This is a genomic window from Brachybacterium sp. SW0106-09, from assembly GCF_001293905.1.
Classification (GTDB): Bacteria; Actinomycetota; Actinomycetes; order Actinomycetales; family Dermabacteraceae; genus Brachybacterium; species Brachybacterium conglomeratum.
In genome coordinates, this window is record NZ_BCAK01000054.1 from 1 (window position 1) to 55,601 (window position 55,601).

Genomic DNA, 55,601 nt, shown 5'->3' on the forward strand with positions numbered 1-55,601 from the left:
TACTCTGACCTGATGTTAACGACGTGAGCAACCGTCGCGCCGGGGGCACAGCACAGTTCATCGACTTCAACCACCGCACCGCTTGCGAAACTCACACCTTAGGTAACTTCATCCCTCCATCCAGATCGCCATCGATGAACTTAAGGCCCACAATCAGATAAGGAATTGACGGCCTCCAAACTGCACATTAACTGACGCGCGCAATTTTCACAAAGCCATATCGGCAGTATTTTTACCCGATTAACTCGCGGAAGTAGAAGTCTCGGAACTCACTACTCTTAAAGACTGCATCCCGAGACACTCGAGGATGGCGACTTTGATACTCATCCACTGACGAAGCAAGCACGTCAAGTGCCCGCACGAGCGAGGAGAGCTTAAGGGGGCGCGTGAGACGATTGAAATTCTGCTCGAACCTGATATCTCTAGGATCGTTCACCTTTAGCTCCACAATTGCATAGCCTGCGGCGACGTAGAATCTCGCGTTGGTCCGCTCATCAAGCACGGACCGTGCCTCCTCTGTAGCGACGAAATCGTCAACTCCCTTCACAATCTCGATAGCTGCGAGGTAGACATTCCGATCCATTGAATCAGAGAAGAGGCTGTCATAGCCATCCTTTCTAGATAGCAATGTTGAGGGGCGAGCTCGTGCAGCATCGGGCTGACCAAACTTGAGCGTAATCAACGCTTGGGCCAAGAGGCTGATAGTTACACGTCGCTTTGCTGGCTTCCCTTGATTCTTGTAACGATTCTTTCGACGCTCGTAATACCAGTCATGAACGAGAAGAAACCTCTCAATGTCGCGCTGCAGAGATTGGGTAGCGTAGAGCGACGGGCTAGGAACTCGAGTCTGCCTATTCGTTCCGGCAATGATTCGATCGCGCGTGTCCTCGTCAATCGATTCGATGACGCGAACTACGACGCCATTGTCAAGACGTTCGGGCTCCAGGAGTCCGTCCCGCTCTGCGCGATGAAGGACATGCGAGGTCTGCAGGCCATTTACGATCAACGGTCGGGAAATCGTAAGCGCATTCTGTGGGCTATCCACCTTGTCGCCAAGCACGGTAACGCCATTATTTAGCCACCAGAACTCAGACTCGTCATTGCTTGCAAGGGTCTGACCTATCGCCTCATTGACGAGATTATCACCTTCGTAATCCCGCACATTCGACTCGAAGAGCTCTTCTCGGAGCACTCCAGCATCGCTCCTTACGAAATTTAGATAATCCCTCAGGGCGACTACCCCAAGAAAAGAGTTCGGCTCTCTGATCAGATTTCGGAACTGAAGTACGCCTGTTCTGGCAGGTTCCATCCCCGCAAGCCGGTACAGCCTCTCGACGCCGATATGCTCTGCCGAAACGAGTGCACCAGTCGTAAGAAGAGACCCTGCCAATCCCTCCACCAGCTTGCACTGCTCCTCGAGAGTATCGGTAATGTTCTTCTCCAGCGCACGAGTAACGTATCGAATATTGAACGTTACTTTGGGGAATTTAGGGGCGAGCGAGATCATTGCGCGTCTAACGATGCCGGTTTGCTCGACAACTTCTGCCCTATACAGAGATTCGAGCGTGGCGTCATCCGCATTCGTCGCAAGGAGTTTTGTGAGCGACGAGAGGAGATGCTCCCAGGCGGACTCCTCCCAGCGTTCCTTGTTCTTCGATTGAATAAGGAAGATTTCTAGCTCAGGATGGGATCCAAGCTTCTTTACGGCGGGGTCGCCGGGCTCCAGTATTGGATCATCCGAACTTAGGGCAGAGCCGTTCAGAAATACAAAGAAGCTGTCAACGCCCCCGTCCTTATCTCCGTCGACTACACCAGCAGCAAGTTCGTCAGCGGTAAGCTCGTAGGGCTTGAGCACTTGCGTAGCAGCGTACTTTTCAAAGACTTCGTCTGGGTCGTCGCCGGGGTACTCGTCCTCGCAATAGTCCCTGAATAGTGAGGCGACAACAAGCTGGTCGGCGTTGCTGGAACTCATTCTTTGATCCCCCCGTCGGGATTGGCTTCCGATCGTACCTGGAGTGGACATTTGTAGACTCTACTTTATTGCGTCTAAGCGTGCGCTAGCAGCTCTCTTCCTGCTCAACTGGCAGACCGCCAGCCCCGAGCACTGCCATCCCCGCCACCGGCAGTAGCGGCCACCACCAGGTCACGCCGCTCTCCCCCACCACGCCCACGGACGCCATGACGGCGAGGGCGGCAATGATGCAGGCGGCCGCGGCGATCGGCTTCCACACAGGCGGGGCAGGGCGGTCGTCGGCGCGCGGATCTTCAAAGCGGCCCATCACCAGCACCACGAGGCCCGTCAGCGCCAGCAGCACGAGCGCCCACAGCGGCCGGGTCGCCCACCACAGCCCCGTCAGTGGCTCGGGCAGCACCACCCGAGCATCGAGCGCCAGCAGCAGATGGGCGAGGCCCACCATGACGGTGAGGTGCCACAGGAACCAGGTCATGATCCGCTGGTTCACGAGCACGGTCACGAACCACAGCCTCGGCCGACGCAGCAGCGCCTCGAGCGGATTCTCGAGGGAGAGGACGAGGCCGGCCTGGAGCATGCCCAGGAACGCCATCGTCACGCGTGTCGGGCTCGAGTTGGAGATCGCGTCTCCCCCGGCGGTGATCATCGAGACCGGATACGGGCCCACCAGCACGAGCAGCACGAGGCCGACCAGACCGATTGCGGCCAGCAGCATCCGTCGGCCGATGCCGGAGAGTCGGCCGTCGAGCCAGGCGTAGCCGACCTGGTGGAACGCCGCCCAGACGAGGAGGTAGTTCGGGTAGCCGAGCAGCGGCTGGTCGGCGGCGATGCTGATCGCGTCGACGATCCCGGCGAGCGCGATGCCGCCCACGATCGACCACCACCCGAAGCGCTCCCACAGCCACAGGCACGGTGGGCCCACGAGGATCACCATCAGGTACGCGGCGAGGAACCAGGTGGGGATCAGCGCCATCTGGGAGGCGAGCTGCACCGTCGCATGCGGGGCGCCGAGCGCGACTGTGACTACGCCGATCACGAGCCAGGCGAGCAGCAGCGGGATCAGGGGGATGCCGAGGCGTCGGAGCCTCGTGCGCAGCCATTCGGCGTAACCGATCTCCTTGCGCCGGGCGGAGCGCCAGGAGAGGCCGTTGGAGTAGCCGCCGACGAGGAAGAAGATCGGCATGACCTGGAACAGCCAGGTCAGCGGGTGGGTCCACCTCGCGCCATCGAGGACGCCGTGCGGGAGGATCCCGCCGTCGGGGTCGACGGCGATGATCGTCCAGTGCCCGAGGACCACCACAGTGATCGCGGCGGCTCGGAGGAAGTCGACGACCCGGTTGCGGGAGGCAGGAGTCGCGGCGTCGACCTTCTCGGCGCGGCTCGGGCGCGTGCTCGTCATCGGGTCCTCTCCCTCGTCCCTGCGGCGGCGGAGCCGCTGGAAGTGGCGACAATCTACCCCGAGCTCCGCACTCCGCACGCGGGACCGGCTCGCTCTGGCGTCCCCGGCAAGAGCGCTTCTGCGCCTCGGCAGGGTCTGCGAGGCTCAGTCCATGACCGAACACCATCACGCCTCGCACGCCCACTCGCCCGCGCACGCCGAGCCGGACCCCGATCTCTCACCCACCGAGTACTGGGAGCAGCGCTACTCCGGCAGCGAGCGGGTCTGGTCAGGGAAGGTCAACGCGACCATGGCGTCGGTCGTCGCCGAGCTGTCACCGGGCACGGCGATCGACCTCGGCTGCGGGGAGGGCGGGGACGTGCTGTGGCTCGCCGAGCAGGGCTGGACTGCGCTCGGTCTCGACATCTCCGCCACTGCCGTCGGCCGGGCCCGTGACGAGGCCGCCGCGCGGGGGCTGGACGGGGCGAGCTTCGAGGCAGTCGACCTCGACGCCTGGGAGCCGGAGCCTGCATCGGTCGACCTGGTCACTGCGAGCTTCTTCCAGTCGAACGTGGCGCTGGACCGCGTCGCGATCCTGCGCCGCGCCATGACGGCGCTGCGCCCCGGCGGACGCCTGGTCACCGTCTCCCACGCCGCGCCGCCGTCCTGGGCGAAGGACCATCCGGCGAAGATGGTCTCCGTGCAGGACGAGGTGGAACAGCTCGGCGGCTCGGCCGAGGAGTGGGAGGTCGAGCTCGCGGAGGAGCGGCCGCGCACCGCGACCGCCCCCGACGGGTCGGCGGGCGAGCACCTCGACGCGGTGCTGGTGCTGCGCCGGCGCTGACGACCGCACGCCCTCAGCGGGTACAGCGGGCAGGAGCGGGACGCCCTCGTGGAGCGCGGGCATGACCGGTCAGGTCATGCCCACGCCGTCGGCCTCACTCGCAGCCGACCCCGTCGCCGTCCCGGTCCAGCTTCCTGCTGTAGCCGGGGTCGCCGGCGTGCACGGGGGCCGCACCGGCCGCTCGCGCGGCGTCGCAGTTCTTGTAGTAGGCGCTGCCTCCGCCGGAGCCGCTGTCGTTCGACTCCTCCTTCGGGGCAGGCTCGTACGCGGGAGCGGGCTCGGGTTCCGGAGCAGGCTCGGGCTCAGGGGCCGGCTCGGGCTCGGGGGCCGGCTCGGGCTCGGGGGCCGGCTCAGGCTCAGGCTCCGGCGCGGGCTCCTCCTCGGTCGCGACGACGTCGCCCTCGCCGGTCGCGGGCCACTGGTCGTCGTCCTTGATCGCGAGGAAGCCCTCACAGCTGCTGAGCACGCGCTCCATGGCGTCGGCCTCGGCGGGCTTGACCCACAGGTCGTACTTGTCCTTCACGGCGATCTGCCGGGCGACGTACTCGCAGCGGTAGTCCTTGTTCGGCGGGAGCCAGGTGGCGGCGTCGCCGTCGCTCTTCTGCCGGTTCAGGCTCGACTCGACCGCGAGGAGGTTCAGCGGGTCGTTGGCGAACTCGCGACGGGTCTGCTCGTCCCAGCTCGCGGCGCCGGTCTGCCAGGCGTCGGAGAGCGCCACGACGTGGTCGATGTCGACCGTGCTGTTCTCGCGATCGAAGTCGACGGTGTCGCCGCTGTACGGGGAGCCGAGGGTGCCGCGCTGGACGACGCAGCCGTTCGTGCCGCCCTTGAGGGTGATCGCGGTGAGGTCGCGGCGCAGGATGTCGTTGCGGGTGTCGCAGCCGTTGCGATCCATGTCGTCGCGCCAGCCGAACAGTTCGCGGTCGTAGTCGGTCTTCGGGGCGCGGCCCTTCTCGTCGAGTCCGGCGAGGACCGCGAGCGCCGTGCCCTCGGCCGCGACGGGCTCCGGGGTGAGGGTGGGAGTCGGGGCGGCCGTGGAGGTGGGCGCCGCGGTGGTGGGCGCCTCTGTGGTCGGAGCCTCCGTCGTCGGGTCCGCCGTGGTGGGTTCTTCCGACGGGACCGAGGCCTCCTCGAGGGCTGCGGACTCGGCGGCGGTCACCTCGGCAGGCGGGGGCGTCGGGGCGGTGGCGCCGAGGATCATCACGCCGACGAACCCGAGCGCGACCACTGCGGAGATTGCGCGCGAGGGCCACTTCATCGTCTCGAACTCGCGCAGGGGGCGGCCCTTGGAGTCCTTCACCTGGCCCATGGTCAGGAGCACCAGGTCGACGAGCCACCAGACGAAGAAACCTCCCGTAGTGACGAGCTTCAGCAGGCCGGTCTTCCACTTGCCGAGGTAGAAGCGGTCCACGCCCCACACCCCGAGGAACAGCGAGAGCACCCAGGCGATCGGGAAGCTCTTGGCCGGTGCCTGCATGGGGCGCTGCGGCTGCCGCGCCGAGGTGGCCGGCTCGAAGGGCAGGCCGCCCTGCGGGCTCTGACCGTACGTGGGCGCCGAGGGCCAGTTCTGGCTCCCGTCCGGGCGCGGCGGAGTCGGGTTCTGAGCGTTCATGCCCATCCTTCGTGATCGTCACCGATGTCCGTGCGCGGCACGGACCGGGGCGTCGGCGGCAGTCGCCCGTCCCCTGCGTCTCCACAGCAGAGACCCTTGAAGATTACGATTCAACGACCACGAATGAGCAGGACTTTCGTCCGATGCCGCCGACATCACACGGTTGTGCAGAAAATGGCAGCCCGGTTCTTCATGCCCACCCAGAGACACACCCCGAGGCTCCGGAGACTCAAGGCGCCGGCGCGCGCCTCATCCACGCATGAGCCGCCGACCAACCGTCTCGCCGTCCACAACCGAACGAGTACGTCGCTGGGCTACCTTGGCACCATGGAGGAACTGGACCCTGAACTCGCAATGGATGCGATCCGCCACCACGCTGCATACTCCGAAGAGGAGGTACCACAGTGCTACTGGGCCCAGGAGTGGGAGCTCAGGGCGATCAGAGTCGTCGACCTTCCGGAAAATGCCGAGCTTTCAGTGCAACTCGCCGACGCCTTGGGCGACCTTCCGGGCGTCAATGCAGAGGCGCGACTCTACGGCAGTAAGGGCAACCTCAAGGTGATCGTGACGCATGAGGCACCAACTCCGGGCGACCTTCCCGAATACTTTTCGTGTGCCGGATACTTGCAGATGCTAAGTAAGCAGGTTTCCGTGGCCCCGCCCGGACGCTCCAGGCTGACATACGCGAACGCAGATTCAGAATTCCCCGCCTGGCTTGCGGAGTACACGATCGAGGTCGAGGGAGAAACCCTCTACGATCTTGCCCTGCAAGGACATCGGATCGCCCATCAGGTCGAGTCCTCGTTCCTGGACAAGACATCGCATCTCACCAGCGTCTTCGAAGACCTCACTGAATCCGGGCACCTAGTCACTATCGCCGATGTCGACCGAGTCGATCGCGCTGTCAGCGCACACGAGAAGGGAGTTGCACTCGAGGATCTCATCGCGAACCTCTTTGTGTCCCTCGGCGGACTACAGTTAGACCCTCGGCACGGCAGAAATCTACGGACCGTCAATTCCGAGATCGACCACGTCTTTTACAATCGCGGCGTCACCCCCTGGGCTCACGGGTCCCCGCTAGTGATCACTGAATGTAAGAACTGGTCTGGCGCGGTCGAACGCTCCACTCTCGATAGCCTTGAGACGAAAATTCGCGACCGTGGAGGTCAATGCAGGGTAGGGGTCTTTATTTCGTGGGCGGGGTTTAGTGAAGGTTTCGAGACGCAACTCATCCGCGCATCTCGCGAACCGTTTCTGATCATTACCATGGACGGGCAGGGCATTCGTCGCGCCGTGAAGGACGGCAACTTCCGCTCCTACGTTCAAACACGCTATGAGGACGCAATCTCGCGCTAAATATCATCAAGTCAGCAATAGCACAACCAGCGTATCAAGGTGCGAGAAAGGCTGCGTCGTTGACGCAGCGCGGCGACGGCGGCCCCTCGAAGCCCCATCAGCACGATGCCGACGAAGACGAGCACGACGACTACGGCCGTGGTGGTGCGCGCGGAGGAGTCCCGCTCTCCCGGGTCCGCGCTCGCGGACACGACCGGGATGGGCCCGGCGTGGGTCGTCAGGGTAATCGTCGTGACCGGCGTGGACGTCGGGGGAGGCGACGAGAGACCGCTCAGTGCGTCACCGTCGTCTGCTGGTACAGCGTCAGCGCAGGCTCGCCGTCCACCAGCGTGTAGTGGCTCGACATCAAGGCCACGAACGGCTCGTCCTCGTCGTCACGCGTAGCAGTCGCCCTGTAGACCAGCGCGGCGCCGCCCACTCCCGTCGGCACCAGGCGTGCATCCTCAAGGCTGAATGTGGTCCAGGCGGGCGATTCGTCGAGGGTCGCGGCGACGGTGTCGCGGTCCAGGACCATGCCGTTGACGAGGATCATCACCGCGTCGGCCGTCATCAGCGCGCCGTAGAAGCGGCCTCCGTCGTGCCGGGTGAGGGACTCCCAACCGCGGCGCTCCAGGGCGAGCAGTGCGTCGAGCGTCAGCGGATTCTCCGTCATGTCGTCTCCTCGGTCGTCACGTCGGCGCGGGCCCTGCGGGCACCGTACCGAGGCGGCGGGACCCTCCGCCATGCGCCGCCCGTCGTTCACGGCAGGATCGCGTCGGTGTACCCGCCGTCCACGCGCAGCGCCCCACCGGTCGTGGCCGAGGCGAGCGGCGAGGCGAGGTAGACGACCATGTTGGCGATCTCCTCGGGCCGGATCAGGCGCTGCAGCAGCGACTGCGGGCGGTGCAGGCTCATGAACTCGGCCTCCGCCTCCTCCCAGGGCAGGGACGGATCCACCAGCTCGTAGACGAAGTCCTGCACGCCCTCGCTGTACGTGGGCCCGGCGATCACGGAGTTCACGGTGACGCCGGTGCCGGCGGCGTCCTTCGCGAAGCCGCGGGAGACGGCCAGCAGCGCCGTCTTGGAGACGCCGTAGTGGATCATCTCCGCCGGGGTGACGATCGCGGAGTCGCTGGCGATGTTCAGCACCCTCCCCCAGCCGCGCTCCTTCATGCCGGGCAGAGTCGCGCGGATCAGCCGCACGGCGGCCATCACGTTCACGTCCCAGTAGCGCTGCCACTCGGCGTCGGTGATCTCGAGCGCCGGCGCGGCGCCGAAGATGCCGAGGTTGTTCACCAGCACGTCCACCTCGCCCGCGGCCTCGAGCGCAGCGGCGAGACCGTCCTCGGCGGTGACGTCGCCGGGGGCGGCCACCAGCAGAGACGGGTCGACCCCGGCGCCGACCAGGGCATCGAGCGCCTCCTGCACCCGCTCTGCACTGCGGCCGTTGACCGCCACGCGCGCTCCGGCGAGCGCGAGCCGCTGGGCGATCGCGAGGCCGATGCCCTGCGTGGAGCCGCTGACGAAGGCCGTCCTGCCGGTCAGGTCCAGTTCGATCATGGGGCAACGCCGTCGGCCGACGGATCCTTCCCGCCTCCCGGCACGGAACGCCTCCCGGCGCCTCGCGCCGCCCGCTCAGCCCTCCCGCACCGCGGCCCGTCGCTTCTCCACCTGCCACACGATCAGCACGCCCACGGCCTGCGCGACCAGGAACAGCAGCATGTACGAGCCGCCCGCACCGGTGGAGCGGTCCTGGGCGATCCCGCCCCCGTAGGCGAAGACCGCGCCGATCCCGAACGCGAACACGTTGTTCATGGCGTGGAACGCGATCGACGCCTCGAGCCCGCGGCTGATCAAGGCCATGAGCGCCGTGCTGGTGCCGAGCCCGACATAGTTCAGCAGCATCCACGGATCCGCGGAGGTGTGCAGCAGGGCGAACAGAAGGGTCGACAGGCCGATCCCGACGGCGAGCGCGGGCCGGGCCGCCCGAAGCCACGAGCCGTAGGTGGCGCTCAGCACGCCGCGGAACACGATCTCCTCCGCCGCGGCCTGCAGCGGCGTGGTCACCACCACGATCACCAGCAGCACGACCGTCGTGCCTGTGACGGCGAACGCGGAGAGCGGGGAGGGCTGCACGAGGGGCAGCACGAGGTTAGCCACCACCATCAGGCCCGTGAACACCGCGGTCCAGCGACCCAGGCGACCCCACGAGAAGGCTCGGCCCACGGCGAGCACGCCCCTCCACGGCGTGCCGGTCACCAGTCGCAGGAGGGCGAGCGCGATCGGGGCCACCAGGATGATCGAGAGGTTGTAGGCGAGGAAGGAGAGCGGGGTGAGGCTCTTGTCGTCGGGATCCTTCCCCAGCATGCCCACCTCGACGAGGGCGGCACCCGCCAGGAGCAGGAGCTGCAGGAGGTAGGTCGCGCCGACCACCACGGCGGTCATCACCACGGGCTTCCACCAGCTCATGACGAGATGGGCGCCGAAGGGCCGGGCGGGGTCGACGGGGCGAGCGCGGGCGGCGGAGCGGTCAGTGGTGGCTGGGGTGGTCATGACGGTCCTTCCGGTCGGGTCGTGCGCGGTGTGCGGGCAGCGGCTCAGCGCAGGTGCCGGTCGAAGTGCGCGGCGATCGCGCGCTGCAGGCGGATCTCGTTCTCGGGGTTGCCGAAGCCGTGGCCCTCGTCGTCGGCCACCAGGTACTCGACCGGCACCCCGCGCTCGCGCAGCGAGGCGACGATCCGGTCCGACTCCCCCTGCATGACGCGGGCGTCGTTGGCGCCGTGGGCGATCAGCAGCGGGGTCGCGATCTGCTCGACCCTGCTGATCGGGGAGCGGGCGAGCATGTCCGCCTCCTGCGCGGAATCCTCGGGATCGCCGACGTAGGCGAGCCAGTTGCTCGCGACGTACGGACGGCTCACCGGGGGCAGGCTGCGCACGAAGCTGCTCAGGTCCGCGATGCCGACGAGGTCGACGGCCGCGGCGAAGCGCTCCGGGGTGAAGGCGGCGCCGACGAGCGCGGCGTACCCGCCGTAGGAGCCGCCCATGATCCCCACCCTCGCCGGGTCGGCGAGACCGCGGTCGACGGCCCAGTCCACCGCATCCAGGAGGTCCGTGTGCATGGCGCCGGCGAACTCCCCCCGAGCGGCGAGGGTGTGGCGTCGGCCGTACCCGGAGGAGCCGCGGAAGTTCACCTGCAGCACGGCGTATCCGCGGTCTGCCAGGAACTGGGCCTGCGCGCTGAAGCCCCAGCTGTCATGCACCCACGGCCCGCCGTGGACCACGAGCACGAGCGGCAGGGCCCGGGCCGGGACGCCGACGGGCACCGTGAGGAAGCCGGCCAGCGGCAGCCCGTCCCGGGCGGTGAACGAGACCGGCTCCATCGGGGCGAGATGCGCCGGATCCAGGTGCGCACGGGCACCCGGCAGGCGACGGCTGTCGCCGGTGGCGTGGTCGTACAGCCATGCCTCCGGCTCCCGGTCGTGCAGGAAGGTCGCGACCCAGCGCCTGCCGGAGTTGTCGGAGCTCAGGGAGCCGAGCACGCCCTCCGAGAGCGCGGAGAGCGCCGTGTGCACCTCGGCGAATCCCGGGTCGACCACCTCGATGTGGGGGCGCGGCCCCGTGAAGCGGGCAGCGAGGATCTCGCCGCTGGTGCGGTCGGTGTACAGGGTGGGCGGCAGCACCCCGGGGGCCAGCACGCTCATGATGTCCAGGCTTCGTCCCGGGACGGCGGCGAGCACGCTCACCTCCGCGGTCTCCCGGTCCACGCGCACCAGCTGCAGGTCGTCGCCGTCCAGGTAGGTGCCCAGGACCAGTCCCGTGCCGTCGGGGGTCGAGCGGCGCACCTCGACCCCCATCGGCTGCTCGACGCCGCCCGCGCGCAGCAGCAGGCGCTCCTGCCCGGTCCCGGGGTCGATCGCGCTGAACTCGGTGACCCCGTCGGCGGCGACGCGGGAGAGGAACGCCGGCTGGCCGTTCCCGTCCAGCAGCAGGTCCGCTCCGGCCTCGGCCTGCTCGTGCAGCAGGGCGGTCTCCCCGCTGGCCACATCGATCCCGAACATGTCCAGGCTCGCGGGTCGCGGGTTCATGGTGGCCAGCACCGTCCCGGGCCGGGCGGACAGCGGCTCCGCGGAGAACACCCGCGATCCCGGCTCCAGCGGGGTCAGGTCCCGGGCGTCGGCCTCGGGGTGCTCGAGGTCGACGCGTAACAGGTGCCAGTCCTCGTTGCCGTCGGTGTCCTGCAGGTAGAGCAGCCAGCGCGGGTCGTCGGACCAGAAGAAGGTGAGGATGCCGCGGCGGGTGTCGTGGGTGACGCGCCGCGCCTCCTCGTGCTCCTGGTCGATGCCGCGCACCCAGACGTTCCTGCGCCCGTCGGACGGGGCCAGGTAGGCGAGCGATGCGCCGTCGGGCGAGATCACGGGGTGGGAGAAGGCAGGGTCGCTGAACAGGTCCTCGGGCTCGAAGCGGCGGGGTGCCGGGGTGGCGTGGCGGGTGTCCGGGCGGGTGGTCATGAGCGTCTCCTCGGTCTCGATGGCGATGACCGCACCGCACACCGTGCCCCGGGGGCACGGTCAAGGGATCCCTTCCCCGCCCGCCTCCGAGCAGGGATGATGTCCGCATGCTCGAACGGCCCGCACCTGCATCGCCCCTCCCTGCACCGTCCCTGCCCGGCGCCCCCTGATGGCCTGGAGCACGCGCCGGCTCGCCCAGCTCGCGGGCACCACCGTCAAGACGATCCGGCACTATCACTCGATCGGCCTGCTCGAGGAGCCCGACCGGGCCGGCAACGGCTACAAGCAGTACGAGACCGCGCACCTGGTGCGTCTGCTGCAGATCGCACGGCTGCGGGAGCTGGGGATGCCGCTGGCGGACATCGCCGAGCTCGAGACCTCCGGGGAGACCTTCACCCAGACCCTGAGCACCCTCGATGCGCAGCTGGCCGAGTCGATCGCCCGCAGCCAGGAGCTGCGCGCCGAGATCGCCGAGCTGCTGCGGCATGACGCCGAGGCCGACGTCCCGGCGGGCTTCGCCTCCGTCGCCGACGCCCTCACCCCTGCCGACCGTGCGATCGTCATGATCAGCGAGCGCATGTTCGACGGGCAGGGCATGGAGGACCTGCGCGAGATCGCCGCCGACCACCAGGAGGCCGACGACGCGTTCAACGCACTCCCGTCGGACGCGGACGAGGAGGAGATCGACGCCGTCGCCGCGGATCTCGCTCCGGTGCTGCGCACCATCCACGAGGAGCATCCCGGCACGAAGAACCCGCCCCTTGGGCCCGAGCGGCGCTCGTCCCTGCCCGACCTCACCCAGGCGGTCACCGAGCTGTACAATCCTGCCCAGGTCGAGGTGCTGCGCAGGGCATATGTGCTCGCGCACGAGTCACCGGCGGACACGCACCGGACGGACGGCGCAGGGTGTTCCGACGACCGACCGAGACCCGTCGGCGATCGCGCGCAGGCGACCGATCAGGGGAACCGGCCCGATCACGGCGCCTGAGGTCGCGGTGAGTCCACGGTGAGCACCGCGTCGACGACCGTGCGCAGCACCTCGGTCTCGACCTCCGCCTGCGCGTCATCGGCGGGCAGGGCCCGCTCCAGCGCGAGACCGTCGAGCACCGTCTCCAGGAAGCGTGCAGTGCGGGGCACGTCCGCGACGGCGAGGGCGCCCTCCTCCGCGAGCTGGTGCAGCCAGCCCTCCGTGCGGCGACGACCATCGCGTCGCATCGCCAGATACGCCTCCCGGACCTCGGCGGTCGGCTCCACGGTGACGAACGTGCTCACGAGGCGACCGGTCGCCGCCCGCGCCTCCGGTCCCGTCCCGGCCAGGTCGAGCACTCCTCGCAGGCACGCCATGAGACGGTCCCTCGCCGGCACCGCCGTGTCGTGGAGGTCGACCTCCGGCATCATCCAGTCGTAGATCCTTCGCATGACCTCGTCCCTCAGCGCCTGCTGGCTCGGGAAGTGGTGCCGCAGCGACCCGGCGCTCACCCCCGCCCGGGCGGCGACCGCACGCACGCTGAGACGTGCCGTCACCCCGGACTCCGCGATGATCGCGGCGGCCGCGGCGAGGATGCGCTCTCGACTGCTCTGCTCCCGACCGGCGTGCCCGGCGGCGTCCGCCGCACCATCGGTGCTCTTCCTACGCTCGTCCATGCACCCCCTCCTTTCGTCCGATACAGCGTACCAATACAGCGTGCTAGCGTCGTCGACGACCCGCCAGCACAGTGTGCTGGCAGCAGGACCGCGCGGAGGGACGAGAGATGTTCGCACGATGGAGACGACGACGGGCACTCGCCCGGGTCGAGCCCGGCGACGGCAGCACTCTGCGCCGTTTCCGCTGGTGGCAGCAGCTGAGTCGCTCGCTGTACCACCTCGACACCCCGTCCGCCGGCACAGAGGGCGGCGCCCCGGTGCGCTGGTCGGTCGACGTGCGGCAGTGGAGGACCGACGACAACGGCTACGTGAAGGTCCACCTCCACCGCGACGGCCGGGAGCACTCAGTCGCGCGAGCACCCGCGTTCTTCCCCGTCGACGGCGGCACGATCGAGGTGGCCACGAGCAGTTTCGGGCTCCGGCGCTGCCACCTCGTCACCGAGGACGGCACGGAGCAGCAGCTCACCCCGGACCCCCGCTCGGCCGAAGGACGACGGGCCCGTCTCGAGCGGCGACGGCCTGCCCTGAGCCGCGCGGTGGGAGCCGTGTCGATCATGACGCTCCTCGTCGGCGTGGCGCTGCTGCTCCAGCAGATCGCCGTCCCGCTGCTGCAGATCCCACCGGTCGCCGCGCGCATCGGCCCTGTCGAGCCCCTGATCGACCTCCCGACCTGGCTCGCCATCGCCGTGGCGGTCGCCGCGGCCGCAGCCAGCACCGAACGGGCGCTGCGTCTGCGCTACCGCTGGTACCTGGACGCGGCCGGGAACTGAGCGCCGTCGACGCCGCCGCACCGACGACCCCCACGCCCGACTAACCCGAGAGGACAGAGATCATGACCGACCGACCCGAGGAGGCCGCGACCATGACCGCAGAAGATCGTCACGACGAGAACCGACGTTTCGGCGCGCACCTGCACCTGCGCTGGTGGATGCCCTTCCTCGTCCTCCTCCTACCGCCGCTGGTGATGATCCTGCTCCAGATCGTCCTGTTCCAGGCGGCTTCCCTCGTCGAAGGCGGCACACAGGGCTCCGAGACTGTCGGGCCGCTGCAGCTGCTCGCCGTGAACCTGTCCATGGGGATCACCGGCGTGCTCACCGTGCCGGTCGTCGCCCGGATGGCCGGCGCCCCGTGGCGGAGTCTGCTGAGCCACCCCCGCCGACCCGTCCGCCGTCGCCTGGGGATCTACCTGCTGTGGGCTCTCGGGATCACCGTGCTCTCCAACGGCATGCTCGCTCTGCTGGCCCCCGAGCGGACCGGGTGGACGGACTTCGCCGTCACCGGCACGACCATCGGCCTCCTGGCGGTGATCGTGCTGACCACGCCGCTGGCGGCGCTCGCCGAGGAGCTCATGTTCCGCGGCGCCGCGATGCCGGCGGTCGCGTCCTGGGTCCGCCCCGAACGGATCGCGCTGGCCCTCGGTGCGGTGGTCTCGGCCGTCGCCTTCGCGCTGACGCACATGTCCACCGATCCGTGGCTGTTCGGCTACCACCTGTTCCTCGGCCTGGCCACGGCCGCGATGGCGATCGGCAGCCGGGGGCTCGAGGCGCCGATCGCCTTCCATCTGGCGAACAACACCTTCACCGCGGTGCTGAACGCGCTGCTGGCGGGAGGGGGCGGCTTCGACGTGCAGCGAACGGCCGGCGCCGGTGGCCCCCACCTGCTGCTGCCGGCGGCGCTGGTGCTCGTGCTGCTCGCGGCGGTGCTGCTGCGCGAACGGCGACTCCCGGACCGTTCCCGGACGGCCTCGGCGGTCAGCTGACCCCGCCCGGCCGCTGAGCTCGAGTGATCACCTGTGCCGAGGCGACGTGCCGGAGTCCGCGCCGGTCCTGGGGCGCGCGGACGCCGGCGGTGGTCTGTGGGAGGACCGTCGAGCGGTGGGAGGTCAGAGCCCCATCAGCACAGCGAGCACGAAGGCGAGCACGAGCGCCGCCGTCACGCCCGCGGTGGTGCGCCAGGAGCTGTCCCGCTCCCCCGCATCCGCGCTCGCGGAGACGACCGGCACCGGTCCGGTCTGGGTCGTCGGGGCCATCTCGTGACCGAGGGGGATGTCGGGGCGAGGATCCATACCGGAGGCCTCCTTCAGCGGTGTGTGGGGACGCGCCTGATGCACGACGGGTCCTGCCAGGTCAGTCGGAGAAATCGTGCGCCGCGGCGCACCGGGCAAGATTAGGGTCCTCGCGGGCGCGCGCGAAAGGCGCTGTCCAGCACCCGTCAGGGGGATCACACCGGCCCGTCGCGGCACGCGTGCCGCCCGTGACGCCAGCCCACCCCACGGCGTCCCGGCGGCGGGAGCGGATCCCCCGATCCGACTCCCGCCCCCGCTGGGCCACGGCCCTGGCGACGGACCTCCGCCGCCACCGCGGAGATCCGTCACCGCTCTCCCCCGAGAGTCCCGCACCCAGTCCCTGAAAGGTAGGCCGAGTGCGCCGGATGCGCGATGGGGCGAACTGCCTGGGGAGAACTCCCCATGCCCGGCCGGAGCGTCTCACCCTGCTCCGCCCTCGCCCTCGAATATGACTCGACGCGCCCGCCGCCCGACCACCGCCTCCCCCACTCGGTCCGTCCTGCCGCCGTCCATCTCCGCCTCAGGTGCTCGCGGTAGCCTTCCAGCACGCCCAAGACGAGGCGTGCGCACGGCCGAGACGGCGGTCCTCCGCCCCACCGGTCGGCGCCCGACCCTCGTCACCGTCCCCGGGGAGGACAGCGAGTCCCAGTGAGCGCAGGAGAGACACCGCCCGCCGAGCGGCCGGACAGCGGGAGCTGCCGGCTCCCGGACCCTCACGCGTCCGAGAACGCCCCGCGTGCCGAGCCGCCCGCCCCGGACGCCAGCACGTCGGCCGATTCCGTCGCCGCCCAGCCCACCGCCCCCGGCGACCGCGACCTGCCGTGGAAGGCGACCGCGGAGCGCCGCGACCTGTGGGGTCCGCGCGAGACGACGCTCGAGGGCTCGGTCCACGGCCCCGCCTCCCGCGAGGTGTCCCTGCCACGACCCTCCTGGCTGCTGCGGCTCGGCGGACCCGTCGTGCTCGGTGCCCTGGCCGGGCTGGCGACGCTGATCGTCGTGCTCGGCACGGGCCTCGGCGGCCCCGTGCTGGCCCTCGGCGCGGGGGTCGGGGTCGGCGTGCTCGCCCTCGGCGGGGTGGGTGTGGCCGTGAACCGGCCCCGGAGCGCCCGGCCCGCCCGCCCGGTGCTGGATGCGAGCGTCTCCGGCGGCACCCGCGACGTGCTCGAGCGGATCCTCGCCGCCGACGAGACCACCCGTGCCCGCGTGCGCGAGCTGCGCCCGCAGGCCGCCGCCGCACCCGCCGCCGCAGTGCTCGACGACGTCCACTCGTTGCTGACCAGGATCGATGCCCTCGTCGGCGCGGAGCAGCTGCAGTCACTGCGCCCCTCGTCCGGAGAGGTGACGATGCTCGAGGGCATCTCCACCCGGTACGTCCCCGACCTCGTCGACGCCGCTGCGGACATCCTCGGCTTCCTTCGCACCTTCGCCGGCTCCGCCCGCGAGGAGGCGCTCGAGAACCTGGCCTCGATCGACCGCCAGCTCGCCGTGCTCGCCGAGGGCGTCGAGCGGATCGAGAGCGACCTCGTCGGCGGGGTCTCCCACTCCCTCGAGGTGCACTCCGAGTTCCTGCGCCAACGCTTTGCCGACCAGCACCTCGACCCGATCATCGACGTCTGACCCGCCCGCACGGGCACACCTGACCAGCCAGAACCCGCGACCCGCCCAGGAGGCACCGATGGACAAGCTCCAGCCGCCCACCCCCGCCCAGGACATCACCCCGGCCGAGCCGGTCGAGGAGATCAGCGACGACGACGCGGTCTCCGTGCTCCCCGATCTCCCCGCCGAGAAGCAGCAGGAGCTCGAGCAGCGGGCCGACGCCTGGGTCGACCAGGTCTCCGCCCTGAACCCCCACTCCCAGGAGTTCACCGCGCAGGTCAACGCCCTCGGCGCGGTCGCGCGGCGCACCTTCGAGCGCACCTCGCAGACCTCCTCGCGCTTCATGGAGCAGTCGCTGCGGGACGCGAAGGACAAGAAGGGCAGCGCCCAGGAGAACGTCGCGAAGTCGCTCACCGAGCTGCGGACCACCATGGAGGAGCTCGCGCCGAAGGAGGAGACCTTCGCCGACAAGGCGCTCGGCTTCCTGCCCGGCCGCAACCGCGCCAAGCGCTACTTCCGCAGCTTCGAGTCGAACCAGGACCAGCTCGACCACGTCCTCGGCGCGCTCTCCCGCGGCCAGGAGGGGCTCCAGCGCGACAACGCCGAGCTCGCCGTCGAGCGCCGCGCCCTCTGGGAGGACCTCGGCGCCCTCCAGAAGGCCTCCCACCTGCTAGGGCTGCTCGACGAGCGGACCGTGCGCAAGGCCGAGGAGCTGCGCGCCTCCGGCAAGCAGGCCGACGCCGACGCGCTCGAGCGGGACGTGCTCTTCGCCGTCCGCCAGCGCCGCCAGGACGTCGCCACCCAGATCGCGGTGACCGTGCAGGCCTACCTCTCGATGGGTGTCATCGAGGACAACAACACCAAGCTCCAGCAGGGCGTGGAGCGGGCCCGCACCACCACCGTCACCGCGCTGCGCACCGCGGTGATCACCGCGCAGGCGCTCGAGAACCAGAAGCTCGTGCTCGACCAGATCGACGCGGTCAACGCCACCACCGACAACCTCATCTCCTCCACCTCGAAGATGCTCGCCGACAACTCGGTGAAGGTGCAGCAGCAGGCCGCGAGCTCCGGCGTCTCCGCCGAGACGTTGCAGAAGGCCTTCGACAACCTGTTCACCACGATGGACGGCATCGACTCCTTCCGCACCCAGGCCAACCAGAACTTCCTCACCACGGTGACGAACCTGGAGCAGCAGGTCGAGCGGGCGCGGCCGTACATGGAGCGGATGCAGAAGGAGCGCCCCGAGCACGAGGAGATCGAGAGCGCGGCGAGCCTGCTGGAGATCGAGGACCGCTGAGCCCGGCGGCTCCTCGCTCCTTTCGGCGGGGATCTGCACAAAGGGGCTCCCAGCGGCACGCTGAGGAGCTGAGCGCCGCGGCGTGCCGCTCAGCGCCCCTTTCTGCAGACGCCCACCGCTCTCGGGGCGGTGGTCGTGCGGCTCAGGCCCAAGCCGACGCGTGCCTCGAGCAGCCCGTCCAGGCCCGCGGTCTCGCGGGGCCCGTCGGCCGCCCCGATGGTCAGCACGATCCGCCGCCCGGAGGGGTCGAGGATCTCGCGGATCCCGTCGAACACGTCGGCATAGAGGTCGTTGTGCAGGTCGGCGACGAAGACGCCGATCGCGCCGGCGCCGCGCCCGGCGAGGTCGGCGGCGACGCGGTCGTGGCGGTAGCCGAGGCGTCGCGCGACCTCGAGGATGTGCTCGCGGGTGCCGCCGCTGACCCCGTGGGCGTCACGCATCGCGATCGAGACGAGGGCGCGGGAGACCCCGGCCTCGCGGGCGATGTCCTCCATGGTGATGCGGCGCGGGCGGGCGGGGGTGCCCGCCGACGACGCCCCGGCTCCCTGCGGTGCAGCGGTGCGTCGGGCTGGGCTCTGGGCCCCGTCGGAACTCCTGGTCACCCGGCCGACAGCAGCAGGGGAGCGCTCCAACGATCGGGCGCCGGACTGCGCAGGATCGGACCATCGCCGCCGAGCACCGGGGTCTAGCGTGGTCACCCCGAGGAACCCCGATGGAGGAGATCCCGTGCGCCCCTTGATCCTCACCCAGAACACCACCGCCGACGGCAGCATCGAGATGCTCGACGACTGGTTCGACCCGATGGCCCAGGACGCCGACCAGGCCCAGATCCTCGCCCGCGACAGCGCCTCCTGCGACGCGATCCTGCTGGGCCGGCAGACCTTCGAGGACTTCCGCGGCTTCTGGCCGCAGCAGACCGAGGACACCACCAGCGTCTCCGACGAGCTGAACGCCCTGCAGAAGTACGTGGTCAGCTCCACGATGACGGACCCCGCCTGGCAGAACTCCACGATCCTCACCGGCGACCCTGTCGAGCAGGTCCGCGCCCTGAAGCAGACCGAGGGCGCGGAGATCTCCCTGACCGGCTCGATCACCCTCTGCCACGCGCTCATCGCCGCCGGGCTCGTGGACGGGTACTGCCTGTGGACCTACCCGTACGTGCAGGGGCGCGGGCGCCGACTCTTCCCCGACGGGCACACCGAGCGGCTCGAGCTCGTCGAGCACCACGCCTTCGCCGCCGGCGTCACCTACACCCGCTGGACCTCCCGGAAGGACCGCTCATGACCGCCTCGCATCACGCCCCTGCCCGGCCGCCCGTCGTCGACGCCGAGACCTGGCAGCGCGAGCTCGCTTCGCTGCGCGAGCGTGAGAAGGCCGCGACGCGCGAGCTCGACGCGATCGCCGCGCAGCGTCGGGGCCTGCCGATGGTCGAGCTGCCCGAGTACACGCTCGAGGGGGCCGACGGGCCGATCCGCCTGGTCGACGTCTTCGACGGCGCGACGCAGCTGATCACCTACCACCACATGTGGTCACCGGGCGCCGAGTGGCAGTGCGGCGGCTGCACCGGATTCACCTCGCAGTTCACGCGCACCGACTTCCTGCGGCCCTACGACGCGCGCTTCGTGGTCGTCACACAGGGCGAGATCGGCGAGGCCCTCGCCTATCGCGAGAAGGTCGGCAACCGGATGGACTGGTACTCCACCGCGGGCAGCGACTTCGGGGCCGACATGGGCGCGCCTCCCGGCGGCGGCTTCGCCGTGAACGTCCTCCTGCGCGACGGGGAGAGGGTCTACCGCACCTGGCACACCGACGGGCGGGGCACCGAGCAGCTCGGCCACACCTTCTCCCTCGTGGACGTGCTGCCCTACGGCAGGCAGGAGGTCTGGCAGGACTCCCCCGACGGCTGGCCGCAGTCCACGACCTATGACAAGTGGCTCGACTCCCCCGACGTCGCGGCCCTCTACGGGCCGGGCGGCGGAGACTCGCACGACTCGCCGGCGCAGGGCGAGATGTGCTGCGGCGAGCAGGACACGAACATCCAGAACACGAGCACCCAGGACACGAAGGAGCAGGCATGAGCACCGAGACGCAGAGCACCGGCGAGCAGGGCACCGACGGCAGCCGCACCGCACCCGACGAGGGACGCTACGTCGTCTCCCGCACGATCCCCGCCGCCTCGCAGCAGGTGTTCGCCCTGCTCGCGGACCCGGCCCGGCACCACGAGACCGAACCGACGGACTGGGTCCGCGGCTCCCTCGAGGAGGACCCCGCGCCGCTGACCGAGGTCGGCCAGGTGTTCGGCATCGAGATGTTCCACGAGAACGCCCACGGCCGCTACGACATGCACAACCGCGTGATCGCCTTCGAGCAGGACCGGACGATCGCCTGGGAGCCCGGGCAGTACGGCCCGGACGACGAGCTCGGCACCGGCGGATGGACCTGGCGCTACGACCTCGCCCCGGCAGGCGGCGCGGGCGACGGGGACTCAGCCACGGAGGTCACGCTGACCTACGACTGGAGCGCTGTGCCCGACCCGCTCCGGGAGGAGTTCGGCCTGCCGCCGTTCCCGCCGAGCTTCCTCGAGGAGTCCCTCGCCGCGCTCGAGCGGGCGGTGACGGCGCAGTAGCCGCCGCCCGCCCGCTCAGCGCACCGTCGCGGCACCCGCGCCGGCGCCGTCCTCGTTCTCCAGCGACACGGCCACCGTCAGCGTCGCGTCGGCCGGCACGTCCCCGACCAGCGGGATCGTCACGACCTCGCGGGCGGAGCGGACGTCGGTCGCTTCGAGCTCGCCGACGGTCCGCTCCCCGTCCCAGACGAACACGCGCCGGGTGCCGGGCACCGCGGTGCGCACCACGGCGCTGATCTCGCGGCGTCGGCGGGTCGCCTTGTCCACCCGCACCGCGTCCGCGCCGAGCGAGGGGAAGCCGCCGAGCCCCACCCCGTCGGCCGCGGGCTGCAGGATCGACTGGGGCGAGGCGACGGAGCGGGCCGAGGTGTTCGGGATCCTGGGCTCGACCGGCGCCGACGGCTGGGCCTCGAGGCCCGGCAGCTCGAGCACGCCCCAGCGGAAGGGGTCGGCCTGCACGCCGGGGAAGGTGGACCAGCCGATGCGGGACTGGCCGATGCGGTCCTGGGTGTCGGAGTCGTAGACGACCACGTTGAAGCCCATGCGGGTGGGGTCGATGCCGTCGGGCAGCTCCGCGAAGGGGATCGTCGTCTCGAGCACGTAGCCCTGGTAGGGCTCGGAGATCTCGGCGGCGATCCGCACCGAGGGCGCGACCTCCTCGATCGGGCCCTGGCGGTTGTCGTGGTCGCGTCCGGCGACCGGTCCGCCCACGCCGCCCGCGCCGTCGTCCGTGCCGGGCAGCGCCCCGAGGATGAAGGTGGTGGCGGTGTGGTCGGAGGTGCCGCGCGGGTCGATCATGATCTCGACCGAGTCGGTGCGGAAGCGCTGCTTGTTGTCCTCGACCGGCAGCAGCGTGCCGAGCACGTCGTCGATGACCTGCACGAACACGTGCAGCGCGGCGTCGTCGTAGGTGACCCAGGTGGAGCCGGAGGCGTCCTCGGGGGTGACCGCCGCACCCTCCCACAGGGTGCCGATGTCGATCGGCTCGGCCGGGTACTCCCCGGTGCCGCGCATCGCGTCGACCTCGACGCCCTCGGTGCGGGAGGCGACCAGTCGCGGCACGAGGTGCAGGCCCTGCGGGGTCGCGGCGGCGACGCCTCCGGCCGACGCGGTGACCGTGACGGCGTAGACGCCGCCGTCCGGGGCACGGTTCGCCGTGGGCAGCGAGGGGTCGGTGTTCTCGATCCGCACCGTGGCCGTCGACTCGCCGAGCGCGGGCACGCCCTCGACCAGCAGCTGGGCGGGCTCGGCCGTGAAGCCGTCGGGCAGGGCGAGGGTGACCTCCGCGTCCTGCACCTGCTCGGAGCGGTTGCGCACCACGATCTCGAACTCCTCGGCGCGGCCCTGGCCGAGCGAGCGCCGGGTGGGCACGAGCGCGTCGAGGCGCTGCATGCCGAGCTCCTCGGTCCACTCGAGGAAGGCGGCGATCTCGGCGCGGTCGGCGATCCCGGCCTCGACCACGCCGGCGGTGCGCAGCGGGAGCACGTTCTCGCCGGAGCCCTTGCGGGAGGTGACGCGGGCACGCAGCAGCACGTGCTCGCCGGGGGTCGCGCTCTCCGGCACCTCGACGGTGAAGGTCGCGGTGCGGGACTGCTTGGCGGGGATCGTGCCGAGGACCTGCCGGCGCCCGGCGTCCCAGCCGTCGGGGACCTCGAGCTCGACCTGCACGCCGGGCAGGGCGCTGCCCGGGGAGCCGATCTCCACCTCGACCGCGACGCTGCCGCCGGTCTGCACGGCGAACTGCTCGCTGCGCAGCTCGAGGGTGGTGCCGAGCGGCAGCCCGCCCTCGACCGGGAGGCTCGCCCCGGCGAGCGCGGCGGTGTCCCCGCTGGTCGGGTCCGGGAACGGGGTGCGGGAGTCGATGAGGGTGAACCAGGCGGCGGGGATCTTCGCGGGGTCCGTGGTGGTGGGCGGGAAGACGTGCCAGCCCTGGGTGCGGTAGGCGTGGATCGAGTCGTCGCGCACGGCGGACCAGCGCTTGCCGTTCGTCTCGGACTCGGTGCCGTTCCACGCGCCGAACACCACGTCGCTCGCCACCAGCGGCGTGAACCCGGTCGCGACAGCGTCGGGCCCGGTCGGCGCCTGCCCGTCGGAGCCCGAGCGCAGCAGCCGCTTCGGGGCGAAGGGCTTCAGGCCTTCGTCGAAGTGCTCGGGGAAGACGTCCTCGCGACCGGCGAGGAGGTACGCCTCGACGGCGAACATCGCGGCCTGCTGGTGGTTGCCGTGGTTGCCCTGCACGGCCGAGGGGTTCATCGTCACGATCACGTCCGGCCGCGTCGCGCGCACGACGCGGATCACGCGGCTGAGCACGTCCCGCCCGCCCCACACCTCGTGGCTGAGCGGGGCGGAGAGGGTGTAGAAGAAGTCGACCGCGTCGAGGTTGAAGACGTGCTCGATCCCGGCGAAGCCGACGGCGGTGCGCTCCTCGCCCTCGCGGATCAGCCCCAGCGCCGGGCCCTCCTCGAGGCCGACGGCGTTCCCGCCGCCCTCGCCGCGGGTGATCGTGATGACCCCGGCCGTCTGATCCTCGTACTCGTTCCACTGCCCGAAGGCGGCCAGCGTCCAGGCCTCGTCGTCAGGGTGGGCGCCGATGTAGAGGATGTCCAGGTCGACGCCGCCGTCGGCGAGGGCGCGCTCCATCGGCGGCAGCCCGCTGAGGTCCAGCGCGGTGGCGCCGGCGGCGAGTCCGAGCACGGCCGAGCCCTGCAGGAGGCGCCGGCGGGAGAGCCCGCGCGGGGCGGGGGCGTCGGGGACGGGCGCGGCAGACGCGAGGCGGGCGGGGAGGGGAGGGTGCGACATGGTTCCTGACTTCTCTCGTGCGGCGGTGCGTCGATGCACCGGTGGATGGGTCGGGGTCGTACGGAACCGGCCGGGGTCAGTGCCGGCCGGCGTCGGAGCGGAGCGCGAAGGTGCCCTGGGCGCGGCGCCGGCCGAGGACGGGGCGGTCGGGGACGACGGCGTCGAGGAACTCGTAGCCGCCGCGGGTGTAGGCGGCGCGGAGGTCCCCGTCGGCCGCACCGTCGCTGAGGTGGCGCCACCAGTCGGTGATGTCGCCCCAGCCGGGCGCCGCGAGGGAGCCGCCGAACTGCTGCACGGCCAGCGCCGAGCACAGCGAGGCGAAGCGCAACCGCTGCTCGAGCGGCCACTCGGCCAGGGTGCCCAGCACCATTCCGGCGGCGAACACGTCCCCGGCGCCGGTGGTGTCGATGGCGTGGACGGGCACGGCGGGGCAGAACGACTCCTCGCCGGTGGAGGCGTCGATCGCGTAGGCGCCGTCGACCCCGTCGGTCACCACCGCCAGCGGCACCATCTCGGCGAGCGCCCGCACGGCGCGGCCGGGGCTGTCGGTGCGGGTGTAGGCCGTGGCCTCCAGCGCGTTGGGGGTGAAGGCGTGACAGTGGGCGAGCGGGGCGAGGTCCGCGGGGTCCCAGCGGCCGGTCGCGTCGAAGCCGATGTCGGCGAAGATCAGCGCGCCGCCACGGGCGAGCTCCGCCCACCAGGAGGTCTCCCCCGCGAGGTCCACGACGGCGGCGCGGGCGGCGGGGGCGCGGGCGATCATCGCCGACAGCGGCTCGGGCAGGTCGTGGCCGTGGGTGGCCATGGCCCGGTCGCCGTGGGCGGCGATGGAGACGGTCAGCGCCGAGTGGAAGTCGTCGAAGCGTCGCGAGGCGGACAGGTCGATGCCCTCCTCCTCGGCGAGGGTCTGCCACATCCAGTCGCCGTAGGCGTCGTCGCCGAAGCCGGCGACCAGGCCCGTGCGCAGCCCGAGCCGGGCGGCGGCGGTGGCGAGATTCGCGATGCCGCCGGGGCTCGAGCCCATCCCCTTGGACCACAGCTCCTCGCCGGGCTGGGGCAGGCGGTCCATGCCGGTGAAGACGATGTCGAAGAACACGGTGCCGGAGAGAAGCACGTCCAGCGGCGGGTCCGACGGGGTGCGCAGCGAGGCCAGCGGATCCCAGTCCTGCCGCTCGGCGGCCTCGGGCGGGGCCGGGGTCGCGGCGCCCGGGGCGCGCGAGGCGGCGGCGGACCGGTCGGTCAGGGCGTCGGGGCGTTCGGTCATCACTTGGCGACTCCTTCGAGCATCCCGCGGATGAAGTGGCGTTGGAGGAACAGGAACAGGATCACGGTGGGCAGGGCGATGATCACGGCGGCCGCGGCGAGCAGCGCGGTCTCGGAGGTGTACTGGCCCTGGAAGGTCGCCAGGCCCAGCGGGGCGGTGCGTCGGCTGCCGCTCGGGGTCATGATCAGGGCGATGAGGAACTCGTTCCACGTCCACATGAACACCAGCACCACCAGCGTCACGATCGCCGGCCGGGAGGCGGGCACGAGGATGCTGCGCAGCGCGCGCAGGGGGCCTGCGCCGTCGAGCGCGGCGGCCTCGAGCAGGCTCGTCGGCATCGAACGGAACTGCGCCCGCAGCCAGAAGGTGCCGAAGGCGATGGACTGGGCGACCTGCGGCAGGGCGATCGCGAGATAGGTGTCGGTCAGGCCCAGGGTGCGCAGGTCGAAGAACAGCGGGATGATCGTCGCCTCAGCGGGGATCATCATGCCCAGCAGGAACAGGTAGAAGAGCACCGTCGCGCCGGGGAAGCGCATGGTGCCCAGCGCATAGCCGGAGCCGATCGAGAGCACGGTCGCCAGGCCCACCACGATCGCGGCGACCACCACGGAGTTCCCGAGCGAGCTGCCGAAGCCGCCCACCGTCCACGCCTCGAGGTAGTTGCCGGGGTAGAAGCCGGCCGGCTCCCCCAGCGGCGCCGAGACGGAGCCGATCAGGATCGTCAGCACGGGCGCGAGCGCGAACAGCGCGAAGGCGATCAGGAGGACGTAGTTCATCACGACCTCGCCGCGGGAGACCCTCATGACTCACGCTCCCCGATGCGGGTGACGCCCACGTTGATCGCGAAGATCAGCAGCGTCAGCACGATCGCGACGGCGCTCGCGGAGCCGACCTCGCGCAGGTCGAAGGCACGGAAGTACACCTCGTAGCTGGGCACGGTGGTGGAGTTGCCAGGGCCGCCGGAGGTGGTCATGTAGACGAGGTCGAAGGTCTTCAGCGCCGCGATGATGGTCAGCACGAGCGCGACGGTGATCTCGCCGCGCACCGCGGGCAGGGTGATCGCGAAGAACTCCTTCACGGGTCCGGCGCCGTCCAGCCGCGCCGCCTCGAACAGCTCGGCGGGGATGCGGCTCATCCCGGACAGCATCAGCAGCATCACCAGCCCCATCTCGACCCAGGTGCCGATGAAGCCGACGGACGCGAGCGCCGTGCCCGGGTCGCCGAGCCAGCCGCGGGTGAGGCCGCCGAGCCCGACGGCCTCCAGCACCTGGTTCAGCGGGCCGACGGGCGAGTAGATCTGCCGCCACGCGACCGCGACGACGACCAGCGCGATCACCTGCGGCAGGAAGATCACGGTGCGGAAGAAGCCCATCCCGCGCACCTGGCCGCGGCGCAGGATCGCGGCGAGCACGAGGCCGACGACCAGCGGGATCACCGCGTAGAACACGATCAGGACCAGGGCGTTCCCGATCGCGGCGCGGAAGGCGGCGTCCCCGGCGAGGTCGACGTAGTTCTGGAGGCCCACGAAGGTGGACGCTCCGAAGCCGCGCCACTCGAAGAGGGAGAACTGCGCGGCGCGGCCCAGCGGGTAGAGCGCGAACGCGGCATAGACCGCGAAGGCAGGCAGCAGGAACAGCAGCGGCGTGACCCACGAGCGGGCCACAGCCGAGGGACGCGGACGGCGCGATGTGGCATATGTGCCACGTCGTGTCACCCGCGTCCCGCCGGCCGACGCGCGCGCCGCCGTCCCGCCGGCCGACGCGCGCGCGGCCGCCCCGCCGGCGGACGCGCGCGCGGCCGCCCCGCCGGCGGACGCGCGGACGGCCGCTCCGTCGGCGGACGCGCGCGCACCCGACCCGTCGGCCCCTCCACCTGCCCGGGCCGTGCTCCCGTGAGCTGACGCCATGTGGTCAGGACCCCTCGGTGAACGCGGCGTAGTCCTCCTGCAGCACGTCGGCGGCGGCCGCGGGCTCGGTCTGCCCGCCGATCACCTCCTGCAGGGTGGCCCCGGCGGTGTCGGCGAAGGACGGGGTGGCGTAGTCGAGATAGGGCAGCAGGGTGCCGTCGGTGGAGACCGCGTCGAAGGCCTCGTAGACGTCCTTGTTCACCCCGGACTCGGGCGCGAGCTCGGCGGTGCGGTTCACGGGCATGCCGCCGTTGTCGGCGATGAGCTGCATCGCCTCGTCGCTGGTGAGGAAGTCGATGTAGGCGGCGGCGACGTCCTTGTTCTCGGCGGCGGCGGGGATCGAGAAGGGGATGCCGGTGCCGCCGGTGGTGGCGACCGAGCCGTCGGCCCCGGGCGGCGGGGCCATGAAGCGCAGGTCCTCGCCCATCACGGCCTCCATGTCGGGGGCGAGCCAGGAGCCGCCGATGAGGAGCACGCCGGTGCCCTTGGTGTACAGCGGCCAGGCGTCGTCGTAGGCGAGGCCGTTGGGGGCCTCGCCCATCGCGCCGGACGTGCCCCATTCGGCGAGCTGGGTGAGGGCGGCGACGTTCTGCTCGCTGGTCCAGTCGGCGCCGGCGTTGCCCATGCCGAGGGTGACGATCTCCTCGGCGGGCACGAAGTTGGCCTGCAGCGGGCCGAAGACGTGCAGGGCCGGCCACTGGTCGAGGTTGCCGAGCATGATCGGCTGCTCCCCGGCCTCCTTCGCGGCGTCGACCAGGGCGAAGAGCTCGTCCCAGGTGGCGGGGGCCTCGAGGCCGAGCTCGTCGAGCTTCTTCTGGGAGTAGTAGATGCCGCAGATCTCGCCGGTCTGGGCGAGGCCGTAGAGGGCGCCCTCGCCGAAGGTGACCCCGTCGGCCGAGTAGCGCATCTTCGCCAGCACGCTGTCGCTGAAGCGGTCCTCCCAGCCGTAGGCCTCGGCGTAGCCGGTGAGGTCGGTGAGCAGCTGGTCGGCGACGTAGGCGCCCATGTCGCCGCGGGCGTTGTTGACCTGGAGCACGTCGGGCACGTCGTTGCCGGACAGGGCCAGGCCCGTCTGCTGCTGGAGGTCGTCGAAGGACTGGCTCTGCCGGTCCACGGTGACATTGGGGTACTTCTCCTGGAACGCGGTGATCAGCGCTTCGATCGCGTCGTTCTGCGCGCCGCGGACCTCCTGGTCCCAGACCGTCAGGGTCACGTCCCCGAGGGAGGCGATGTCGGTCTCGACCTCGCCGGCCGCCGGGCCGCCGCCGTCGGAGGCGTCCCCGCCGCCGCCGTCCGAGCCGGGGGCGCAGGCCGCGAGGAGCCCCAGGCCGCCGAGCGCTGCGCTGGTCCCGAGGAAATGACGTCGTCGCATGGTGTCCTCCTGAAGGGTCGGCGGTGCCGCTCCGTCGCGTCCGCCCGTGCGAGCACCCGGGTGTGGTGCACGGCACCATGATGGCATGACCTGCGCGGGACTGCACGTTCCTGTTCGAAGCTGCGTGAAGTTGCGTGCTCGGTGCTACGGTATCGCCATGCTGAGCGAGGAGCGCCACCGGGCGATCGTGTCGGCGATCCGTCGCGGCGGTGCGGCGACCGTCGCCGCTCTCAGCGCTGACCTGCAGGTCTCCGAGGCGACGATCCGTCGGGACCTCGACGCGCTCGCCGAACAGGGCCTGGTCCGACGGGTCCGCGGCGGCGCCACCGATCCGCGCGGCTCCGTGCGCCCCGAGGCCGATCCGCGCTCCTTCGCGGACGTCGCCGCCTCCGCCCCCGCCGCGAAGCAGGCGATCGCGGCGCTCGCCTGCACCCAGATCCGCGACGGCGAGGTGATCGCGCTGGACATCGGCACCACCGTCGCCGCGATGTGCCCGCTGCTGGCCGAACGCTCCCTCACCGTGGTCACCGCCTCCCTCGCCGTGGTGCGGGCGCTCGCGAGCGCCCCCGCGATCGACATCGTCGTGCTCGGCGGGCTGCTGCGCCCCACCTACGACTCCCTCGTCGGCACCCTCACCGAATCGGCACTGCGCCAGCTGCGCGTGGACCGCGCCTTCCTCGGCACCGCCGGGGTGCGGGCCGACGGCGCGGTGCTCGACTCCACCCCCAGCGAGGTCCCCGTCAAGCGGGGCCTGCTCGAGGTCGCGACCTGCTCCTACCTGCTGGCCGACCACGAGAAGTTCCCCGGCTCCGGCTACCTCGAGGTCGCCCGCCTGCCGCGCTTCACCGCCCTGCTCACCGACCGTCCCCTGCCCATCGAGATCGACCTCCCCGAGGGGGAGGCCGTGGAGGTCCTGCTGCCATGAAGCTCACCATCCTGGGAGGCGGAGGGTTCCGCGTCCCCCTCGTCCACGAGGCGGTCGCCACCGCCGCCACCGGCCTCACCGTCGACGAGGTCGCGCTGCACGACGTCGACCCCGAGCGCCTGGCGACCATCAGCGCCGTCATCGAGGAGCAGGGCGCGAGCCTGGCGGAGGAGGGACGAGCCGTCGCCCTCCCCCGCCTGGTCGCCACCACCGACCTGCGCGAGGCCGTGACCGGCGCGGACTTCGTGTTCAGCGCCGTGCGCGTGGGCGGGGCGGAGGCCCGCACCGTCGACGAGCGGGTCGCGCTCGGCCTCGGCCTGCTGGGCCAGGAGACGATCGGCCCGGGCGGACTCGCCTATGCGCTGCGCACGATCCCCGTCGCGCTCGAGATCGCGCGGACCATCGCCGAGCTCGCCCCCGGGGCCTGGACCATCAACTTCACCAACCCCGCCGGGATCGTCACCGAGGCGATGCGCTCCGTGCTCGGCGACCGCGTCGTCGGCATCTGCGACACCCCGATCGGGCTGGTGCGTCGCGTCGGCCGGCTGCTGGGGGCGGACCTCGTCGCCGGCGAGCGCGGCGCGGAGGTCGACTACGTGGGCCTGAACCACCTCGGCTGGCTGCGCTCGGTGCGGCTGGAAGGGACCGAGCGCCTCCCCGGCCTGCTCGCCGACGACGCCGCCCTCGAGGAGATCGAGGAGGCGCGGCTGATCGGCAAGGACTGGGTGCGGGCCGATGGCGCGCTGCCCAATGAGTACCTCTTCTACTACCTCCACACCGCCGACGCGATCGAGCGGATCACCGGCGCCGCGACCACGCGCGGGGAGTTCCTCGCCAGGCAGCAGGGCGACTTCTATCTCGCCGCAGCGGAGGCCGACGGGCGGGGGCCCGAGGCGCGCGCGAGCGGGCACGCCGGGGCTGCCGGCTCGGCGGGTCGCCCCGACGGAGCGGGCGGAGCCGGAGGGGAGGGTGAATCCGACTCCTGCTGCATCTCCCCGCTGGACCTCTGGCGCGAGACCCTCCACGAGCGGGAGGCGACCTACATGGCCGAGTCCCGCGACGAGGAGCGGCGCGAGGAGGACGTCGCCGGCGGCGGCTACCAGGAGGTCGCGATGCGACTCATGACCGCGCTCGCCACCGGCCGTCCCGAGCGGATGATCCTGGACGTCGGCAACATCGGCGCCGGCCGCGAGGACGCCCCTGCGAGCGAGCGGATCGTGCCCCAGCTGCCCGCAGACTGCGTGCTCGAGGTGCTGTGCGAGGTGGACGGCGACGGGATCCGCCCTCTGCCCGTGGCACCGGTGGAGCTGGGCCGGCTCGGGATGATGAGCGCGCTGCGCTCATCCGAGCGGGCGATCCTCGAGGCCGCGGTGACCGGTTCGCGGGAGGCGGCCTGGCAGGGCTTCTCCACGCATCCGCTGGTCAGCTCCCCAGAGCTGGGCCGGAAGCTGCTCGAGGGCTACGAGGCCGGACACCCGCTGATCGCGGCGCTGTTCTCCGGCCGCTGATCCCGGGCCGATCCCTCACAGGTGCCCAGCCGTGGCCCGCACCCTCTGGCGAGCCCTGCCCGGGCTGGCCGCGGTGCAGAGGTCCGCCCGGTCCTGGCCCCGCCGTCGGCCTCTCCGCAGGCTGTGTTCACCGAAGGGACGTCAGCGGCACGCGGCCTGCCTATGACAGGCCACCTGCTCCTCACGTCCCTTCGGCGGACACGAGCAGCTCCGGACCCGGCCGCCCGGCCCAACAGCTCCGGATCCAGCTCCCCGGCACAGTGGCACCGGACCCAGCTGGCCGGCCCAGCGGTTCTGACCCCACCCGGCCCAGCTGGTCGGGACCGGGCGAGTCAGAACCCGGGGTTCGCGGGGTCCGCGCCGATCCGTCCGTCCGCGCGGTCCAGGCCGTCGATGCGCTCGACCTCCTCGTCGGTGAGGACGAGCTGCGCGGCGGCGAGGTTCGAGACGATCCGCTCGGGCGTGACGGTCTTCGGGATCACGACGTTCCCGATCGCCAGGTGCCAGGCGATGATCACCTGGCCGGCGTCGACGCCGTGGGCCTCGGCGATCGCGGTGATCACCGGATCCTTCAGGATGTCGCCGCCCTGCCCCAGCGGCGACCATGCCTCGGTGAGGATGCCCTTCTCGGCGTGGTAACGACGCAGCTCGGACTGCTGGAACTGCGGGTGCAGCTCGATCTGGTGCATCACGGGAACCACTCCGGTCTCGGCGATGATCTCCTCGAGCTGCGGGATCGGGAAGTTCGAGACGCCGATGGACTTCGCCTTCCCCTCCTGCTGCAGCTCGATGAGGGCCTTCCAGGACTCGAGGTACTTCCCGCGCTGGGGGCTGGCCCAGTGGATGAGATAGAGGTCCACGTAATCCGTGTCGAGCTTCTCGAGGGAGGCGTCGAGAGCCGCCTTCGCGGAGTCGAATCCCTGGTCCTCGTTGGCGAGCTTGGTGGTGATGAACAGGTCCTCGCGCGGGACGTCCGCGGCCTTCACGGCGCGGCCCACGCCGCCTTCGTTCTGGTAGCCGGCCGCGGTGTCGATGTGCCGGTAGCCGGCGTCGATCGCCTGGCGGACGACGTCGGCCGCGACCTCGTCCTCGACCTGCCAGACGCCGTAGCCGAGCTGGGGGACGGACCTGCCGTCGTGGAAGGGCGGAGCGGGAACAGCGGTCATGGCGGAGCCTCCTCGGTATGCGTTTGCCGGCCCAGCCTATGACTGCGGGCTCCGGGTCGACGACGATCGTCCGACTGGTCGGCCGCCGCCGGCGCTCACCACGTCCTGTGGTGGCAGACTCGGGCACGAGCGTTGCTGCCCGCGCCGTGCCAGGTCGCCCCGTCGCGCACTTCGACGACGACCACACGGGCGCGACCCTGCTCGGTCTCCTCCACCTCGCGTCGCAGGCTGGCGAGGACCCGCTCCGCCGGCAGCGCGCCGCCGAGCTCCGCCATCAGCGCGGGATCGCAGCGCAGGCGGAGGTAGAGGTCCCCGACTGCGCTCCGCACGGGGCGCAGCCGGATCCGGGCGGGATCCCCGGCGCCCGCCTCCGTCGTCCCGGGCATCGTCATGAGGGCAGGCTACGCAGCGGCGCCCCGTGAGCGCGGCGTCGGCAGCCGGGGGCTTCCCGATACGGTGGCCGCGTGTCCCTCGCCCTGTCCCTGACCCTGATCGGCCTGGTGCTGGTCTGCGCGGTCATCCAGCGAGTGGCCGGGATGGGGCTCGGCATCGTCTTCGCCCCCATGACCACAAGGCCCTCCTCCATCGGTCGTACCAACGCGTACCGAAGCTGACCGAGGTTCAGACCGGAGTCGACGGCAAGGTCCCGAAGTGCGCAGGGGCCGTGATCACGAAGGTTGCTGAGCACCAGCGCTTCATGCCGCGTATGCATGGAGCTCTGGAGGGCCGCCGGCTCTTCTCGTCGACGATCTGACGCATTCCCGATTGCGCTCCCTCGCCACCTTCTCTAGCGGGTCGCCAGAGAAGGGCTTTGGACTGCACACCGGTATCGATCAGCTGCGGGCGAGACAGGCCCCTCTCCTTGCATGCGCGGAAGACCTCGCGGATACCGCCACCCTCACCCTCGATGATCGCGGACCCTTTACGGGAGTCCTCCCAGGCGCGGTCCAGGGACATCCCGGCGGGTACGGAGGCGGCGCCGGCACTCTCGTCTCCTGCCCGGAGCCCCGGGCGCGCCCCACCGGAAGGACGCTCATGAGCACGTTCCGCCGCCTGATCGGCACCGCACAGAAGGCCCTGGACCAGCAGAGCTCGGGCCGCTCCCGCTCGGGAGGGGGCCCGGACTGGCGCTCCCTCGTGCGCGGCGCCGCCGATGCCCTCACCGGGGACGGTGACTCACAGCGCACCGCTCACGACCCCTCGCCCTCCCGGGGCGACGGCCCGCGCCGGGACCACCGGGCCGCGGACTCCTCGCGCGGGACGGACGTGGGCATCCCGACGACGTCCATGCCGTCCCTCGCCGGGGACCGCTCCGTCCACGGCTCCGGCAGTGGCGCGCACACGGGCGCCACTGGGCCCGCCGGCGCAGCCCGAGCCGCCGGCGCGGCGGGGGCGACGGAGGTCACCGCGGAGGACCGTCGGGCGATCGCCCGCTACGACTACCTGGTGCGCACCGCGGAGCCGGACCAGCTCGAGCGCGTGCACCGCGAGGCGTTCGAGCGCCTCACCCCGGCGCAGCGGCAGCAGCTGAGCTCGTCGATGCGCAGCGAGCTGCCCGAGGGCGAGCGGCCGCGCTCCGAGGACCCGCAGGACCTCGCCCGCTCCGCGACCCGTCTCGGGGTGCTGGATCCGCGCCGGCTCACGCGTCTGCTGGGCCGCTCCGGCGGCGTCGGCCCCTCCCGTGCAAACGGGGACGGCTCGGGCGCGGACGACTCCAGCCGCGACGGCGCGGGCGGGCGCCCCTCCGGCGGGATCGGCAAGGCCGCGCTCGGTGCCGGTGCCGTCGGCCTCGGGGCGGCGGGAGTCGGTGCGGCGGGCCTGCTCGCGGCCGTCGCAGGCGGCGCGGTGCTCAGCTCCGTCGGCGGATCGCTGCTCGAGGCGGCGATCGGTGACGGGATCGACGTCGACGCCCTCGCCCCCGACCTCTCCGAGCAGCTCGCGGGCTTCACCGACGGATTCGAGGGCATGGAGGGGCTCGAGGGAATGGGCGACTTCGGCGGCATCGATGGCCTCGACGGCGCGGCCGACGGGATCGGCGGCGGCGTCACCGACCTCGGCGAGCAGCTCACCGGCTTCGGCGACCGGGTCTCCGATCTCGGCCTCGGCGACCTCTTCGGCCGCTGAGCACTCCTGACGCCCGGCTGCGGCCCGGCCCCGCACGCCGGGCCGCGGCGCTCACTTCGCCTCGGGATCCGGCTGGTGGATGCCGAAGACGTTGTTCTCGGTGTCGTGGAAGTAGCCCTGCCAGGCCATGCCCGGCAGCGCGTACTTCGGCAGCGCGACCGTGCCGCCCGCGGCGGTGATCTTCTCGGCGACCTCGTCGAAGTCGGCAACGCCCATGGTCAGGGTGGCGCCCATGACCGGGCCGCCCACCTCGGCGTCGTCCAGGACTGACTGCGCCAGGGTGACGGCTCCCGCCCACGCCGCCACCGTCCTCGATGCAGCGCACAATTCTGCGTCCCCTGCGTGATCTCACCGCCCTGTGCGAGCTGAGGTCACGCGGGGGACGCCGAATCGTGCACGCCCGAAGAGGTGAGCGGCGTCAGCCGATGTGGTGCGTGCGTGCCGCCGAGACCGAGACCGGTGCGGCTTCCTCACCGGCGAGAGTCACCTCGGCTCCGCCCGCCGGCCAGTCGAAGCTCTCCGGCAGCGCGGAGGCGTCGAGCCGGACCGCGCCGGCCGGGCCGCTGAGGAAGACGTGGCACATCCCGTCCTTCTCGACCGCCCGCGCCCAGTCGACGCCGTCGAGCGTGAGCTCGCCGAGGCCGCGGGAGCCGGCCAGGCGCGCCTTGTGCTCGGCCATGAACTCGCCGAGGGACTCGAGCGCCGCGACCTGCAGCTCGTGGACGGAGCCGTCGGCGCGGGGGCCGACGTTCAGCAGCACCCGCCCGCCCTTGGAGACCGCGTCGACGACGTGCCGCATCACCTGCGCACCGGTCATGTACTGGGCGTCATTCTCGACCTGGTTGTAGCCGAAGGAGAGGCCCACGCCGCGGCAGTTCTCCCACGGCTGGCCGTCGGGGATCTCCCCGGACTGGTACTCGGTGGTCACGAAGTCCTGGTGCGCGCCGGCGAAGCGGTCGTTGATCAGCCCTTCGGGACGGGACGTGTAGAAGTGCTCGAGCAGCTCGCCGAGCCCGCCCTCCTCGAAGTGGAAGTTCTCGTCGGGCCAGCCGATGTCGTTCCAGAAGACGTCGGGTGAGTAGCGGTCGATGAGGTCGCGGACATGGGAGGCGCAGTACCTCCCGTACTCGTCGCCCCGCGGACGCTTCAGGTCGTGCACGTCCTCACCGCTGACCAGCGGCTCCGTCGGCCGGACGTGCCAGTCCAGACCGCCGGAGTAGTAGACGCCGAAGCGCATGCCCGCCTCGGTCACCGCGGTCGCGATCTCGCCGACGAGGTCCCGCTGCGGGCCGCGGTGCACGGTGTTGCGGCCCCCGGTGCCGGGCGCGTCCCACAGGGTCACCCCGTCGTGGTGCTTGGTGGTGGGCACGACGTAGTCGGCGCCGGCGTGGCGGAACAGGTCGGCCCAGGCGGCGGGGTCGAAGTCGGAGGTGTCCCACTGGTCCAGGAAGTCGTCGTAGGGCGCGTCGCCGTGGACCTCGCGGTGGTGCTCGGCCGCCGGGGAGCCCTCGATGCGGATCGTGTTGAAGTACCACTCGGCGTAGGGGTTGTGGGCGAACCAGCCGGCGTCGTCGGGGACCGCGCCGAGCTCTGCGGTGGGCTCGGCCCAGGCGGGCACGGAGTACGGGCCCCAGTGGATGAAGATGCCGAGCGGCGCGTCGCAGAACCAGTCGGGCAGTCGCTGCGGGAGGGAATCCCAGGTCGAGGGGTCAAGCATGGCAGTGGGGCTCTCCGTCGAGTCGGGCGTGCAGGCTTGGTCCGAGTGTCCTCCTTGCTCAGCCCTCCCGCAGCACCCGGTACACGATCGAGTCGTCGCGGCGGTCCCAGCCGAGCTCGCTGCCGCGGCGGTAGAGCTGCTGTGCGGCGGTCGCGAGCGGCACCTGCTGGTCCACCTCCTCTGCGGCCTCGGCGACCAGCCCCATGTCCTTGACGAAGAGGGTCAACGCGGAGCGGACGTCGTCGTAGGCGCCCTCGACCATGCGTGCGCCGCGGTCGCCGAACATGAAGGAGGCGGCCGCGCCGGTGCCGAGCACCTCGTGGACCTGGCGGAGGTCCAGGCCCATCGAGTCGGCGAGCGCGAGCGCCTCGCCGGCGGCGGCGATGTGCACGCCGCACAGCAGCTGGTTGACGATCTTGAAGCGCTGCCCGTCCCCGGGGCGCGGGCCCACGACGGGGGCGTTCGAGGCGAGGGCGTCGAGGACCGGCCGCGCGGCGGCGACGTCGGACTCCGCACCGCCGACCATGACCAGCAGGTCGCCGTCGGCCGCACGGGCGGCCCCGCCGGAGACGGGCGCGTCCACGATCCGCACGCCCGTCCCCTCGAGCCGGGTCGCGGTCGCGTCGAGGGCGGCGGGCCCGACGGTCGACATGATCAGCAGCACCGTCCCCGCCGTGAGCTCGCCGGCGATCCCGTCCTCCTCGCCGAACAGGACGGCCTCCAGCTGGTCGGGGGTCGCGACCATCACCGCGACGACGTCGGCGCCTCGCGCGGCCTCGCGCGCTGTCTCCGTCGTGGCGGCGACCTCGGCGATCGCCTCACGGGCCGCGGGGAACAGGTCGTAGGCGGTCACGGGCAGTCCTGCGCCGGCGAGGGCGCGGGCCATGGGGGCGCCGATCGCGCCCAGTCCGATCCAGGCGACGGCGGGGGTGGTGGTCATCGGGGGCTCCTCGGGGTCGGGTCCGCGGTGGCGGGTGCGGCGGGGGTCATCGGGCGCTCACCGCGGCGGCGAGCACGTCGACCACGTCGGCGAGGGCCTGCTCGCCGCCGACGTTGCCGGGGAAGACGACGTAGGGGGCGCCCATGACCTCGTCCGGCGCCTCCTGGGCGGAGAACAGGGAGACCTGCCCGGGCCAGAACTGTCCCTCGACGCGGGCGCGACGGATCCCGAGGCCGTTCTCGGCGACCTCGTGGGAGGTGATCCCGCCCTTGGCGACCACCCAGGCGGGCTTCGCCGCGCGCACCCGTCGGACCACCTCGACCACGGCGTCGGAGACGCTGCGGGCAATGGCGAGGGACTCGGCGGGATCGTCGGTGCGCACCAGGTTGCGGCTGGTGAAGACGACGCAGTCGGAAGTGCGGAGGGTCGCCGTCGCCTGCGCGGAGACGTCGGCGAGGTGGTGCTCGCGGCGCTCGTCGAGCACGGAGGGGACGTGGATCTCGACCTCGGCGAGGGTGCCGCGCTGCTGGACGGCGCGCAGCTGCGTGGTGGTCAGTCCGACGTGGGAGCCGACGACGACCAGGCCGTGGTCGAGCCGCCCCTCGGGGATCGTGATCGAGTCGGGGTCGACGACGCGTGCGCCCTGCTGCCCGACCAGTGGGCGCACGAAGGAGGGCGCGCAGCGGGTGACGAAGGTGCGTCCCTCCGCCTCGAGCGCCGCCATCGCCCCGGCGACGACCTCGAGGTCCTCGTACTCGGTGGCGTTGACGACGACCCAGGTCCTCTCGCGGGCGCCGGCGAGGAGCGTCCGCACCCGCGCGGTGCCGCCCTCACGGATGTCCTCGAGCGAGAGCGAGAGGACCTCGCTCGCGCGCACGGCGCCGCCGGAGCGCTCCTCGAGGAATTCCCGCAGGTCGGAGCTGGTATAGCCGAAGGTGGCGTCGCGTGCGAAGTCCGTCTCGGCGACCTCGACGGCCTCGCCGTCGACGGTGGCGTAGTGGACGTCGCGCTCGGTGAACCGGCCCGCCTCGAGCATCGCGGGGCAGAGCACGAAGGCGTCGACGTCGATGCCGCGCTCGGCGAGCTCGTCGGCGATCGCGACCGGCTCGGCGATCACGTGGCCGCGCAGGGTCGAGTCGGAGCGGGAGACGACGTGCAGCCCGGCCGCCGGGACTCCCCCGTCGAGCACGCCGGCGACGACGCGGCGGTTCAGCGCCACGGCCTCCACCTCGTCCAGGGCGCGGGTGTTCGTCAGGACGAAGCAGGCGCTGCCGGGTTCGGCGAGGACGCCGACAGGGATCGCCGGGTCGAGGTCGAAGGCGACGTCGATCCCCGCGACGCACTGGGACCCGGTGGGGTCGTCGTCGAGGATCAGCAGTCGGCGGTCGGTGGGCGCGGTGGCGGTCACGGGGCCTTCTTCCAGGAGCGGTGCGTCCCGGCGGGGACGAGGACGGGCGGGCCGGTGCGGGGCCGGGCCGACGGTCGGGGCGGGGCCGCGCCCCGTCCCAGCCTGTCAGACCGGCCCCGATCGGCTAGGCGGCGATCACGAACAGCAGCGAGGACAGCGCGAAGCCGAGCTGCGAGATCGTCGTGCCGACCAGCGACCAGGTCTTGAACGTCGTGATCGTGTCGAAGCCGCAGAACTTGCCGATCAGCCAGAAGCCGGAGTCGTTGACATGGGACCAGCCGATGGACGCGGCGCCGATCGCGATGACGACGGCGGCGACCGCGATGGTCCCGAAGTCGCCGGCCATGATCGCCGGCGCCATGATCGAGGCGCCGGTGGTCGCGGCGACGGTCGCCGAGCCCTGGGCGATGCGCATCGCCATGGTCACGAGGTACGCGGCGATGATCAGCGGGAGCCCCATCGCATCCAGGCCCTCGGCGACCTGTCCGCCGATGCCGGTCTCGGTGAGGACGCGGCCGAAGGCGCCGCCGGCGCCGGTGATCAGGATGATCGAGCAGACGGGGGCGAGCGCGTCGTCCACGAGCTCCTCGAGAAGTCCGCCCACCTGCTGACCGGAGCGACGGCGCGGGATCACATAGAGCAGCACCATCGCGGTCAGCGCGGACAAGGCCATCGCGACCGGGGTCGCCCCCACTAGTCGGGAGAGCTGGTAGAGGACGTTCTGGTCGGAGACGGAGCCGGAGGCCTCCATGGTCGAGAGCCCGGTGTTGAAGAAGATCAGCACCAGCGGCATGAGGAGGACCAGCAGGATCGCCCCGAAGGCGGGCCGTTCCTCGACCGGGACCTCGCGCGGCTCGCCGAGCAGGGCCGGCACCGGGGTGTCCGGGAAGCGCTTCGAGATCGCCCGGGCGACCAGGTAGCCGCCGAAGTACCAGGTGGGAAGCCCGATCAGAAGCCCGACGAGGATCACGAGACCGATGTCCGCGCCCATCACCGTCGCGGCGGCCGTGGGCCCGGGGTGGGGCGGCAGCAGCGCGTGCATCATCATGAACGACGCGATCGAGGGGAGCACGTAGAGCATGAACGAGCCGCCGAGGCGTCGGGCGACCGTATAGATGACCGGCAGCATCACGATGAAGCCGGCGTCCAGGAAGATCGGGAACGCGTAGAACAGCGAGGCGACCGAGAGGGCGAGCGGCGCCCGCTTCTCCCCGAAGGTGTCGAGCATCTTGTCGGCGAGCACCTGCGCGCCGCCGGTGACCTCGATGATGCGTCCGAGGACCGCGCCGAAGCCCACGAGCAGGGCGACTGTGCCCACGGTGCTGCTGAAGCCGGCGATGACCACGTCGATCACGTCGGCGACGCCGATGCCGGCGGCGAGGCCGGTCAGAACAGCGACGATCAGCAGCGAGAAGAAGGCGTGCAGACGGGTCTTGATGATCAGGAACAGCAGGAAGGCGATCGCGACGACCGCGATCGTCAGGAGCAGCCAGACAGGCCGCTCTGCGAGGACGAGTTCTTCCACGGGAGTGTCTCCAGGGGTGTGGTGGCGGTGCTCGTCGGGTGCCGTCACGCCGGAGCGCTCGGGACCCGGGTCGGCGCGCGGGTCCCGAGCGCTCGCTCGAGTCCCGGGCGTCGATGCCCGGCCGACGGGCGGAGCCCGCAGGATGGATGGGTGGGTTACGGCGTGATCCTGTCCGACGGGCAGAGCCCGCAGGACTGATCGAAGTGGTGCGGCGCAGGGCCGGCCGATGGGGCGTCGGCCGGCACCCCGTCGTCAGGAGTCCTTCGGCGTCGCCTTCGGTGCGGGGCCGAGCTCGGCCAGGAGCTGCGACATCTTCGCGTAGGCCTTGTTGCGGTAGGCGATCAGCTCCGCGGCGGTCGCCTCGTCATAGTCGCCGAGCAGGCCCTTGCCGTTCTTGACGCCCTTGCGGTCCTCGGCGACGGCCTCGGTGAGGATCGTCGGGGTGGCGAGGCGGTCGCCGAAGGCGTCCTCGAAGGTCACGAAGCAGTTCGCGTAGACGTCCAGGCCGGCCTGGTCGGCGATCGCGAAGGGGCCGAAGAAGCCCAGTCGGAAGCCGAAGGTGGTGCGGACGATGGTGTCGACGTCCTCTGCGGTGGCGACGCCCTCCTCGACGATGGAGGTCGCCTCCTTCAGCAGCGCGTACTGGAGGCGGTTCAGCACCATGCCGGGGGTGTCGGCGACCTGGGCGCCCTCGTTCCCCGACTTCTCCAGCAGCTCCTTGACCGCGGCGACGGTCTCGGGCGTCGTGGCCTCGCCCGCGACGAGCTCGACGCCGGGGATGAAGGGGGCGGGGTTGGAGAAGTGGACGGTGAGGAAGCGCTCGGGGTTCTTCACCGCGCTGACCAGCTCCTTGACCGGGATGGTCGAGGTGTTGGTGCCGATGATCGCGTCGGGGCGCGCGTGCTGCGAGATCATGCCGAGCACGTCGCGCTTGACGTCGAGGCGCTCGAAGACCGCCTCCTCGATGAAGTCGACGTCCGCCACGGCCTCCTCGAGGCTCTTGCCGGCGGAGATGTTCTTCGCGACGAGGTCCGCGGAGCCCGGCGAGAACAGGCCCTGCTCCTCGAACTCGCGCGCCTCGCGCTGCAGGCGCTCGAGGGAGGCGTTCGCGTTCTCGACGCTGACGTCGGCGATGGTCACGTCGAAGCCGGCGATGGCGAGGACCTGGGCGATGCCGCCGCCCATGTATCCGGCGCCGACGATGGTGACGGTCGAGATGGTCGAGATGGTCATTCGGGGGAACTCCTTCGTCCGGGGGCGCCTCTCGGACGAGGGCGCCGGCGCTGCCACGCCCGACGCCGCCTTCGTGAAGGCGTTCCGTGGGCTCGTGACAGCCATTCTAGCTATCCTATTGGATATTGACCAGGGGTGGTCCTGCGACGTGATACTGCCGCAGAACCGAGGACCGAGGCGCCTGATGGGCGCCTTGCCCCAGCCTGTCGCGCAGGTCAGTGCATGTGCTTGCCGCCGTCGACGTTGATCGACGTGCCGCTCACGAAGCTCGAGTCCTCGCCCACGAGGAACGCGATCAGGCCCGCGACCTCCTCGGGCTGGCCCACGCGCTGCAGCGGGATGTTCGCGCTCATCCCCTCCTTGCGCTCGTCGGTGAGTGTGCCGCCCATGATGTCGGTGTCGATCGGGCCCGGCAGGATGACGTTCGCGGTGATGCCGTGGACGCCGAGCTCGCGCGCCGTGCCGCGGGTCAGGCCCTGCACGGCGGCCTTCGCGGCGGCGTAGCCGGTCTTGGAGAAGGTGCCGCCGCCGTCGAGGGCGGTGATCGAGGAGGTGTTCACGATGCGGCCGCCGACACCGCCGTCGATCATGCGGCGCGCCGCGGCCTGGGTCATCAGCAGCGCGCCCTTGGCGTTGACGCCCATGACGCGGTCCCAGCTCTCCGGGGTGATGTCCATGAGCGGCTGCGGGGAGGGGATGCCGGCGAGGTTCACCAGCGCCACGACCTGAGGCAGCTCGCGGTCGATGCGGGAGAAGCCCGCCTCGACGGACTCGGGGTCGGCCACGTCGATGCCGACGCCGAGCACCTTCCGGCCGGACTCCGCGGGGATCTCGTCGTTCAGCTGCGCCGCGAAGGCCTCGACGGCGGCGCCGTCGATGTCGGCCGCGGCGACGCTCCAGCCGTCGGCGACGAGCTTGCGGACGACGCGTCGGCCGATGCCGCGCTCGGCGCCGGCGCCGGTGACGACGGCGGTGCGGGCCTCGGGGAAGGGCTGGACGCGGGTGATCTCGAGGGTCATGGTGTTCTCCTTCGAACGGGGGTCCCGGGCCGGGGGCTCAGGCGGTCTCGGCCAGCGCCGAGCTCAGCACCTGGCGGATGTACTGCACGTTCTCGGCGATCACGCCGAGGGAGTCGGAGCCGTAGTGCTCGCAGCAGAACGGGCCGGTGTAGCCCAGGTCGAGGGCTCGGCGGATGACCTGGCGGTAGTTGATGTAGCCGTACTTCAGCGGCATGGGCGCGCTCGAGTAGGCGCCGGTGGCCGGGTCGAGGTCGCGGGTGTAGTTCTTGATATGCCAGAAGTTCGAGTGCGGCAGCACCTTCTCGAACATGTCCGGCCAGGGCTCGACCTCGCGGTGCAGGCGCACGAGGTTGCCGAGGTCCGGGTTCAGGCCGACGCTCTCGTGGTCGACGTCGCGGAGGAATGCCACGGCATCGTCGGCCGTACCGATGTAGGTGTCCTCGTACATCTCGAGGCTGACCTCGATGCCCTGCGCCTTCGCGGCGTCGCCGAGGGTGCGGACCCGCTCGATCGCGAGGTCGCGCAGGGCCGGGTCGTCGACGTGGCCGTCGGCGAGCCAGAACCAGATCGCGGCGGCCTGTTCCTCGGTGAGGGCCTGCATGAAGCCCGTGTTCACGACGGTCACGCCGAAGCTCGGGGCCAGCTCGATGAAGCGCAGCGCGTCGGCGAGGTTCTGCTCGCCGTTCTCGACGTCGACGACGGAGTTGCGGGTCATGGAGATCGAGGAGAGGGTCAGCCCCTCGCCGTCGAGCACGCGGCGGAACTCCTCCACCCGCTCGTCGGAGAGCTTCGCGAGCGGCAGCCAGGCGTCGGTGGGGTCGATCTGGTCGACGCCGAGCTCCTTGACCTGTCGCAGCTGGGAGGCCCAGACGCTCGAGGAGGCCTCGAGGGTGGGGGTGCCGTCCGGCGTGGTGCTGCCGAACGAGAGCATGTTGGCACCGATGGGCCAGTTCTCTGCGGTGAACATCGTCGTCCTTTCACGGGGGTCACTCGTGCCATCGATCCTATAGGAACTTGGGGTGAAGGGAAAGAGCACGAGGCGAGCGAGAGGAGAGCGTGGGGAAGGGCTCCGGCGGATCCGCGACGTCCGAGGGGTGGGGACCCCCGAGCCCTTGGTACCTTTCCAGGCATGCCCGCCTTCTCCGACAGCACCTCCGACGCCCTCGCCGAGGCGCTGTCGGCCGTTCCCGCGGGAACGCCGGTCTCCGGCGTCGCGGGCCGGATGCTCGAGCTGTTCACGGGCGGGGACCTGGAGCCGGGCACCCGCCTCCCCCCGGAGCGCCAGCTCGCCTCCGCCCTCGGTGTCGGCCGCTCGGCCATCCGCGAGGCGCTCGCGGCCCTCGAGATCCTCGGCATCGTCGACGTGCGCCCCGGCTCGGGCACCTATCTGCGCGGCACGGCGAGCGAGCTCCTCCCCCAGACCCTCAGCTGGGGCCTGATGATCGGCGAGCGCAGCACCGACCAGCTGATGGAGCTGCGAGCGGGCCTCGAGAGCTTCTGTGCCCGCCTGGCCGCCGAGCGGATCTCCTCCGAGCAGATCGACGCTCTGCGCGAGTCGATCGAGGGCATGCGCGAGGGCTTCGAGGACCTCGACACCTTCGTCACCGCCGACGCGGCCTTCCACGCCGTGCTCGGCGCCGCCGCGCAGAACCCGATCGTCACTGACCTGCTCGCCATGAGCCGGCAGCTCCTGCGCGTCTACAACGATCGCTCCGTGCACGAGGCCGAGGACATGCGCATCGCGCTGGAGGAGCACGCCGCGATCCTCGAGGCGCTCGAGGCGCACGACGGCGACCGCGCGGCCTCCGCGATGATCGCCCACATGGCCACGGCGCGGGCACGGCTGCTGCGGGTCGCCGGAGACGCCGGGACGAGGTCCCACGAGGGCGTCGACGCGGGCTGACCCAGCCGCCCGCCCCCACTCACCCTGCTGGGCCGTTCTCGAGGCCCATCCCTCCTGAAGTGTCGCTACGGGGGTCCGTCCCGTCTGAGCTGTCCGAATGACCGGGTGATTCCGACACCTCAGACGGGATGTATCGACGCGAGCAGAGCCAGCACACCCCCACCCGAGACGCGCGCTCTCGCTCGACCGCGCCTCGGCGCCCCTGTGCTGGCAACGGCGCAACACCTCGCCACCTTCGGCACCCGACGCCCCGAATCGCCCTCCCGCGGGCCCATCTATGGCCAACCGGTTGACCAGTTGCGGTTCTTCCGTCTACGGTGACCACCACGCACCTGCCCGACACCAACGACGGAGTCCCCCGGACAATGAAGATCGGCATCGGCACCTACTCCCTGTTCTGGGAGTTCGAGAGCCGCAACCCCGCCCCGCTCGACATCCCCGCGATGGTCCACCGGGCCGCGCGCCTGGGCTGCGAGGTCTTCCAGATCTGCGACGACCCGCGCGTCGAGCAGCTCGACACCGCCGGTCTGCACGACCTGCGCGAGCGGGCCGAGCTGCTCGGCGTCGAGCTCGAGCTGGGCACCCGCACGATCGGCCGGGACCATCTGGGCCGCTACCTCGACATCGCCGAGGCGCTCGGCGCCCGCACCCTGCGCTCGATGATCCAGTCCCAGGAGGTCGCCTCCGGCTCCGAGGAGGCGGTCTCCGAGCTGCGCGCCTCGCTCCCCCGCCTCGAGGCGGCAGGCGTCTCCCTCGCGCTGGAGACCTACGAGCAGGTCACCACCTCCACCCTGCTCGGCATCGTCGAGGAGCTCGACTCCCCGCACGTGGGGATCTGCCTGGACCCGGCCAACTGCGTCTCCGCGCTCGAGCACCCGAAGGACGTGGTCGAGGCCTGCGCCCCGCGCACCGTGAACCTGCACGTGAAGGACTTCGCCTTCGCACGCCAGGAGGGCTGGGTGGGCTTCACCTACTCCGGCGCCCCGCTCGGCGAGGGCCTGCTCGACCTCGACCACGAGCTGCGCCACGTCTACTCCGGCGATCGCGCCGCGTCGGCCGTCGGCCGCGCCCCGTCCGCGATCGTCGAGCACTGGCTGCCCTGGCAGGGCGATCTCGAGACCACGCTCGAGACCGAGCGTGCCTGGACCGACCGCACCCTCGCGGCGCTGCGCGACTGGCGCGAGACGCACCGCCTCTCCGCCGCCTGACCCGTCGGCCGACGACGACACCGTCGGCCCGCCTCGACCAACACCGGCCCCACCGGTCCCCGCCCCGCGACCTCGTGTCGCGCCGCCCCGCGGCCCCGCCGCACCCCCTGCGACACCCGTCGCCCCACCAGAAGGAGTCACCGATGACCAGCAGCAAGGAACTGAACCCCCTGTACGGCAAGACCGTGGAGCTCGATCCGTCGATCACCGTCGCCGTCGTCGGCGCGGCCGGGAAGATGGGCACCCGCGTCTCGAACAACCTGAACCTCACCGACGCCCCGATCCTCTACGTCGAGGCCTCCGAGGCCGGCCAGCAGCGCCTGAAGGAGCTCGGCCGCGAGGTCTCCACCCTCGAGGACGCCGCGACCGCGGCCGACGTCGTGATCCTCGCGGTCCCCGACGTGGTCCTCGGAAAGATCTCCGAGCAGGTCGTGCCGCTGATGAAGGACGGCTCGGTGCTGCTGACCCTGGACCCGGCGGCCGCCTACGCGGGCCTGCTCGCCGAGCGCGAGGGCGTCCACCAGGCCTGCGCGCACCCCGCCCACCCGTCGGTCTTCCTCGAGCGCACCACGCCCGAGGAGTGGGCCGACACCTTCGGCGGCATCGCCGCGCCGCAGGAGGTCGTCGCCGCCTACGAGGGCGGCGACGAGCAGGTCCGCGCGCGCACCGCCGAGGTGATCCGCGCGATCTACGCCCCCGTCATCGACGTGCACTGGGTGACGATCAAGCAGCTCGCCCAGCTCGAGCCCACCCTGGTGGAGACCACCGGGTGCATGATCGGCCAGTTCCTCAAGGACTCGATGGACCACGCGATCAACGAGGTCGGCATCCCCGAGAAGGCCGTGAAGGCTCTGTTCTACGGCCACATCTTCATCTCGCTCACCAACGCGCTGCGCGGCTCGAACCCCTTCTCCGAGGCGTGCCTGCGCGCGATGGACTACGGCCGCGAGTCCATCATCAAGCCCGACTGGACGAAGGTCTGGGACGACGAGGAGCTCGACAAGGTCCTCGCCCAGATGCTCAATCTCGACAAGATCGAGCGCTGACCAGCACACCCTCACGCCGGGGCGGTCGCTGACGACCGCCCCGGCCCGTTCCGAGAGGTTCCGATGGACCCCCTTCTCCTCGTCGGCATCGCCGCCGGCGCGATCGCGATCCTGCTGTTCACGGTCATCAAGCTCAAGTGGCCCGCCTTCGTCGCTCTGCTCGTCGTCGCAGTGCTGACGGCGCTCGCCGGCGGCATCCCCGTCCAGGACGTCGTCCCCCTGATGATCGAGGGCATGGGCGGCACGCTCGGCAGCGTCGCCCTGCTCGTCGGGCTCGGCGCGATGCTCGGCGGGATCATCGAGCGCACCGGCGGCGCCGAGGTCATCGCCCACGCGGCCGCCGAGGCGCTGGGTGAGAAGCGCCTGGCGCAGGCGCTGCTGATCGCCTCGGGCCTGGTGGCGATCCCGATCTTCTTCGACGTCGCCTTCATCATCCTGGTCCCGATCATCTTCGCCTTCGCGAAGGCGGCCGGGCATCGCGGACCGGTCGCGATCGGCATGCCGGTCGCCGTGTTCATGGTGTTCATCCACAACACCGTGCCGCCGCACCCCGGCATCGTCGGCTCCACCACCCTGCTGGGCGAGGACCTGATGGGCCTGGTGACCCTCTCCGGCATCGTGCTCGCGATCCCGATGTGCCTGCTCGTCCACCTCGTCGGCAAGCGCGTGACCTCGAAGGTCTTCACGCTCACCCCGGAGATCGCGGAGAAGTACGCCGGCACCGGCGCGGCTGAGCTCGGCGGCGCGGGGCGCGGTCGCCGCGCCGCCGTCGGTGGGAACGACGGCGCAGCGGTCGACGGCGCCTCCGGCTCCTCGCACGTCGCCGCTGCCTCGTCCCTCGCCCTCGCCCCCGCGGACGCCCGCACGGGCGACGACTTCACCGGCGGCGGCTCGACCGCCGTGTCGTCGGCCGACGGGGAGCTCGCCGGGCGTCGCCCGTCGGCCGGCCTGGTGATCGCGCTGATCCTGCTGCCGATCCTGCTGATCGCGCTCGGGACCGTCGGCGGGCTCCTGCTGACCGAGGGCTCGACCGCCGCGCACGTGGTCTCCTTCCTCGGTGCCCCCGCCTTCGCTCTGCTGGTCGCGACGCTCGCGGCGATGTATCTGCTGGGGATGATGCACGGCTGGGGCAGAGCCCAGATCAGCGAGGTCATGGACGGCGCGCTCGGCCCGGCCGCGATCGTCATCCTGGTCACCGGCGCCGGCGGCGTCTTCGCGAAGGTGCTGACGGAGACCGGCGTGGGCGATGCGGTCTCCGGCCTGCTCCTGGGCGCGGGCGTGCCGATCCTGCTGCTCGCCTTCCTCGTCGCGCTCGCCTTCAAGGTCGCCCAGGGCTCCGGCACCGTCGCGACCCTCTCGGCCGCGGGCATCGTCCAGGGCACGGTGATGGGCGGGGACTACTCGTCGATGCAGGTCGTGCTGATCATCCTCGCGATCGGGCTGGGATCGGTCTCGCTCTCCCACATCAACGACTCGGGCTTCTGGATCGCCACGAAGTTCCTGGGCCTCTCGGTGGCCGACGGGCTGCGCACCTGGACGGTGCTCACCTCGGCCCTGGGCTTCACGAGCATGCTCCTGCTGTCGCTGGTGTGGATGGTGGTCTGACCATTTCCCGGTGGCTCTCCGCCCGGAGGGCCCACGCCGCATGATCAGGGGTCGGGCAGGGCGCTCCGCTCCAGGGGAGGCTCCGCCCGACGGGACTCTCCTGCCGCTCGTCGCCCCTGCCCTACCCTGTACATTTCCTATAGGATCAGTATGCTGCGGCGCGGTGCGCCCGGCTCCCCACGACCCCGCGCCGTCGACCCCCGCACGGCAGCACCCGGAGGAATCCACGATGACGTACCTCTTCAACGACCCGGCCGCCTTCGCCGCCGACGCAGTCCAGGGCCTGGCCCTGGCCCACCCCGACCACGTGGCCGTGGTCCACGGCGGCGTGGTCCGCGCGACCGAGACACCCGCCGGCCAGCCTGCCCTCGTGATCGGCGGCGGCTCCGGCCACTACCCCGCCTTCGCCGGCTGGGTCGGCCCGGGCATGGGCCACGGCGCCCCCTGCGGCAACGTGTTCGCCTCCCCGTCGGCCTCCCAGGTGTACTCCGTCGCCCGCAACGCCGAGAACGGCGGCGGCGTGATCCTCGGCTTCGGCAACTACGCAGGCGACGTGCTCCACTTCGGCGCCGCGGCCGAGAAGCTGCGCGCCGAGGGCATCGACGTGCGGATCATCAAGGTCAGCGACGACATCGTCTCCAACACCCCCGAGAACCACCGCGACCGCCGCGGCATCGCCGGCGACCTGCCCGTCTTCAAGATCGCCGGCGCCGCGATCGAGGCCGGCGCGGACCTCGATACGGCCGAGCGCCTCGCGTGGAAGGCCAACGACGCGACCCGCTCCTTCGGCGTCGCCTTCGACGGCCCGACCCTCCCCGGCGCCGCCGGCGCCCTCTTCCACGTGCCCGACGGGCAGATGGGCGTGGGCCTGGGCATCCACGGCGAGCCCGGCGTGCGCGACGAGCCGATCGGCACCGCTGACGAGATCGCGACGATGCTGGTCGAGGGCGTCCTCGCCGAACAGCCCGAGCGCACAGAGGGCGGCTACCAGGGCCGCGCCGCGGTGCTGGTCAACGGCCTCGGCACCGTGAAGTACGAGGAGCTGTTCGTCGTCTACGCGAAGGTCGCCGCGCTGCTCGAGGACGCGGGCATCAACCCCGTCCGCCCCGAGGTGGGCGAGCTCGTGACCAGCCTCGACATGGCCGGCCTGTCGCTGACCCTGGTGTTCCTCGACGAGGAGCTCGAGCAGCACTGGCTCGCGCCCGTCGACACCCCCGCCTTCCACCGCGGCGCGATGCCGGCCGTGGAGCGGCCCCGCCGCACCGAGTTCTGGGAGGCCGGGGCCGACGAGACCCCTGCGGCGAGCAGCGAGTCCCGCGAGGTCGCCGAGAAGGTCGCCGGCGTGCTGGACCTGTTCGCGGGCGTGTGCGCACGCGAGGAGGCGGAGCTGGGCCGCATCGACGCGATCGCGGGCGACGGCGACCACGGCCAGGGCATGGCCTACGGCTCCAAGGGCGCCGCGGCCGCCGCACGCCAGGCGCTCGAGGACGGCGCAGGGGCCCGCACCCTGCTGGTCCGCGCCGGTGAGGCCTGGTCCGAGTCCGCCGGCGGCACCTCCGGCGCGCTCTGGGGTGCGGCCCTCATCGCGGCCGGCGCCGTCTACGACGACCAGGCCGGCGCCGAGGCGCGCACCGTCGTGGACGCGGTGGACGCCGGGATCGACGCGATCCAGCGGCTCGGGGGCGCGCAGGTGGGCGACAAGACCATGGTCGACGCCGCCGCGCCCTTCCGCGAGGAGCTCGCGAAGGCCTTCACCGGCGAGAACGCGGCCGAGGCGATCCTGCAGGCCGCGGGGGTGGCCCGCGAGGCGGCCGAGGCGACGGCCGAGATCACCGCGACCCTGGGCCGTGCCCGCGTGCTCGGCGAGAAGTCGGTCGGCACCCCGGATCCCGGCGCCATCTCCTTCTCGATCCTCATGCGCGAGCTCGGCCAGCACCTGTCCTGATCCTCCTGGCCGGGAGGGTGAGCAGCTCTCTCCCCCCGGCCGGGACCCTCAAGGACGGGCGAGCCCCCTCATCCGCCGCAGCATCGCCTCGGGCCCCCCGGCAGCAGGTTTACGCCGCTGCTCCGTCCCGGGCATGCTGGCCGAGGGGCCCCGCCACCAGGACCGTGGGGTCCCGCCGCCTCGGGCTCCCGATCCGCACCTGCCACCTGCACTCCCATCATTCGTCACCGAAGGAGAACATCATGGCTCTGACCATCGTCACCGGTTCCGACAACGCCGGCTACGGCCACAAGTCCGCGCTCAAGGAGCTGCTCGAGCAGGACCCCCGCGTCGAGAAGGTCATCGACGTGGGCGTGACCGGCCGCGAGGACGGCACCTATTACCCGAACGTCGCGGTCGAGGCGGCGGAGAAGATCGCCGCCGGCGAGGCCGACCGTGCTCTGCTGATCTGCGGCACGGGCCTGGGTGTCGCGATCGCGGCGAACAAGGTCTCCGGCATCCGCGCCGTGACCGCGCACGATCTGTACTCCGTGCAGCGCTCGGTGCTGTCGAACAACGCGCAGGTCCTGTGCATGGGCGAGCGTGTGATCGGGCTGGAGCTCGCGAAGGAGCTGGTGAAGGTGTGGCTCGACCTCGAGTTCGATCCGGAGTCGTCCTCGGCGGCGAAGGTCGACGCGATCTGCGCCTACGACGGCTCCCTCGACAAGTGAGCTGAGCCCGGACCCGGCTCAGAACCCCGGGCTCGGGCTCGGGATGACCGGCTCGGGCTGGGCACCCGGGCCGGCGGCGCACTCTCACCCCGAGCGCGCCCCCACAGGCCAGTTGTTCGACGTCCGGTACCAGGACCCGACCAGTTGTTCGACGTCCGGTACCAGGAAACTGGTACCGGACGTCGAACACCCCCCCCATGGCACGTCTCGTCGAAGGAGCAGCATGTCCCCCCTCTGGATCGGCACCAGCTGGAAGATGACCAAGACTCTCGCCGAGGGCCGCGCCTGGGCCGCGGGCCTGCGCGATCACCTCGCGAGCGAGCACGGCGGGCAGGCTCCCTCAGGCGTGCAGCCATTCGTGATCCCCTCCTTCACCGCGACCACCGCCGTACGAGGCGTCCTCGGCGAGGACTCCCCCGTGCTGCTCGGCGTGCAGAACGCGCACTGGGAGGACGAGGGCGCGTGGACCGGCGAGGTCTCCGTGCCACAGGCGAAGGACGCCGGCGCCCAGGTCGTCGAGATCGGACACTCGGAGCGTCGCGAGCACTTCGGCGAGACCGTGGAGACCACGCGCCTCAAGGTCGCCGCGGCGCTGCGTCACGGGCTCACCCCGCTGCTGTGTATCGGCGAGAGCGCCGAGGTGAAGGAGGCCGGCGGCTCGAGCGCGTTCATCCTCGAGCAGGCCGCGGGCGCGCTCAAGGGGCTCTCCGCCGAAGAGCTCTCCCGCGTGGTGATCGCCTACGAGCCGATCTGGGCGATCGGCGAGAAGGGCCGTCCCGCCACGGTCGAGGAGCTCGTCGAGCCCTTCGCCGCGCTCGGCGGGCAGTACTCCGGGAAGGTCACGGGGCTGCTCTACGGCGGATCGGTCAACCTCGACAACGCCGCGGACCTGCTCGGGATCGAGCACGTGACCGGTCTCTTCGTCGGCCGCACCGCGTGGAAGCTCGAGGACTATCTGGAGCTGCTGCGGATCGCCGAGGCGCACGCGGCCGCCTGATCTCAGTCGCCCGGTGTGCCGATGTGCTGTGGTGGGGGCATGGACACCTCCTCCGCCCTCCCCGAGGACGCCGCCTGCCCCGGACCTCCCTCCCAGGATCAGGGGGACATCCCCCAGGGGATCCTCACGGTGCCGCGATAGCCTGGGAGCCGTCGACGACGAGGGTCCGCGCCCCGTCCGCGTCCGCGCTGGTCGCCTCGCGCGATCGCCCCGGGACCGGACCCCCGCGCCCTCCCCGTCGATGGCCTCAGCTCCGTCCACAGAGAGGTCCGCGGTTCCCATGAGCCCCCAGAGCCCCTCGTCCCGCCGGCACCCGGCCCGTCCCGGCGGGACGCCTTCGCGCCCCGGTCCCGGCGCGCACCCCGGCCTGCGCGTCCCGGCGCCGCCCGCGCCCGGGTCGTGGGCCGCCGGCACCGCACCCCTCGAGGGCACGGTCCATGCCCCGCGCTCCCGCTCGGTCTCGCTGCCCCGCAGGCGAGGGCGCTGGCTGACCGTCGGCGTGCCGGTGGTGCTCGCGGGCGTGCTCGGGATCAGCAGCTTCATGCTCCTCGGCGTGAGCGCCCTGGTGGGCGGGGCCGGTCTGCTCACCCCGTTCCTGGCGAGCCTCGGCATCGCCGCGGTGGCGGGCGGCGGCAGCGCCTTCCTGCTGCGCAATCGTCGACCGAGGCCGACGCGCCTGGGCCGCTCCGCGGAGGAGATCTCCTCCGGCACCCGGGCGATGCTGGAGAAGATCGTCAAGGACTCCATCCAGCAGCGCCGGCGCATCCATCGGATGCGGCGCCGGGTCCAGGGGCCGACGGAGAAGCGCCTGCTGGACCGCGCCGAGACCCTCCTGCTGCGGGTCGACGCGCTGCTGGGCTCGGCGGCGCTGCAGTCCCGTCGCGCCTCGGACCCCGATGTGATGCTGCTGGAGGGCATGACCGAGCGCTACGTCCCCGAGCTGGTGGGCGCGCTCGAGGACACGGTCGGCTTCCTGACCCCCACCTCGACGGAGGACACCCGCGCCCGCGCGGCGGGGAACCTGCAGCGCATCGACGAGCAGCTCGCGGTGCTGGACGGGCGCCTGGACCGGCTCGAGCACGAGGTCGTCTCCGGCGTCTCGCGCACCCTCGACGTGCACTCGGAGTTCCTGCGCGCCCGCTTCTCGGAGCCGTCGGCGGATCCGGCCGCCGACCGCTGAGATCGCGGCCCGTCAGCCCTTCGCGGTGCCGCCGGCCTCCTCGGCCTCGGCGACGGCGTGGGAGCGCTCGAGCACGGCGGCGAGGTGCTCGTCCAGGGCCTGCAGCGCCCCGTCGTGGTGGTGGCGGCGCACCTTCTCGAGGATCCTTCCGTGCTCGGTGTAGGCCTCGTGGACGTCGAGCGCGGCGGGCCCGCCCACCCATGTCTGCCGCATGCGGTGGGTGTGGGCGCGCACCGTCTCGACCATCGTGGAGAGGTAGCGGTTCCCGGAGTGGTCGAAGAGGGCCTGGTGGAAGGCCCAGTCGGCGTGGAAGTGCTCCTGGAGCAGCTCGATGCTCACCTCGCCGGCGGCCTCGATCCGGGCGATGACGGCGCCGTGGGCGGCGTGCGCCTCCTCGAGGGCGGCGAGCAGAGCGTCCACGTCCTCGAAGGCGCGGCCGAGCGCGGCGGTCTCCACGACGAGGCGGGCGTCGAGCAGCTCGGTCATCTGCTCGGCGTCGAGCATCGGCGCGACGACGTAGCCGCGCAGCGCCACGTACTCCACCAGCCCGGAGCGCTCGAGGGACACCATCGCCTCCCGCACCGGGGTCGGGGAGACCTCGAGGTCGCGGGCGAGCCCGTCGATGCTCAGCCGCGCCCCCGGCGGCCAGCGCGCCTCCAGCAGCCGCTGCAGGATCAGCTCCTCGACCTCGGCGCGCAGCACCTGCCGTCGCACAGCCATCACAGCACTCCCCTCTCTTCCCGGGCCCTGTGTCATCGCCTGTCCCGGCGGCGTCGATCGTCGCACGGGCGGGCCGCTCTCGGCGACGCACCCGCTCGACCGGCACCCTATAGGAAGTGTGGCTGAGGGGCCGACGGATCGCTGCGGCCCGGCACCTCACGCCCCGGCACCCTTCGGCCTTGCACCTCACGCCCCGGCCCCGTGCGGCCCTCAGCACCGCTGGTCTCGCAGCACCGCACGATGCCCAGCACCGCTCCCCTCACCCCGTGAGCGCCACCGGCTGCCCGGTGCGCACGGACTCCTGCGCGGCGGCGACGATGCGGACGGTCCGCAGCCCCACCTCGCCCGTCGGCTCCACCGCCTCGCCCGCGCGCACGGCGTCGAGGAAGGCGTCCAGCAGCAGGGCGTCGAGGTCGGTGCCGTAGGGCAGCCACTGGCCGGGCCCGCCCACGTGCTGGGCGAAGGCGTCGATCTGGAGCTGGCCGCCGGTGCCGAGGGCCTGGAGGGTGAGCCCGCCCCAGGTGGGCGCGTCGGCCGGCATCGACCAGGAGCAGTCGATGGTGGCGACGACGCCGGAGGCATAGGTGAGGGTGACGAGCCCGCCGGTCTCGGCGCCCTCCCCCGCACGGTCCGCGTACAGGATCCGGTTGGAGACGGCGTGGACGCTCTCGGGCTCCCCGAGCACGGAGTCGAGGATCTCGGCGAGGTGCACGGTGTGGTCCACGAGGGAGCCGCCGCCGGCGAGCTCGACGTCGGTGAACCAGTCGCGCCCCGCGGGGAGCTTGCCGTTGTTCGTGCCGGTGAGGCCGACGATCTCGCCGAGGGTGCCGTCGGCGACCGCGGCGCGCAGCGCCTGGACGGCGGGCGAGAAGTGGACGGGGAAGGCGGTCATCAGCACCACGCCCGCCTCACGGCAGGCGGCGACCATCTCCTCGGCGTCGGCCACGGCGGTCGCGAGCGGCTTCTCGCACAGCACGTGCACGCCGCGGCGAGCGGCCTCGAGAACGAGCTCGCGGTGGTGGGCGTTCGCGCTGGTGACGACGATGGCGTCGGGGCCTTCCGGCCAGGCCTCCCAGGCGTCATGGTAGCTGCCGACGACCCGCACCCCGCGCACGTCACCGTAGCCGTCGGGGTCGGCGACGACGAGGTCCACGTCGGCTCGGGCCTCGAGCAGCGCCGCGTAGGAGAAGGCGTGGGTGTGGGCGCAGCTCATCAGCGCCACGCGCAGCGGGGCGTCGGCCGATGCGTTCGCGGCGTCCTGACCTGGGGCGTTCAGCATGGGATGCTCCGTCCGGTGCGCAGGGAGTCGAGGGCGGCGCGGGAGACCTCCACGGCGCGGGCGCCGTCGGCCGCCTCGACGCGGGTGGCGCCGCCGACGGTGACCGCGCGGGCGAACTCGGCGATCTCGGCGGCGTAGGGGTCCTCCATGGTGGAGACGTCGGGCAGGAAGCCGTCACCGCTCGCCTGCCGGGCGGAGGCGACGTCGTCGAAGGTGATGCCCGCGTCGCCGGCGCTGTCGTACCGGAGGCGGCCGCGGTCACCGGCGAGGTCGAAGATGTAGCGGAACCGTGTGCCGCCCGGGCCCCAGAACCCGCGGCAGTGGCTGAGCGCGCCGGAGCGGTGGGTGAGGACCACGTGGGCGGTGCGCACGGCCCTGTCGGAGGCGGCGACCTGCTGGCGGGCGTGGACCGACTCCGCGTCGCCGGCGAGCCAGAGCGCCTGGTCGATGTCGTGGATCATCTGGTCCATCACGATGCCGCCGGAGCGCTCCTCGTCGGCGTACCAGTCCCGGTCCGGCAGGGCGCCGGTGCGCTCGAAGCGCAGCACGGCGGGGGTGCCGATCGCGCCCGTGTCGACGGCGCGCTTCGCGGCGGCGTACTGCGGGAACCAGCGCACGACGTGCGCGGGGAACAGCCGGCGGCCGACGTTCTCGGCGTGCGCGGCGAGCTCTCGCGCTTCCTCGCCGGTCAGCGCGAGCGGCTTCTCGCAGAGCACGTCCTTCCCTGCGTCGAGCGCGGCGCGGACGATGCCGGGGTGCGAGGGGGTGGGGGTGCAGACGTCCACCACGTCCACCGCCGCGAGCAGCGCATCGAGGTCCGGGTGCACGCGCGCCCCGGCCTCGGCGGCGAACGCCTCGGCGCCCTCGGGGCTGGTGCAGTGCAGCTCGGCGCCGAGCGCCTGCCAGCCGGGCAGATGGGCCCGGGAGATCCCCCCGGTGCCGACGATGCCGACGCGCAGCGCGGTCGGCGGGTCCTGCAGGGACATGGGTGCTCTCCGTCGTCGGAGCGGTCACGGTCGCCGTCGATCCTAGTCACGGCGCCGCGGCGGCGGCCAACGCGGTCCGGCAGCGGCGCCCCACCACCGACCCCGCCCCTGCGGACCCGGCCCAGGAGCGTCCGGGACGGGCGGGGTCTGCCCCGGGCGTGCCGTTCCCGCATCGAGTGGCAGGTTTCGACCGCTTGAGCTCAGGCCGTTTCAGTCGGTGAGTGCGACTGTGGTGATCAGTT

General features: G+C 71.6%; 50 protein-coding genes. 22 read left to right on the top strand and 28 right to left on the bottom strand.

Annotation, left to right across the window (positions count from 1 at the left end; genetic code table 11):
* Positions 1-232 precede the first annotated feature (232 nt).
* Positions 233-1,972 carry an AIPR family protein gene (locus tag Y09_RS16960; protein WP_159419666.1) on the bottom strand — a complete coding sequence of 580 codons (1,740 nt, stop codon included), beginning with the start codon at positions 1,970-1,972 and terminating at the stop codon, positions 233-235.
* An 85-nt stretch (positions 1,973-2,057) separates the two neighbouring features.
* A complete protein-coding gene (locus Y09_RS14215; protein WP_053918358.1) occupies positions 2,058-3,371 on the bottom strand; it encodes an acyltransferase in 1,314 nt (437 codons plus the stop codon).
* A 151-nt stretch (positions 3,372-3,522) separates the two neighbouring features.
* Between Y09_RS14215 and Y09_RS14220 the strand changes: the two genes are divergently transcribed.
* Entirely contained in the window at positions 3,523-4,194 is a 672-nt protein-coding gene (locus Y09_RS14220) for a bifunctional 2-polyprenyl-6-hydroxyphenol methylase/3-demethylubiquinol 3-O-methyltransferase UbiG (RefSeq protein WP_053918360.1), read from the top strand.
* A 94-nt stretch (positions 4,195-4,288) separates the two neighbouring features.
* On the opposite strand, the gene Y09_RS14225 is transcribed toward Y09_RS14220, so the two are convergent.
* A complete protein-coding gene (locus tag Y09_RS14225) occupies positions 4,289-5,806 on the bottom strand; it encodes a DUF1524 domain-containing protein (protein ID WP_053918362.1) in 1,518 nt (505 codons plus the stop codon).
* A gap of 327 nt (positions 5,807-6,133) precedes the next feature.
* Between Y09_RS14225 and Y09_RS14230 the strand changes: the two genes are divergently transcribed.
* Positions 6,134-7,162 (top strand): restriction endonuclease, encoded by a 1,029-nt coding sequence (locus Y09_RS14230; RefSeq protein WP_053918365.1) that lies wholly within the window; start codon positions 6,134-6,136, stop codon positions 7,160-7,162.
* Positions 7,163-7,433: 271 nt separating this feature from the next.
* On the opposite strand, the gene Y09_RS14235 is transcribed toward Y09_RS14230, so the two are convergent.
* From Y09_RS14235 to Y09_RS14250, 4 genes are all read right to left on the bottom strand, one after another.
* Positions 7,434-7,814, bottom strand: a complete 381-nt coding sequence (locus tag Y09_RS14235) for a nuclear transport factor 2 family protein (protein WP_053918367.1) — start codon at positions 7,812-7,814, stop codon at positions 7,434-7,436.
* A gap of 86 nt (positions 7,815-7,900) precedes the next feature.
* The gene (locus tag Y09_RS14240; protein ID WP_371440369.1) at positions 7,901-8,701 is read right to left on the bottom strand and encodes an SDR family NAD(P)-dependent oxidoreductase; all 801 of its coding nucleotides are present in this window, start codon (positions 8,699-8,701) and stop codon (positions 7,901-7,903) included.
* Between the two features lie 75 nt (positions 8,702-8,776).
* Complete coding sequence (locus tag Y09_RS14245) at positions 8,777-9,694, bottom strand: CPBP family intramembrane glutamic endopeptidase (protein WP_082358869.1); 918 nt, start codon at positions 9,692-9,694, stop codon at positions 8,777-8,779.
* Positions 9,695-9,738: 44 nt separating this feature from the next.
* Entirely contained in the window at positions 9,739-11,649 is a 1,911-nt protein-coding gene (locus tag Y09_RS14250) for a S9 family peptidase (RefSeq protein WP_053918445.1), read from the bottom strand.
* Positions 11,650-11,818: 169 nt separating this feature from the next.
* On the opposite strand from Y09_RS14250, the gene Y09_RS14255 reads away from it, so the two are divergent.
* Positions 11,819-12,637 (top strand): MerR family transcriptional regulator, encoded by an 819-nt coding sequence (locus Y09_RS14255; RefSeq protein ID WP_082358870.1) that lies wholly within the window; start codon positions 11,819-11,821, stop codon positions 12,635-12,637.
* Here Y09_RS14255 and Y09_RS14260 read toward each other — a convergent pair.
* On the bottom strand, positions 12,625-13,293 hold the full coding sequence (locus Y09_RS14260; protein WP_082358872.1) for a TetR/AcrR family transcriptional regulator: 669 nt from the start codon (positions 13,291-13,293) through the stop codon (positions 12,625-12,627). The two genes, Y09_RS14255 and Y09_RS14260, sit on opposite strands and share 13 nt — an antisense overlap.
* A gap of 107 nt (positions 13,294-13,400) precedes the next feature.
* Here Y09_RS14260 and Y09_RS14265 point away from each other — a divergent pair, with 107 nt between their 5' ends.
* Positions 13,401-14,063, top strand: a complete 663-nt coding sequence (locus tag Y09_RS14265) for a hypothetical protein (protein WP_053918369.1) — start codon at positions 13,401-13,403, stop codon at positions 14,061-14,063.
* A gap of 62 nt (positions 14,064-14,125) precedes the next feature.
* Entirely contained in the window at positions 14,126-15,052 is a 927-nt protein-coding gene (locus tag Y09_RS14270) for a CPBP family intramembrane glutamic endopeptidase (protein ID WP_234695752.1), read from the top strand.
* 123 nt (positions 15,053-15,175) lie between these two features.
* Here Y09_RS14270 and Y09_RS14275 read toward each other — a convergent pair whose 3' ends face one another.
* On the bottom strand, positions 15,176-15,358 hold the full coding sequence (locus Y09_RS14275; protein ID WP_053918371.1) for a hypothetical protein: 183 nt from the start codon (positions 15,356-15,358) through the stop codon (positions 15,176-15,178).
* 648 nt (positions 15,359-16,006) lie between these two features.
* Here Y09_RS14275 and Y09_RS17340 point away from each other — a divergent pair.
* Entirely contained in the window at positions 16,007-16,975 is a 969-nt protein-coding gene (locus Y09_RS17340; RefSeq protein ID WP_053918374.1) for a hypothetical protein, read from the top strand.
* A 58-nt stretch (positions 16,976-17,033) separates the two neighbouring features.
* On the top strand, positions 17,034-18,251 hold the full coding sequence (locus tag Y09_RS14285; protein ID WP_053918384.1) for a toxic anion resistance protein: 1,218 nt from the start codon (positions 17,034-17,036) through the stop codon (positions 18,249-18,251).
* An 89-nt stretch (positions 18,252-18,340) separates the two neighbouring features.
* On the opposite strand, the gene Y09_RS16975 is transcribed toward Y09_RS14285, so the two are convergent.
* Positions 18,341-18,853 carry a LacI family DNA-binding transcriptional regulator gene (locus tag Y09_RS16975; protein WP_159419667.1) on the bottom strand — a complete coding sequence of 171 codons (513 nt, stop codon included), beginning with the start codon at positions 18,851-18,853 and terminating at the stop codon, positions 18,341-18,343.
* Positions 18,854-18,977: 124 nt separating this feature from the next.
* Between Y09_RS16975 and Y09_RS14295 the strand changes: the two genes are divergently transcribed.
* The 3 genes from Y09_RS14295 to Y09_RS14305 are packed head-to-tail and all read left to right on the top strand — an operon-like array spanning position 18,978 to position 20,877.
* Positions 18,978-19,535, top strand: a complete 558-nt coding sequence (locus Y09_RS14295; RefSeq protein ID WP_053918389.1) for a dihydrofolate reductase family protein — start codon at positions 18,978-18,980, stop codon at positions 19,533-19,535.
* The gene (locus tag Y09_RS14300) at positions 19,532-20,329 is read left to right on the top strand and encodes a DUF899 family protein (RefSeq protein WP_082358876.1); all 798 of its coding nucleotides are present in this window, start codon (positions 19,532-19,534) and stop codon (positions 20,327-20,329) included. Before Y09_RS14295 ends, Y09_RS14300 begins: the two co-directional genes overlap by 4 nt.
* On the top strand, positions 20,326-20,877 hold the full coding sequence (locus Y09_RS14305) for an SRPBCC family protein (RefSeq protein ID WP_148639676.1): 552 nt from the start codon (positions 20,326-20,328) through the stop codon (positions 20,875-20,877). The genes Y09_RS14300 and Y09_RS14305 overlap by 4 nt, the downstream gene beginning before the upstream one ends.
* 15 nt (positions 20,878-20,892) lie before the next feature.
* Here Y09_RS14305 and Y09_RS14310 read toward each other — a convergent pair whose 3' ends face one another.
* From Y09_RS14310 to Y09_RS14330, 5 genes are all read right to left on the bottom strand, one after another.
* Positions 20,893-23,676, bottom strand: coding sequence for a sugar-binding protein (locus Y09_RS14310; protein WP_053918391.1), 2,784 nt, complete (start codon positions 23,674-23,676; stop codon positions 20,893-20,895).
* A gap of 76 nt (positions 23,677-23,752) precedes the next feature.
* Positions 23,753-24,937: a carbohydrate kinase family protein gene (locus tag Y09_RS14315; RefSeq protein ID WP_234695753.1), complete on the bottom strand. Its 1,185-nt coding sequence runs from the start codon at positions 24,935-24,937 to the stop codon at positions 23,753-23,755.
* On the bottom strand, positions 24,937-25,740 hold the full coding sequence (locus Y09_RS14320; protein WP_053918393.1) for a carbohydrate ABC transporter permease: 804 nt from the start codon (positions 25,738-25,740) through the stop codon (positions 24,937-24,939). Before Y09_RS14320 ends, Y09_RS14315 begins: the two co-directional genes overlap by 1 nt.
* On the bottom strand, positions 25,737-26,600 hold the full coding sequence (locus Y09_RS14325) for a carbohydrate ABC transporter permease (RefSeq protein WP_053918395.1): 864 nt from the start codon (positions 26,598-26,600) through the stop codon (positions 25,737-25,739). Before Y09_RS14325 ends, Y09_RS14320 begins: the two co-directional genes overlap by 4 nt.
* Positions 26,601-26,847: 247 nt before the next feature.
* Positions 26,848-28,215, bottom strand: coding sequence for an ABC transporter substrate-binding protein (locus Y09_RS14330; protein WP_053918397.1), 1,368 nt, complete (start codon positions 28,213-28,215; stop codon positions 26,848-26,850).
* A 157-nt stretch (positions 28,216-28,372) separates the two neighbouring features.
* Between Y09_RS14330 and Y09_RS14335 the strand changes: the two genes are divergently transcribed.
* Positions 28,373-29,140: a DeoR/GlpR family DNA-binding transcription regulator gene (locus tag Y09_RS14335; RefSeq protein ID WP_053918399.1), complete on the top strand. Its 768-nt coding sequence runs from the start codon at positions 28,373-28,375 to the stop codon at positions 29,138-29,140.
* Positions 29,137-30,648 carry a 6-phospho-beta-glucosidase gene (locus tag Y09_RS14340; RefSeq protein WP_053918401.1) on the top strand — a complete coding sequence of 504 codons (1,512 nt, stop codon included), beginning with the start codon at positions 29,137-29,139 and terminating at the stop codon, positions 30,646-30,648. The genes Y09_RS14335 and Y09_RS14340 overlap by 4 nt, the downstream gene beginning before the upstream one ends.
* A gap of 332 nt (positions 30,649-30,980) precedes the next feature.
* Here the strand turns inward: Y09_RS14340 and Y09_RS14345 are convergent, their stop codons facing one another.
* Complete coding sequence (locus Y09_RS14345; protein ID WP_053918403.1) at positions 30,981-31,814, bottom strand: aldo/keto reductase; 834 nt, start codon at positions 31,812-31,814, stop codon at positions 30,981-30,983.
* Between the two features lie 95 nt (positions 31,815-31,909).
* Positions 31,910-32,206: a hypothetical protein gene (locus tag Y09_RS14350; RefSeq protein WP_148639677.1), complete on the bottom strand. Its 297-nt coding sequence runs from the start codon at positions 32,204-32,206 to the stop codon at positions 31,910-31,912.
* Between the two features lie 72 nt (positions 32,207-32,278).
* On the opposite strand from Y09_RS14350, the gene Y09_RS17590 reads away from it, so the two are divergent.
* Positions 32,279-32,428: a hypothetical protein gene (locus Y09_RS17590; protein WP_159419668.1), complete on the top strand. Its 150-nt coding sequence runs from the start codon at positions 32,279-32,281 to the stop codon at positions 32,426-32,428.
* A gap of 421 nt (positions 32,429-32,849) precedes the next feature.
* Positions 32,850-33,938 carry a hypothetical protein gene (locus Y09_RS14355; RefSeq protein WP_053918407.1) on the top strand — a complete coding sequence of 363 codons (1,089 nt, stop codon included), beginning with the start codon at positions 32,850-32,852 and terminating at the stop codon, positions 33,936-33,938.
* Positions 33,939-33,989: 51 nt separating this feature from the next.
* Here Y09_RS14355 and Y09_RS14360 read toward each other — a convergent pair whose 3' ends face one another.
* From Y09_RS14360 to Y09_RS14395, 8 genes are all read right to left on the bottom strand, one after another.
* A complete protein-coding gene (locus Y09_RS14360; RefSeq protein ID WP_200716826.1) occupies positions 33,990-34,172 on the bottom strand; it encodes a VOC family protein in 183 nt (60 codons plus the stop codon).
* A gap of 184 nt (positions 34,173-34,356) precedes the next feature.
* On the bottom strand, positions 34,357-35,655 hold the full coding sequence (locus Y09_RS14365; RefSeq protein WP_053918409.1) for an alpha-L-fucosidase: 1,299 nt from the start codon (positions 35,653-35,655) through the stop codon (positions 34,357-34,359).
* Positions 35,656-35,713: 58 nt separating this feature from the next.
* Positions 35,714-36,595, bottom strand: coding sequence for an NAD(P)-dependent oxidoreductase (locus Y09_RS14370; protein ID WP_053918412.1), 882 nt, complete (start codon positions 36,593-36,595; stop codon positions 35,714-35,716).
* 46 nt (positions 36,596-36,641) lie between these two features.
* The gene (locus tag Y09_RS14375; protein WP_053918413.1) at positions 36,642-38,003 is read right to left on the bottom strand and encodes a four-carbon acid sugar kinase family protein; all 1,362 of its coding nucleotides are present in this window, start codon (positions 38,001-38,003) and stop codon (positions 36,642-36,644) included.
* Positions 38,004-38,127: 124 nt separating this feature from the next.
* Complete coding sequence (locus Y09_RS14380) at positions 38,128-39,528, bottom strand: GntP family permease (RefSeq protein ID WP_053918415.1); 1,401 nt, start codon at positions 39,526-39,528, stop codon at positions 38,128-38,130.
* A gap of 252 nt (positions 39,529-39,780) precedes the next feature.
* Positions 39,781-40,761 carry a 3-hydroxyacyl-CoA dehydrogenase family protein gene (locus Y09_RS14385; protein ID WP_053918417.1) on the bottom strand — a complete coding sequence of 327 codons (981 nt, stop codon included), beginning with the start codon at positions 40,759-40,761 and terminating at the stop codon, positions 39,781-39,783.
* A 215-nt stretch (positions 40,762-40,976) separates the two neighbouring features.
* On the bottom strand, positions 40,977-41,780 hold the full coding sequence (locus Y09_RS14390) for an SDR family NAD(P)-dependent oxidoreductase (protein WP_053918419.1): 804 nt from the start codon (positions 41,778-41,780) through the stop codon (positions 40,977-40,979).
* A 37-nt stretch (positions 41,781-41,817) separates the two neighbouring features.
* Positions 41,818-42,747, bottom strand: a complete 930-nt coding sequence (locus Y09_RS14395) for a sugar phosphate isomerase/epimerase (RefSeq protein ID WP_053918421.1) — start codon at positions 42,745-42,747, stop codon at positions 41,818-41,820.
* A 162-nt stretch (positions 42,748-42,909) separates the two neighbouring features.
* Here Y09_RS14395 and Y09_RS14400 point away from each other — a divergent pair, with 162 nt between their 5' ends.
* The 8 genes from Y09_RS14400 (at position 42,910) to Y09_RS14435 (ending at position 52,374) form a co-directional block, all read left to right on the top strand.
* Complete coding sequence (locus tag Y09_RS14400; protein WP_053918423.1) at positions 42,910-43,683, top strand: FadR/GntR family transcriptional regulator; 774 nt, start codon at positions 42,910-42,912, stop codon at positions 43,681-43,683.
* 317 nt (positions 43,684-44,000) lie between these two features.
* Entirely contained in the window at positions 44,001-44,891 is an 891-nt protein-coding gene (locus tag Y09_RS14405; RefSeq protein ID WP_200716827.1) for a sugar phosphate isomerase/epimerase, read from the top strand.
* Between the two features lie 143 nt (positions 44,892-45,034).
* Positions 45,035-45,937 carry a phosphogluconate dehydrogenase C-terminal domain-containing protein gene (locus tag Y09_RS14410; protein ID WP_082358881.1) on the top strand — a complete coding sequence of 301 codons (903 nt, stop codon included), beginning with the start codon at positions 45,035-45,037 and terminating at the stop codon, positions 45,935-45,937.
* A 63-nt stretch (positions 45,938-46,000) separates the two neighbouring features.
* Positions 46,001-47,542, top strand: coding sequence for an SLC13 family permease (locus Y09_RS14415; RefSeq protein WP_053918427.1), 1,542 nt, complete (start codon positions 46,001-46,003; stop codon positions 47,540-47,542).
* A gap of 229 nt (positions 47,543-47,771) precedes the next feature.
* Positions 47,772-49,487, top strand: a complete 1,716-nt coding sequence (locus Y09_RS14420; RefSeq protein ID WP_053918429.1) for a dihydroxyacetone kinase family protein — start codon at positions 47,772-47,774, stop codon at positions 49,485-49,487.
* A 242-nt stretch (positions 49,488-49,729) separates the two neighbouring features.
* Positions 49,730-50,197: a ribose-5-phosphate isomerase gene (locus tag Y09_RS14425; RefSeq protein WP_010551951.1), complete on the top strand. Its 468-nt coding sequence runs from the start codon at positions 49,730-49,732 to the stop codon at positions 50,195-50,197.
* A 223-nt stretch (positions 50,198-50,420) separates the two neighbouring features.
* A complete protein-coding gene (locus Y09_RS14430; protein ID WP_053918431.1) occupies positions 50,421-51,194 on the top strand; it encodes a triose-phosphate isomerase in 774 nt (257 codons plus the stop codon).
* A gap of 280 nt (positions 51,195-51,474) precedes the next feature.
* Positions 51,475-52,374 (top strand): hypothetical protein, encoded by a 900-nt coding sequence (locus Y09_RS14435; RefSeq protein WP_053918433.1) that lies wholly within the window; start codon positions 51,475-51,477, stop codon positions 52,372-52,374.
* A gap of 12 nt (positions 52,375-52,386) precedes the next feature.
* Here the strand turns inward: Y09_RS14435 and Y09_RS14440 are convergent, their stop codons facing one another.
* The 3 genes from Y09_RS14440 to Y09_RS14450 form a co-directional block, all read right to left on the bottom strand.
* Positions 52,387-53,094 (bottom strand): GntR family transcriptional regulator, encoded by a 708-nt coding sequence (locus Y09_RS14440; RefSeq protein ID WP_053918435.1) that lies wholly within the window; start codon positions 53,092-53,094, stop codon positions 52,387-52,389.
* A gap of 259 nt (positions 53,095-53,353) precedes the next feature.
* Entirely contained in the window at positions 53,354-54,373 is a 1,020-nt protein-coding gene (locus Y09_RS14445) for a Gfo/Idh/MocA family protein (RefSeq protein ID WP_053918437.1), read from the bottom strand.
* Entirely contained in the window at positions 54,367-55,359 is a 993-nt protein-coding gene (locus Y09_RS14450) for a Gfo/Idh/MocA family protein (RefSeq protein ID WP_053918439.1), read from the bottom strand. Before Y09_RS14450 ends, Y09_RS14445 begins: the two co-directional genes overlap by 7 nt.
* Positions 55,360-55,601: the final 242 nt, after the last annotated feature.

What these genes read in the sequence shown, in the direction of transcription:
- Y09_RS16960 (WP_159419666.1), bottom strand. Translation starts at nt 1,972, where the DNA reads ATGAGTTCCAGCAACGCCGACCAGCTTGTTGTCGCCTCACTATTCAGG.
- Y09_RS14215 (WP_053918358.1), bottom strand. Translation starts at nt 3,371, where the DNA reads ATGACGAGCACGCGCCCGAGCCGCGCCGAGAAGGTCGACGCCGCGACT.
- Y09_RS14220 (WP_053918360.1), top strand. Translation starts at nt 3,523, where the DNA reads ATGACCGAACACCATCACGCCTCGCACGCCCACTCGCCCGCGCACGCC.
- Y09_RS14225 (WP_053918362.1), bottom strand. Translation starts at nt 5,806, where the DNA reads ATGAACGCTCAGAACCCGACTCCGCCGCGCCCGGACGGGAGCCAGAAC.
- Y09_RS14230 (WP_053918365.1), top strand. Translation starts at nt 6,134, where the DNA reads ATGGAGGAACTGGACCCTGAACTCGCAATGGATGCGATCCGCCACCAC.
- Y09_RS14235 (WP_053918367.1), bottom strand. Translation starts at nt 7,814, where the DNA reads ATGACGGAGAATCCGCTGACGCTCGACGCACTGCTCGCCCTGGAGCGC.
- Y09_RS14240 (WP_371440369.1), bottom strand. Translation starts at nt 8,701, where the DNA reads ATGATCGAACTGGACCTGACCGGCAGGACGGCCTTCGTCAGCGGCTCC.
- Y09_RS14245 (WP_082358869.1), bottom strand. Translation starts at nt 9,694, where the DNA reads ATGACCACCCCAGCCACCACTGACCGCTCCGCCGCCCGCGCTCGCCCC.
- Y09_RS14250 (WP_053918445.1), bottom strand. Translation starts at nt 11,649, where the DNA reads ATGACCACCCGCCCGGACACCCGCCACGCCACCCCGGCACCCCGCCGC.
- Y09_RS14255 (WP_082358870.1), top strand. Translation starts at nt 11,819, where the DNA reads ATGGCCTGGAGCACGCGCCGGCTCGCCCAGCTCGCGGGCACCACCGTC.
- Y09_RS14260 (WP_082358872.1), bottom strand. Translation starts at nt 13,293, where the DNA reads ATGGACGAGCGTAGGAAGAGCACCGATGGTGCGGCGGACGCCGCCGGG.
- Y09_RS14265 (WP_053918369.1), top strand. Translation starts at nt 13,401, where the DNA reads ATGTTCGCACGATGGAGACGACGACGGGCACTCGCCCGGGTCGAGCCC.
- Y09_RS14270 (WP_234695752.1), top strand. Translation starts at nt 14,126, where the DNA reads ATGACCGACCGACCCGAGGAGGCCGCGACCATGACCGCAGAAGATCGT.
- Y09_RS14275 (WP_053918371.1), bottom strand. Translation starts at nt 15,358, where the DNA reads ATGGATCCTCGCCCCGACATCCCCCTCGGTCACGAGATGGCCCCGACG.
- Y09_RS14285 (WP_053918384.1), top strand. Translation starts at nt 17,034, where the DNA reads ATGGACAAGCTCCAGCCGCCCACCCCCGCCCAGGACATCACCCCGGCC.
- Y09_RS14300 (WP_082358876.1), top strand. Translation starts at nt 19,532, where the DNA reads ATGACCGCCTCGCATCACGCCCCTGCCCGGCCGCCCGTCGTCGACGCC.
- Y09_RS14305 (WP_148639676.1), top strand. Translation starts at nt 20,326, where the DNA reads ATGAGCACCGAGACGCAGAGCACCGGCGAGCAGGGCACCGACGGCAGC.
- Y09_RS14310 (WP_053918391.1), bottom strand. Translation starts at nt 23,676, where the DNA reads ATGTCGCACCCTCCCCTCCCCGCCCGCCTCGCGTCTGCCGCGCCCGTC.
- Y09_RS14315 (WP_234695753.1), bottom strand. Translation starts at nt 24,937, where the DNA reads ATGACCGAACGCCCCGACGCCCTGACCGACCGGTCCGCCGCCGCCTCG.
- Y09_RS14320 (WP_053918393.1), bottom strand. Translation starts at nt 25,740, where the DNA reads ATGAGGGTCTCCCGCGGCGAGGTCGTGATGAACTACGTCCTCCTGATC.
- Y09_RS14330 (WP_053918397.1), bottom strand. Translation starts at nt 28,215, where the DNA reads ATGCGACGACGTCATTTCCTCGGGACCAGCGCAGCGCTCGGCGGCCTG.
- Y09_RS14335 (WP_053918399.1), top strand. Translation starts at nt 28,373, where the DNA reads ATGCTGAGCGAGGAGCGCCACCGGGCGATCGTGTCGGCGATCCGTCGC.
- Y09_RS14340 (WP_053918401.1), top strand. Translation starts at nt 29,137, where the DNA reads ATGAAGCTCACCATCCTGGGAGGCGGAGGGTTCCGCGTCCCCCTCGTC.
- Y09_RS14345 (WP_053918403.1), bottom strand. Translation starts at nt 31,814, where the DNA reads ATGACCGCTGTTCCCGCTCCGCCCTTCCACGACGGCAGGTCCGTCCCC.
- Y09_RS14350 (WP_148639677.1), bottom strand. Translation starts at nt 32,206, where the DNA reads ATGACGATGCCCGGGACGACGGAGGCGGGCGCCGGGGATCCCGCCCGG.
- Y09_RS14355 (WP_053918407.1), top strand. Translation starts at nt 32,850, where the DNA reads ATGAGCACGTTCCGCCGCCTGATCGGCACCGCACAGAAGGCCCTGGAC.
- Y09_RS14360 (WP_200716826.1), bottom strand. Translation starts at nt 34,172, where the DNA reads ATGGGCGCCACCCTGACCATGGGCGTTGCCGACTTCGACGAGGTCGCC.
- Y09_RS14365 (WP_053918409.1), bottom strand. Translation starts at nt 35,655, where the DNA reads ATGCTTGACCCCTCGACCTGGGATTCCCTCCCGCAGCGACTGCCCGAC.
- Y09_RS14370 (WP_053918412.1), bottom strand. Translation starts at nt 36,595, where the DNA reads ATGACCACCACCCCCGCCGTCGCCTGGATCGGACTGGGCGCGATCGGC.
- Y09_RS14385 (WP_053918417.1), bottom strand. Translation starts at nt 40,761, where the DNA reads ATGACCATCTCGACCATCTCGACCGTCACCATCGTCGGCGCCGGATAC.
- Y09_RS14390 (WP_053918419.1), bottom strand. Translation starts at nt 41,780, where the DNA reads ATGACCCTCGAGATCACCCGCGTCCAGCCCTTCCCCGAGGCCCGCACC.
- Y09_RS14395 (WP_053918421.1), bottom strand. Translation starts at nt 42,747, where the DNA reads ATGTTCACCGCAGAGAACTGGCCCATCGGTGCCAACATGCTCTCGTTC.
- Y09_RS14400 (WP_053918423.1), top strand. Translation starts at nt 42,910, where the DNA reads ATGCCCGCCTTCTCCGACAGCACCTCCGACGCCCTCGCCGAGGCGCTG.
- Y09_RS14410 (WP_082358881.1), top strand. Translation starts at nt 45,035, where the DNA reads ATGACCAGCAGCAAGGAACTGAACCCCCTGTACGGCAAGACCGTGGAG.
- Y09_RS14415 (WP_053918427.1), top strand. Translation starts at nt 46,001, where the DNA reads ATGGACCCCCTTCTCCTCGTCGGCATCGCCGCCGGCGCGATCGCGATC.
- Y09_RS14420 (WP_053918429.1), top strand. Translation starts at nt 47,772, where the DNA reads ATGACGTACCTCTTCAACGACCCGGCCGCCTTCGCCGCCGACGCAGTC.
- Y09_RS14425 (WP_010551951.1), top strand. Translation starts at nt 49,730, where the DNA reads ATGGCTCTGACCATCGTCACCGGTTCCGACAACGCCGGCTACGGCCAC.
- Y09_RS14430 (WP_053918431.1), top strand. Translation starts at nt 50,421, where the DNA reads ATGTCCCCCCTCTGGATCGGCACCAGCTGGAAGATGACCAAGACTCTC.
- Y09_RS14435 (WP_053918433.1), top strand. Translation starts at nt 51,475, where the DNA reads ATGAGCCCCCAGAGCCCCTCGTCCCGCCGGCACCCGGCCCGTCCCGGC.
- Y09_RS14440 (WP_053918435.1), bottom strand. Translation starts at nt 53,094, where the DNA reads ATGGCTGTGCGACGGCAGGTGCTGCGCGCCGAGGTCGAGGAGCTGATC.
- Y09_RS14445 (WP_053918437.1), bottom strand. Translation starts at nt 54,373, where the DNA reads ATGCTGAACGCCCCAGGTCAGGACGCCGCGAACGCATCGGCCGACGCC.
- Y09_RS14450 (WP_053918439.1), bottom strand. Translation starts at nt 55,359, where the DNA reads ATGTCCCTGCAGGACCCGCCGACCGCGCTGCGCGTCGGCATCGTCGGC.